The following is a 41,006-nucleotide window of genomic DNA, read 5'->3' as shown; positions in this document are numbered from 1 at the left end:
ATATGCGTGACGCGTTCGACCAGCAGTGTCAGGGCCTGGCCTGCCCCGGCCACGGCATCCACGCCACGCCCGACGAATTGGGCCGAAGAACTGATCAGTGATTTGATTTCCTTGGAGGCGTCCGAGGAGCGTTGCGCCAGTGCCCGCACTTCGGAGGCCACCACGGCAAAGCCACGGCCAGCATCGCCCGCCCGTGCCGCCTCGACCCCGGCGTTCAACGCCAGAAGGTTGGTCTGGAAGGCGATATCGTCGATCAGGCCGATGATATTGGAGATCTTGCCGGACGAGGTGGTGATGCGCTCCATGGCCGTATTGGCCTCGCCCATCACCTTGCCGCCCTCATTGGCGAGGCGCGAGGCCGACTGGGTTTTGATGGCAGCTTCTTCGGCCTTCTTGGCGTTATCGCCGACCGCGGTGGCGATCTGTTCGATGGCGGCGGAGGTTTCCTCGATGGTGGCGGCCTGTTTGGTGGTGCGTTCGCTCAGGTCATTGGCGCCGGAGAGGATTTCCCCGGTAGCGGTCTTGATCTGGCGCGAGGTGGTGCGCAACTGCCCCATCACATCGGAGAACTTGTCGGCCACGGCATTGGTATCGGCCTTGAGGCGAGCAAAGGCGCCTTCATAGTCGCCCTCCATGCGGTGCGACAGGTCGGCATCGGCCAGAGCGGCCAGAACCTGGCCGGTTTCACTAACGCCACGATCAACGGTGGAGACCAGATTGTTGACGCTATTGGCAAAAGCGTCGAGATCGGCACTGCCGTAGCGCTTGTTGAGGCGCACGGTGAAATCACCAGCGACAGCGGCGGCGACGACCGACTCCACGTCAGCTTGCAAGGCGTCGCGAACGGACTGACGTTCGGCATCCATGGCCATGACGGCGGCCTTTTCGGCGTCGTTGGCGCGTACCGTCTGGCTATTGGAGCGGAAAATCTCCAGGGCCTGTGCCATCTGGCCAAGCTCGTGGCGTTTTTCGCCACGCAGTTCCAGATCGAGATTGCCATCGGCCAGTTCGCGCATGTTGGAGGCCATCTGCTTGATGGCGCCGGACAACCAGCGACCGATGCCGACGGCCAGCACGATGCCGAGCAGGATGGAGAAGCCACTGACGGCCATCGAGACCAGGGCGGCCGCCGAAACCTGCTGGGTGCCGGCAGCGCCCAGGGCCTGCTGACGCTCAACAATCTTGGCCTGCATGGCGTCGAAGGCCGATTCAATGCCGCTGAACGCCGGATCGAGTGCGGTGGTGCGCAGATCAAGCAGGCCGGTCGTGGCGGTGTGGAAACCATCGAGCAGTTGGGCATAGCTGGTCATGGCGGCCAGCGCCGCGTCGAGTTCCTGCTTCAGTGCCGTATCAAAGATCAGAATGCCGATTTCGGAGATCTGATCAGTGGTCTGCTTGGCATGGGCGACGGCCGCATCGAAATCGGCCTGGGCGCCGGTGTGCTGGTAGCGCTCGGCAAACAGGAAGGTAGTGAGCGAGGCGGAGGTGATTTCTCCATTGGCCTGCAGCGTACTGATGTCGTTCAGGCTCATGGTCAGGCCGGCCATGGCGGTCAGATGCTTGATCATCGCATCGGACTGCTCGGTCATCTTGGTCCAGGCATCGTCGCGCTGGGTCTGTAAATCGACCGACTGCTGAAACGTTTCAACCCAGGTTGCGGTGCTGGCTTTAAGTTTTGCGAGTTCGGCCTGTGCGTCGGCGTCGGAAACGAAGACGGCAAGGCTGGCATCATCGTTGACGCTGAGGGATTTGGCGGCGTCGAAAAATGCATTGGCAGAATCGGCAGTGGGTGCGGCGCGGAAGCCGATATCGGCTTTGCGGAGGACGCCGACTTCCTGGACCATACTGGCGATAGCGCCCGATTCCTGGGACGAGGTCAGATAAGAACCAAAGGTTCCACCGACTGTACGAACGCCCTGCAGGGCCACAAAGCCAATCAGGCACAGCAATACGATCAAAGCGCCAAACGCGGCATAAAGGCGTTGCGCCAGGCTAAATCTTGAAAACACGTCCGACCCCTCCGGAACCGCAAACTAGACGCGTACTTTGCCGTATTAGGGTTAAGGAATGGATGACGAACATGCATGAACGATGCCACCGCACGGGCCCAAAATGTATCGTTTCATCTAATTTAACCGGATGCCCGTAGTACTACATTTCGGCATTCGACGCATGAAGCGAGCGGATCATCACCCAGAACGGGCGTATCGTGCTGAGAACCATTGGACATTTCGCGCGAAGCAGGTGTGGCAATATCGCCATCATGACGGCGCTGCTGATGCCGATGTTCATGGTGCTGATCGGGGTGATTTTCGAGACCGGCATGGCGCTGGCAAACTACAGCGTATCCTACCAGATCGAACGCGACGCCTGTAACAGGGCAACCAAGCCAACGCGCACAATGACCCCGGACGATGCGGTGCGCCGCAGCACCGTGCTCGATCTGTTCGACGCCATGGTCGCTTCCGCGGGACAAAAAGTGACCAGCCGCGATGCCACGGTGAACTGGCTGAACCTCGATATGACAGCGACGTTCACCTACAATACAGCGTTCGTCACGATGCTGGGCATCCCCAAGATCACTTACACAATCGACTACAAATGCGCGGGTATTCCGCCCTATCCCAGGGACGGCGCGGTGGTGCTGGACACCAATTTTGTCAAACCCGACGGCAGTTCCATCCCAATGAAGTACGGCTGCTGGGGCATCTACAAATACAATGAGATCGGCTGGGACGCTGGCTCCGGCCCGGGCACCGAAATTCAGGATTGGCGGCCGGGGTGCTTTGGCTCACTCCCCGCCACGCAATACCCGTCAACCTATGTTCTCGAGCTCGATAGCGACGAGGCGGTCGACAGCAACAGCTCGATCACCAAAGTGTTCGAACTGCATCCCGGAAGGTACGAGTTTTCGGTTTGGTACAACGGTCGCATTACCGACACTGCCTCCAACATCATCGGCGTTTATCTGCAGCAGCGTCGACCCGTGGTGGCGCCGGAAGTGAACCTGTTCCGGTTGTCGGACGGAACCCAGAAGTGGATCCTGTTCAAGCGCACGGTCACGGTCGGCCAATACTCGGTGTATAATCTGACCATCAAGGCAGAGGGCACCGACGACACCTATGGCGGGCTGATCTACGCGTTCAACGTCGTGTATGTGGACACGCAATGACCGTGCCCGAAGGCTGGCCCACACGAATGCGCGCATGGCTGCGACTCAACGAGAGCGGCGCGGCCGCGGTGGAATTTGCGCTGATCGTTCCGATCTTTCTCTACGTCATCTTCGGCATTCTGGAGCTTGGCCTGGCTCTGCTCTATTCGATGATGCTCTCGCATGCGACCGATAGAGGCGTCGACTACCTGGTGACCCAGCGGATGAACCGCACCACACCGACCGAGGCCGGCTTGCGGGCAGCAGTCTGTTCAGGACTGACTGCCACGCCGATGTCATGCAGCGACACCGTGCTCAAGATTGCCGTGATCTATGCCGGGGCGCCGCCAGCGGGTGGTGGGTTGATCACCTACCCGATCCAGAACACCTGGGACGCCACCGTGACCGGGACGCGAACGCAATTCTACCTGGCTGTTGGCTATAACTGGCAGTTCTCGTTTCCAACGACGGTTTATGTTCTGCCCTTCGCCGGATCCGACGCGCAAATCCAGGCCGCCAGCCTGGCATTCCTGGGCGAGCAGGTGCAGGGGTGAGGCGTTTCTGGGCTAACAAGGAGGCCGTGGCAGCGGTGGAATTCGCACTGCTGCTGCCCCTGCTGATGATCCTTTATTCGGTGGTGTTCGAGACCGGGCGCGGCTGGCTGTCATACCGCAAATTCTACAATACGGTGGAAGCGGCGGCGCGCTATGCCGCCCGCTATCCGGAATTCGAGGGCCGCGTACGAGCCAATGTGCCAGCGGTGGTACTGGATTTGATCAAGCCGCTCAACACGGCCAATCTCAACCTGACCCTGTTCAGCACAATCGTCGACAGCGGCATCGCCAAGCTGACCTTTGCGCCCTACAATTTCTATGGAAACGCGTCCACCGCCGACTACCGAACTGCGGTGGCCAAGGGACACTATCGCGAAGGCGAGACCGTGATCGTGGTGGCGGGCACTTATAGCTACCAGCCGATTTCGTTTTTCAGCGTGCTCGGAAGCATCAATTTCCACTTGGAGTACACGATCAACCCATTCTTTTCGCGTACCTATATCTATCAAGCGGGCACATCTGACTGGAACCAATACAATGTGCCGTGAGGGAACCTCAGCGCTGTGAGGGGCATTGACACTGGGAAGGCCCGAAGTGGTCATAACCAGCAGGAGCTTCCCATGGTATTCGATAGTCTCAAGAATCGGGCGGGCGGGCATGACGAACTGTCGCCGATGCAGATTGCCCATCACACCCTGTTCACCAGCAAGGAAAAGATCGCGCTGTTGCACCAGCTCAAGTCCAATGTGGTCGGCGCCAACAGTGAAGGCGCTGACCTGGGGTTTGATCCGTCCGAAATCGACGAAGCGATCGCCGAAGTCCGTCGCGAAACGCAGGATGGCGTTGGCACGCAGACCGTGTTCCGGGGAGATGCATGATGGCCGGGGTCAGCGAAGTGCCACCCGATGTAGCATTGGCACAGCAGGTGATCAACGAAGGCGAGGAGCATCTGGCCACCGAGACGCCGACCAACTGGTGGAGCTATGGCCTTATCGGCCTTGGCATCGTGATCGCCGTGCTGCTGGCGCTGCAGCTGATGATGGGTGCGCCGGGCAGTGATGTGCAAAACGGCACACCGACAGCGGCACCGGTGACGGAAACGGCGCCAATCGTGCAATAAAAAGCGCGGTCCGAAGACCGCGCTTTGGTTTGGCAGACTGTCGGATTAGCCCTGATTGATCGGGGAAATCTGGATTTCCACGCGGCGGTTGGTGGCGCGGCCGCCTTCGGTGGCGTTCGACGCGATCGGCGAGCTTTCGCCCATGCCCTTGATGAAGAAGCGGCGCTGATCGATACCCTGATTGGCCAGCACGGTGGCGACCGAGACAGCGCGGCGCTGCGACAGGTCGAGATTGTAGTTGTCGTCACCCTGCGAGTCGGTGTGGCCGTAAACATCGACGATGGTCTTGTCGAACTTCTTGAGCACCAGCGCGACCGACACCAGGGTCTGGTTGAACTGCGGCTGCACGTTGGACTGGTCGGTGGCGAAGGTGATGTTGGATGGCATGTTCAGGATGATCTGCTGGCCGTTGCGGGTCACGGACACGCCGGTGCCCTGCAACTGGGCGCGCAGTTCAGCTTCCTGCTGGTCCATGTAATTACCGATCGCAGCGCCGGTCAGGCCACCGACACCGGCGCCGATCAGCGCGCCGACGCGCGGGTCGCCGCCGACCGCCGCGCCGATCAAAGCGCCGCCGATGGCGCCGCCGCCAACGCCGATCAAGGCCCCGCCGGCCGTGTTCGACATCTGGGTCTGGCCCGTATAGGGGTTGGTAGTGGTGCAGGCGCTCAATGCCAAAGCCGCAAGGCCGGCAACAATAATCTTCGACTTCATTCAGAATCCCCCTGAAGGATATGGATGTGGTGGCCTTTAATCCGTGTTGAATACGGCAGGATGGTGGTGGGGGGAAGCCTATTAACTATGGGCCCAGCCGCCATCGACCAGAAAATCCTGCGCCGAGATCATTGCGCTGTCATCTGCCGCAAGAAACAGCACCATGCGGGAGACGTCATCTGGGTAAACTCGACCGGCAAGAGTCTGAGCGGCATCGAGGGCTTTTTCGCCTTCTGCATCGAGCCAGTATTTAAGCTGGCGCTCGGTCATCACCCAGCCTGGCGCCACGGTGTTGACGCGGATGCCGCTCTTGCCCAATTCCCGTGCCATCGAGCGGGTGAGGCCATGGGTGGCGGCCTTGGCGGTCTCGTAGAGCGGAATGCGTGGCGACATCACCATCCAGCTGATCGAGCCCATATTGATGATCGAGCCCTTGCCCGCCTTTATCATGGCCGGCGCGACGGCCTGCGCCGCAAAGAAGGCATGCTTGAGATTGACCGCCATACGGTCATCCCAATAGGCCTCGGTCACATCGGCCCAATCGTGCCGTTCATCATGGGCGGCGTTGTTGACCAGCACCCCGGCATCACCGTGGGCTTGGGCAAAGGTGGCAATAGCGGTCACATAGCCAGGAATATCGGTCACGTCGGCGCGGATGAATTGAGCGGTCTGGCCCTTGCGCTGAAGCTCGGCGACCAGCGCCTTGCCGGCGGCGTCTGCGACGTCGACAAAACCCACCTTGGCGCCCTGCGCCGCAAAATTGCGGACGAGACTCTCGCCAATGCCCGAGGCGCCGCCGGAAATGACCACGGCCTTGCCAGCAAGGCTCGGATAAGAGGCAAATTCACTCATCAATCAATCTTCCCGAACGCAGCCCGTTGGGATGGTGGTAGCGCAGGGGCAGCAACGGAGCAAGGCGGTCGGGGCACGCGCCGATTTGTCCAAGCTCACGCCGAGATGATTGGAATCGTCGGCCTTTCAGTTTAGGATCGCTCTAAACTCTTGGCAGAAAAACGATATTTTGTGGGCGTTTGGTGGGACAGCCGCGCGGCGAATTGACCTATGTCATACGGCGCGGTCCGCACATAGATTATGCTGCGTTAGCCGGGTTGGCTTGAGGACGAACCGAATGGACTATCGCTCGATCTTTGAAGATGCGGTCGATACGCTGCGTCAGGAAAAGCGCTACCGGGTGTTTGCCGATCTGGAACGGATCGCCGGCCGGTTTCCGCGAGCGCTGTATCGCGATGCCTCGGACAATTCGCGCGAAATCACCATCTGGTGCTCAAATGACTATCTGGGCATGGGGCAGAACGACATGGTCGTGGCCGCGATGCAGGAAGCCGCTGGCCGGCTGGGCGTCGGCGCCGGTGGCACCCGCAATATTTCGGGCACCAATCGCCCGCTGGTCGAGTTGGAGCGATCGCTCGCCGATCTGCACCGCAAAGAAGGCGCGCTGGTGTTCACCTCTGGCTATGTCTCCAACGAAGCGGCGATTTCGACCATCGCCCGGCTATTGCCCGACTGCGTGATTTTCTCCGACCAGCTCAACCACGCCTCGATGATCCAGGGTGTGCGCCAGTCCGGCATGCAGCGCCATATTTTCCGGCACAACGATATCGAACACCTGCGCGAACTGCTGGCGGCGACGGACCGCAAGCGGCCCAAGTTGATCTGTTTTGAATCGGTCTATTCGATGGATGGCGACATTGCGCCGATCCGCCAGATCGTCGAGCTGGCCGAAGAATTCGGCGCGCTGACCTATATTGATGAAGTGCACGCCGTTGGCCTTTATGGACCGCGTGGCGGTGGCATGGCCGAGCGTGAAGGCCTGATGGACCGCATCGACATCATCGAAGGCACCCTGGCCAAGGGTTTTGGCGTGATGGGCGGCTATATCGCCGCCAACCGCTCGATCATCGACGCGGTACGCTCCTATGCGCCGGAATTCATCTTCACCACCGCCCTGCCCCCGGCGCTGTGTGCTGCCGCAAGGGCGTCGATCGACCACCTCAAGGCGTCGAGCGTCGAGCGCGACCTGCACCAGCGGCAGGCGTCGCTGACCAAGGACATCCTGCGCGATGCCGGCCTGCCGGTGATGGCTAACGATACCCACATCGTGCCGCTGCTGGTGGGCGATGCGCGCCAGTGCAAGGCCGCCAGCGATATGCTGCTGGAAAAGCACCATATCTATATCCAGCCGATCAACTATCCAACGGTGCCCAAGGGCACGGAGCGGTTGCGGATTACCCCGACGCCGCTGCACACGGACGAGATGGTGTTCGAGTTGCGCCATGCGCTGGTCAGTGTGTGGGCGAGCCTGGAACTGCCACGCGAACGAGCGCCAGACCGGTTGACGGCAAGCAAACTGAATTCGGGCGACCTGACACTGCCGGCCAGTGGGGGCTAGGCGCGCAGCTTCTGCTGCAGTTCCTCTGAGCCAAGAAACCGCGCCAGATCTGGTTCGAACACCGTTCCGGCCGCGTCGCTGAGCGGAAACCACTGGCGCAGTCGTTGACTGGCCTCAGGCCATTCGGGTAGTTCCTTGCCCACTTTCATGCCAAAACAGACGACGGTGCATGGCACCATCGAGCCATCCTTCATCAGCTTGTCATAGGTGTAGCGCCCGGCGGGCTTGCGGCGCACCTTGCCGGTGACACCGGCTTCCTCATAGGCTTCCTGGGCTGCAGCCTGTTGCAGCGTCTTGCCCGACATCGGCCAGCCCTTGGGCAGCAGCCAGTGCTGGCTGATGCGCGAGGTGACCATCAGAACTTCGATCACGCCCGCTTCGCTCACACGCCACGGCAAAGCCGCCAGTTGTCTGGCGTATTCGATTTTGGGACGTTGCGGGCCGAAGACGACCTTGTTCACGAAGCGTGCCTTTCAAAGACGGCGGGATATTGCTCCAGTTGCCGAGGATGAATCCCGACTATTGATTGAGTCGGGCTCTTGCAACAGTAAAAATAAGCCTGCTCCTTCAACAGAGCCTTAACGTCCATATTGCGGCGGAATCGGCAAGCTGGTCTGGTAGCGCTAATATTGGCCGGAGGGGTCTCCGACATGAGCTTTCAAGCGCTGGTCACCATGAGAGACGCAGCCGGCGATGCCCGCTCCAGCGTCGAGACGCTGCATGACGCGCAATTGCCGCCGGGCGCGGTGACTGTCGAGGTCGAATGGGCCGGGTTCAACTACAAGGACGCGCTGTGCCTGACGGGCGGCGGCGGGCTGGTGCGCAATTATCCGCATATCTGTGGTGTCGACTTCTCCGGGCGCGTTCTGGCGAGCAGCGACGGCGGATATGTGGTCGGCCAACAGGTGGTGTTGACCGGCTGGCGGGTCGGTGAAACCCATTGGGGCGGCTTTGCCCAGCGCGCCAGCGTCAATGCCGACTGGCTGGTGCCGCTGCCCAAGGCGTTGAGCCTGCGACAAGCGATGATCATCGGCACGGCGGGCCTGACGGCGATGCTGGCGATCGACCGGCTGGAAGCGGGCGGGCTGGCGCCGGCCAATGGCGAGGTGCTGGTGACGGGCGCCGGTGGCGGCGTCGGCAGCATCGCAGTGGCCCTCTTGGCGCGGCTTGGCTATCAGGTGGTGGCGCTGACCGGACGCCCTGACCTGGGCGATGGATTGCTCGAGCTGGGCGCGGCAACGATCATTGCGCGCGACGAATTTCTGGCCGTGGCCGACAAGCCACTGGAAAGCGCCCGTTGGGCCGGGGTCATCGATGCGGTCGGCGGCCCGGTGCTGGGCAAGCTGCTGCGGCAGGTTCGCTATGGTGGCGCGGTGGCGTCCATCGGCAATGCCGGCGGCGTGGCGCTCGAAACCAACGTGCTGCCCTTCATTCTGCGCGGCGTGTCGCTACTGGGGATCGACAGCGTCATGCAGCCTTTTGGTACCAGAGTAGCCGCCTGGGCGCGTCTGGCCGAGCTGTTCGACTTTTCCCGCTATGAGGGTTTTGTCGAAGAGATCGGGCTGACCCAGGTGCCCGCTGCCGCACAACGGATCTTGGCCGGCAAGGTCAATGGCCGCATTGTGGTGAAACCCTAGCGGTAGCCAGCCGCCTGCAGTTCAAACAATTCGGCGTAGCGCCCACGCAATGCCAGTAGTTCCTCGTGGGTGCCGGCCTCAAGAATCTTGCCGTGCTCCAGCACCAAAATCCGGTCGGCCATGCGGACGGTGGAAAAGCGGTGCGAAATCAGTACGGCGGTCTTGCCGGCGGCGAGGCGCTTGAAGCGGGTGAAGACTTCGGCCTCGGCCTTGGCATCGAGCGCCGCGGTCGGCTCATCAAGGATCACCAGATCGGCGTCGCGCATATAGGCGCGGGCGATAGCGATCTTTTGCCATTCGCCGCCGGACAGATCGCGGCCCTTGTTGAACAGGCGGCCCAGCGGCTGCTCGTATTGCTGGGGGAGTTTGGCGATCACCGCATCGGCGAGGCTATTTTCGGCGGCGCCTTCGATGCGTGGCCGGTCGCCGGTGGCCTCGATGCTGCCGATGCCGATATTTTCGGCGGCGGTGAAGCTGTAGCGCAGGAAATCCTGAAAGATCACGCCGATATGGTCGTGGATGGCGTCGACCGGAATATCGCGCAGGTCGATGCCATCGATGCTGATACTGCCCTCGTCCGGATCATAAAGCCGGGTCAGCAGCTTGACGATGGTGGTCTTGCCCGCGCCGTTTTCACCAACCAGCGCCAGGGTTTCCCCGGCGAGCAGCGTAAAGCTCAGGTTGCGGATCGCCCAGGTATCGGTGTCGGGATAGCGGAAGCCGACATTGTCAAACACCACGCCCTGCCGGATCGGTTCCGGGAACGGCTTGGGATTGGCAGGCGGCAGGATGGTCGGCTCGATTTCAAAAAACGAGAACAGATCATCGAGATAGAGCGACTGTCCGGCAATCTGGGTGAAACCAAGCAGGATTTTCTGGAACAGGTTGTTCAGCGTCAGGAACGAGCCAGACAGGAAGGCCAGATCGCCGATGGAGAAATCGCCGACAATGGTGCGCCAGACGATGAACGCATAGGCACCGTAATAGGTCAGCGTCGAGATCGAGGCGAGTGCGGCGCCCCAGGCAGCGCGGGTGATCGACAGGTCGCGATTTTCGATATGGATGGCATCGGCCAGGGTCTTGAAGCGCTCGACCAGGAAACCGCCGAGCCCGAAGAGTTTGATCTCCTTGGCAGTGTCGGCATTGGCGCCGATATGGCGGATATATTCGAGCTGGCGCCGCTCCGGGGAGCGATTGCGGCTGAGGTAATAGGAGAGCGTATTGAAGCGCGTTTCGCCCCACACCGCCGGAACAAACGACAGCGGCAACAACAGGATCAGCCAGGGCGCATAGATGAACAGGCCCGCTGCCAGCGTGATGGCAGTGATGACGTCCTGCGCCTGCCCGAAAATCTGGCTCAGCAGGCCATTGCGACCTGCGGCCTGACGGCGGGCGCGCTCCAGCCGATCCTGATAATCGGCCGATTCGAAATGGCGCAGATCGAGCCGGGCCGAGTGCAGCATCAGCTCGATGCTGACGGTATTGGAATGCAACTCGCCCAGAATGCTGTCGACCAGCGAGGTGGTGCGATAGAGCAGGTCCGACGTGATGACGAGCACGAATTCCAGCGCCATCAGCAGCAGCATCGGATTGAGGCGACCGCTGCTCCACCATTCGGCAAAATCGTGTTGGCCATTGCCGACGGCAATCAGCTTGACGACTTCATCGATGATCAGTTTGCCGACATAAAGCCGCGCTACGGGCTGCAATGCCAGGATCAGACGAAGGCCGATGCTCGCGGCAGTCAGCAGGCGGCTGGTGCGCCAGATCTGGCCGATCAGTTTGCCAAGGTGGCGCAGATTGGCCAGACGATCCTTGAAAGTGGCATCGGCGGCGTCCGGCCTGGGGCCGCGTGGGGAAGAGTCGGTGGGGGTCATTGTGGGCAATATAGGCAGTTGGTGCGGTGACTGGAAGCCAGCCACCGCACCGGATGATCAATAACGGAGCGGACCGGCTGGCTTGTTGCCCATGATGACGTCGATCTTGTCCATCACATCGGCGGTCAGCTTCGCCTTGGACTTGAGGGCCGCGAGGTTATCGACCAGCTGGGACTTTTTGGATGCACCCAGAATGACGGTGGAGACGTGCGGATTGGCCAGGCACCAGAGCAGCGCCATATGGTGGATCGGCAGGCCGGCTTCGTCGGCCAGCTTGGCCAGTTCGGCAACCTGCGCCAAGCGCTGCTTGCCCTTGTCGCTTTCCCATTCGGCCTTGAGCCACTCGTAGCCTTTCAGATTCATGCGGCTATCGGCGGGGATGCCCTTGTTATATTTGCCAGTCAAAACGCCCGAGGCGAGCGGGGACCAGATGGTGGTGCCCAGACCCATCAGATCATAGAGCGGCGCATAGTCGCCTTCGACCTTCTGGCGCTCGAACAGGTTGTATTGGGGCTGTTCCATCTGTGGCGGGGTGATCTTGAGATCCTTGGCCACGGCCCAGGCTTCGGTCAACTGCTGGGCATTCCATTCGGAGGTGCCCCAGTACAGAACCTTGCCCTGCTGGACCAGTTCGTGCATGGCGCGAACGGTTTCCTCGATCGGGGTATCGACGTCGGGACGATGGCAGAAATACAGATCGAGATAATCGACCTGCAGGCGTTTCATTGCGGCGTGGGCGGCGTCGAAAACGTGCTTGCGGCTCAGGCCGCGCTGGGTGGGCTTGCTGCCGCCCCAGAACACCTTGGACGAGACGATGAAGCTGTCGCGCGAAAAGCCGAGCTTGTTCAGCGCCTGCCCCATCAGGGCCTCGGAGGCGCCGGCTTCATAGCCTTCGGCATTGTCGAAAAAATTGATGCCTTCGTCATAGGCATGAGTCATCAGGCTCATCGCCTCTTTCTCATCGACCTGCTTGCCGAAGGTGACCCAGGAGCCGAGCGACAGTTCGGAAACCTGCAGGCCGGATTTACCGAGGCGGCGATAGTCCATGGTGAAGTCCTCTTTGAAAGGCGCATCGGGCGCGCAAGAATACAAATTGCTGAGCGGACGCCGGGCGTTCGCGTTATGACCGGCGGGGAGCCGGTTTGAATAAAGGCTTGGGCGGCGAGGCAAGCCATTGGAGTGGCCCGGGTCGACCTTATACATGAGCGTTAATACGCTCTGCCTTGAAGGTAAAGGGCCGAAGCTAAACTAACATGTCAGGGACGATTGGCGAGGAATTTCGCCAGGTCTTCGGTCACGTGATGGATATGGGCACCACCGGAGCTGCCGAGTTCCCAGGCGTCGACCTGCTCATGGGCGAAATCCTTGCCGGCCACGACATGGACAGTGGCCATGCCGACATCGTGGGGCACCAGCAGGTTCTTTTCGAGATCATCGAACATGGCGGCGCGGTTCGGGTCGATGTCGTAGCGGCTGAGGAACCCGTCATAGGCCGACAGGTGCGGCTTGGGCACGTAGTCCATGGCGCGGATATCGTGGACCTGTTCGAACAGGTCCTCGCCACCCAGGCGCTTGAGCACCGCACGGGCGTGGCCGACATCGCCATTGGTCAGGATGAACTTGCGGCCCGGCAGGCCGCTAATGGCCGAAACCAGTTCGGGGTGCGGATCGACCGGAGAATAATCGATGGCATGGACCGAGAGCAGGAAATCGTTGGGGTCGATGTCGTGGCGGGTCATCAATCCATTCAGCGTGGTGCCATAGTCGCGGTAGTAGCCCTTTTGCAGGGCGCGCGCCTCGGCGAATTCGAGCTGGGTTACCGCCATCACATAATGGGTGATGCGAACGTCAATCTGGGCGAACAGATTGCAGGTGCGTGGATAGAGCGTGTTGTCGAGATCAAAGACCCAGTCGGTCACGTGGGACAGGCTGCGGGTCGGGGTGGGCGTGATGGCGTTCATTGCGGCAATTATGCCCGCTCGTGCTCAGGATTGCATGTCAATTCGGCGTTTGGAGGCCGGCGCCAGTGGCGCCAGCCTCCACAGTCGGATTATTCGTCGCCTTCGGGGGCAGCGACGTTGGCCGTGACGGTCAGGCCCAGGGTCTGGATCAGTGCAGCCGGGTTGGCGGCAGCGCCCATCAGCACCATCAGATTGGTCGGCGACGCCGGAGCGACAGCGACTTCCAGGCTCTGTGGATCATCAAGGAAGGTGTTGACCGCGGGAACGACCAGCGCGTCGAGCGCAGGGATGCCCACGCCAGCCAACATGGCTGGAACCATGGCCTTGAGGCCGGTAACGAAGCCGGCGTGATCGGTGCCCTGCTGCTTGGCAAAGAAATCGATCAGCGAATTGGCCAGGGAAGCATCGTCATAGCGCAACGAGGCGCTGGTGATGCTGACGGCCGACATGACTTCCATAGCGAGCATGCCATTGGCCTGCTGGACCTGCTCCGGTGTCTTGGCGGCTGTGTCAGCGCTGGCGGCCGAGAGTTTGTCCATCACGGCCGGGGTGAAACCCGTCAGGTCAGCAAGAAAGCTGACCGCGCCCTTTTCATTGAGGCTAATGGTGAAATTGTCGATCACCACATGGCCATCGGCCATATCCCAGGTCATCGACTCATCGATATCGCCGCTGACCTTGGTCAGGCCAAGCTCGGTAATGATGGCACCGGCGCTCGGATCTTCCTCGCCGACGGTGCTCAGATCAGCCTTGAAGCCGTTCAAATCAAAGGTGGAGGCAACGCTTGCAAGATCTGGGCTGCCCTGCGCGGGATCAAAGGCGTTGCTTGCCGAGATCGTGTCGATCGACAGCACTTCAGCGCCGGCGCGGGTGACGACGAGTGGGCCGGCTCCAAGCGAGCCAATCATCTGCAGCGAATTGACAAAGCTCGGCTTGTCGCCGCCGGGAACATAGAGGCTATCGAGTTCGATGTTCTTTAGCGAGAGGTGGCCGGGCGTCTTGGCATCGACAATGTCGTATTCGACATCGGGCATGGTGACGCTTTCGGCGGTGTAGCTGCCGTCGGTGCCTTCGGCGACGTTGGTGAAGGTGATGTCCTGATCGAGCGACAGCGGTTCGGCGGCCGCGTCAGCCTTGAGGCCGATCTTGACGCCCTTGACGATGACGTTCTCGCCGTCGGCTGATACGGCACCGGGCTTGATGTCATAACCAACGGCACCGTAGGCGGCGACGAGGCGATCGACGAATTTCTGGGCATCCAGGGCCATGGCCGGCTGGATCAGCACGGCGCTGGCGACGGTCGCGAGCAAGGCCAGGCGCGTCGTGGTGGTAAACTTCATCTCTCTCTCCGGTAGAGTTGGCGTGAATTGAATTTCCCGAGATGCCCGTCTGATGCGAGGCGGTCCGGGGCAGCAGAAACGCTTTACTCGAAGCACGAAATGGCCTGTCGGCGCTGTAATTGCAACTGAGTGCAGCAGAAACAGCGCGTTGACCGGCGTTTAAGCGGAATAAACAGTTAAAAGGCCCTGTTTGGCTAGTGTTTTCGCATTTGTGCATATTGCTGCAGCAGTTTGACTATCGGCAAGCCCGATGAACCCTGCATGAACCGCAGGATGGCCATGACGAAAATCGGCAATCAATCACTTGATTGAGGGCGGCGTCAGGTATATGAGACTGCCCATCGCAGCCCGCCTGAGCTCAGCCGAACCATGTCAACGCACACCCCGCCGCTAAAACGTGAAAGCAGTGACGAACGCAAACTGGCGATCGCCCAGGCGGCGCGTGAACTGATCATCGAGAAGGGTTTTGAGGGGTTGCGGACCCGCGATATTGCCGAGCGCGTCGGCATCAATATCGCCACCCTGCACTATCATGTGCCAACCAAGAATGCGCTGATTGCGCTGGTTGCCGAAACGATCCGCGACCAGTTCAGCGCGCAATCGGCCCGCCGGCCCCGGACCGGCCTGTCCCCGTTGGTGCAGTTGCGAATGGAATTTGAAGACCAGCGCGAAACCCTGCTCGAAACGCCCGACCTGATCGTGCTGATGACCGAACTGATACAGCGGGCGCGCCGCGACGCCGCCGTCGAATGCGTCATGCGACCCCTGTACGACTACTGGGTCGGCCAGTTCGTCGAAATTTACGCCGCCGGTCGGCTCGATGGCACCTTTCGGCCCGATATCGATCCGGTCGCGGCCGCCAATATCACCACTGGCGCGGTGGGAGACCATTGGCGCCAGAGTGACACCAGCATTGCCCTCTATGACCGCATCGCCGCGGAACTGGAACGGGCCTTTCTCAACCCAGTTTCTTCAAAGGACTGACACCATGACTGCCAATTTTCACGTCCCGACATCCAAGGCGGATGCCGATCCCCGACGCTGGATCGCTCTGTTCGTCCTGCTGCTGGCCAGCTTCATGAACCTGATCGATGTCACCATCGTCAATGTGGCCCTGCCCAGCCTGCAGAAAAATCTTGGCGCCGATCCCAGCCAGATCGAGTGGGTCATTGCCGCCTATGTGCTCGCGTTCGCACTTGGCCTGCTCCCGTTTGGCCGCCTTGGCGATATTGTGGGGCGCACCAAGATGTTCCTGATTGGCGTGGCCGGCTTTACGCTGGCCTCGGCCTTTTGCGGCTTTGCGCCATCCATTGAATGGCTGATCGTCGCCCGTGTTTTGCAAGGCTTTGCCGGAGCAATCATGACCCCGCAGGTGCTCGCCATCGTGCAGGTGACCTTCCCGCCGCAGGAAAAGGGCCAGGCGTTCTCCCTGTTCGGCCTCAGCGCGGGCCTCGCGGCTGTTGCCGGCCCGATCGCTGGCGGCCTGCTGATCGGGGCAAATCTTTGGGACCTCGACTGGCGTCCGATTTTTCTGGTCAACGTGCCGGTCGGCATTGCAACCGTGATTGCCGGCTGGTTCCTGATCACCCGCACGCCTGGTCATCCTGGCCTCAAGAACGACTTTGTCGGCATTGGCCTGTTCGGCGTCAGCGTTACAGCGCTGGTCTATCCGCTGATCGAGGGCCGCACCTATGGCTGGCCCTTGTGGGTCTGGATCATGATGGCAGCAGCCGCCGTCGGTCTGGCGCTGTTCGTTTTGTGGGAACAGCGGCAGGCCAGGCTCGATCGGCCGCAGCTGCTCAATTTCAGCCTGATCAGCAACCCGAACTTCCTGCTCGGCATGCTGGTGGTGACGATTTTCGCGTCGGGCATTCCCGCCCTGTTCATGGTGATTTCGATCCTGCTGCAGGGTGGCTTCGGCTTCTCGCCGCTGGAATCGGGCCTCACCAACACCCCGTTCTCGGTTGGTGTGCTGGCCGTGTCACTGGTGGCGGGGCGGTTTGGTTCGCATTATCTGCGGGCGCGCCTGGCAGTGGCCGGTGCCCTGCTTGTGGTGGGCCTGGGGTGGCTGCATTTCATCATCGCCGGGGTAACCGATACGATCGACCACTGGACCTTCCTTGTCCCACTGTTCATCAGCGGCGCTGGTCTTGGCCTGGGCTTTTCGGCCCTGTTCCAATCGGTGCTGGCCGGTGTGCCGCCCCGTGATGCCGGCGCCGGCTCGGGAGCCTTGCAGGCCTTCCAGCAGATCGGCGGGGCGGTCGGCGTGGCGCTGGTTGGCGAAATCTTCTTTGGTCAGCTTACCACCGCTTTTGCCAGCGGCACGGCGCCCCACGCAGCGTTCACCCACGCCGCCGCTAACGCGACGCTCTACCAGATCGTCTCCTTTGCCATCGTCATCGTGCTGGCGCCGTTCCTGAAGAAGGCCGGAAGCACCGGCGCGCAGCATGCACCGGGCAAGCCGCCGGAAGCGCAGCCGGTCCCGATCGAAGTCTGATTGGCCAATCACGGATATGCGAAGGGGGCCGAAAGGCCCCCTTTTTATTGCCGTAACGGCAGGATCAGAACGTCCAGCCCAGCCCAACACGGATATTGACCACGCTGGGTTCGCTGGTGCCATCGGCCACGCCACCCTTGGTGATGGTGTGCGTGCCATAATGGGTCCAGGTCGCCAGCAGGCGGGCCATGATGTGGTCCGTTACCTTGGCATCCACACCGACACCGAGCTGGATACCGCCAGCGCTATAAACCTGACCGTCATATCCTGGTGCCGAATAGAACGGGCTCATATCGAAGCGGGCGATCGAATAGCCGACCGAGCCATAGGCCAATACATTGGGGGCGACTGGATAGCCGAGCTGGGCACGAATGGCCGCATCCCATTTCAGCGCACCGTAGTTCTTGCCCTGGCGCAGCAATTCGGTGGCGTCGTTATTGGCTTCGACATCCAGGCCCCAAACCAGCCAGTCATTCATCTGATAGCGGTAGCCGGCGAACACGCCGGCATTGCCGCCGATATCGCCAAGCAGGTCTTCCCCGGTAGGCAGCGAAGCGCCCAGTTCGTGGGACTTCATCGGCAACAGGCCGCCCTGCACGCCGACATAGGCGCCGGTCCAGGCGAACGGAGTTGGCTGGTAAAATTGCGCATCGACAATCGGGGCCACAAACTGCTGGGCCGACACCGCCGACACTGAACAGGTCAAGGCTGCAATAAATGCGCCCGCAATCTTGTACTCAAAACGCATACCGAAATTCTCCGCATCAATCGGCGCTACGCTGCCATGACTTATATGCTGGCGCAATTACATTGAAGTCACACTAACGGCCCAATTGCCGCAGGCCCTTATTGCCGCGGCGGTTCGAGCGGGGTGAGATCGACGCGGAAACTGAACATCGTCGCCTGCATCCTCGTGCCGATGGGCATGAACACTGGCAGAATCATATCGCGCAGCTTGCGCTCCCACCAGGTCCCGGCGACCTTTTGCGAACCACCGGCGCGGCCGATCTCGATAGCCTTATGCACACGGTCATGGCGCAGGGCGACAAAACGCCGGAACGCGCCCGATGGATTTGGCTCGACCGCAAGGCAGGCGGCCAGCACAACTGCATCTTCGATGGCCATCGACGCGCCTTGCCCCGAATGCGGCGTCACGGCGTGGGCGGCATCACCCATCAACACCACACGATCGGTATGCCAGCGGGCCAGTTCGGGCATGTCGTAGATGGGATAATGGTGTTCGATGGCACCGGCTGCGGCCAGAATTTTCGCATTGTCCAGCGGGTCGGTGGCATGCATGGCGCGCAGCCGCGCGCCGAACGCATCTGCGTCGCGTACCGGGGCAGTTTCGCTTTCGGGCGCGCCGTAGTCGTTGAACCAATAAACCGGCTGGCCGGGCGCCTTGATGTAGCCGAAGAACGCCTGGCGTCCGAATGTCATGCGCATCAGCCCGCCGGTGTCGGGCACTCCTGGAACATCGATGACGCCGCCGGTGCCGATCTGGCCGGAATAGAGCGGTTCGGGAAGCTCCGGAAACAGGTCACGGCGGACGCGGGAGCGCAACCCATCACAGGCGATGGCGATGTCAAAGGTCTCGGTGCGACCGGCGACGCTGAGTTCGACGCCTGCTGCCGTTTCCTGAACCCGTTCGATGGCGCCACCGTGGCGGACGGATATTCCCAGTGCAGTCACCGCATTGAGCAGAATGCCGGCGAGGGCTCCACGCCGGATGGTGGAAGACGCCGCGCCGAACGAGCCGGTATGGGCGGAATAGTCGATAACCGACAATTGCCTGCCGCGCTCGTTGTACATGGCGAGGCCATCGGTCCTGATCCCGGCTGCCAGTACGGCATCGGCCAGTCCGACGGCACGCAGGGCGTTGACACCATTGGGCGCAAGGGTGAGAAAAATCCCTTCGGTACGCAGTTGTGCGGCGGTGGCGCGTTCGAACACCACAGGATGGAAACCCGCGCGGTGCAAGGTCAGCGCGGTAGCGAGGCCGCCAATACCACCACCGCAGATGGCGATGGAGAGTTGCGAATTGGGTCTTGCGGCGGAGGGGGCGATAGGGGACATTCGTTCAACCAACTTATTATTAGATTATCTAACAATTAGATTGTCGTACTAAAATGTCAAGTGACAAGCAAACGCTGATCGGTGAATTGGGCACCGCCATTATGCGATGGCAGGACCAGACGCAGAAATTCGATGAACTGGTGGGGCACATCTACGGACTTGGCCCGTCTGAGCGATTGTGCCTGAGTTTTCTGGTACAGGGGCCGCAGACCGCAAGCGCCATCGCCCGCGAAATCCGGCTGACGCCGGCAGCCGTCACTACCCTGCTCGACCGGCTTGAACAGCGTGGCTATGTGCGACGGCGTCCCGACCCGACCGATCGACGCAAGGTGATGGTGAAAAGCGCGGCGGCGGCACTCGAACTGGTCGAGGCGGTTTATGCGCCGCTGGCGATTGCCGGTGCGGCTATGCTGGACCGGTACGACGTTGCCGAACTGAACATTGTCAGCCGGGTGATCCGCGACTCCATGGAAATCCAGGAGAAGGCTGCACGGGAGCTGGCGGAGCGCGGCGAACCGCGCTCCAGGTGATTAGCGCACGATCAGCGTGCCGGCGCCGTATTCGGTGAACAGCTCGACCAGCACGACGTGCGGGGTCTTGCCGTTTAGAATCACCACGCCCTCAACGCCGTTTTCCAGCGCTTCGAGGCAGGTTTCGACTTTGGGAATCATGCCGCCGGAAATCGTGCCGTCGGCGATCAATGCCTTGGCTTCGCGCACGGTCAGTTCCGGGATCAGCTTTTTGCTGGCGTCGAGCACGCCATCGACGTCGGTCAGGAACAGCAGGCGCTTGGCGCCGAGCGAGCCGGCAATGGCTCCGGCGAAGGTATCGGCGTTGATATTGTAGGTATTGCCATCGCGGCCCGGAGCGACCGGGGCGATGACCGGGATCATTTCGGAACGCGCCAACTGGTCGAGCAGGGTACGATCGACTTCCACCGGCTCCCCGACGAAGCCCAGATCGAGCACACGCTCGATGTTGGAGTCGGGATCCTTGTAGGTCTTGTGCGCCTTTTTGGCGAAGACCATGTTGCCGTCCTTGCCGCAGAGGCCGATGGCCCATTCGCCCTCGGCATTGATCAGCGCCACGATTTCCTTGTTGATCGAGCCGGCCAAGACCATTTCGACGACTTCCATGGTCCGCGCATCGGTAACACGCAGGCCACCTTCGAATTTGGACTCGATGCCGAGCTTGGCCAGCATGGACGCTATCTGTGGACCGCCGCCATGGACCACGATCGGATTGACGCGCGATTGCTTCAACAGCGCAATGTCGCGGGCAAAGGCCTGCCCGAGCTTGGCATCGCCCATGGCGTGCCCGCCGTACTTGACCACGACGGTCTTGCCCTCGTAGCGCTGCATATAAGGCAGCGCTTGTGCCAGAACGGCGGCATCATGGGAAAAGTCGTGCTCGGACTTGGCCGGCGGTACTGTCACCTGTGTCATGGGGTCAGCAATTTCCCTTCAAAGACGGCGCAAAAAAGACCGGGTTCGCTCTAATCGATTTCCGCACAAAGCGATACCGGCTTTGCCCGAATATTTATGTGACAGTGATCCGTTCTATAAGCATTTGCGTTTCAAAACGATGCTTGAGATAACCAGCGGCGAGGGGCGCGGGGATAGGCACTATGCCATACCCGCGATAGAACATGGTCATGCAGACGCCTACCCAGGATATTGCCGACCTGATCTCAAGGTGCGCCCTGCGCGACCGGGCGGCATTTCGATCCCTTTATGAGCGGACCAGCGCGAAACTTTTTGGCGTAACCCTGCGTATCTTGAAGGATCGCTCGGAAGCCGAAGAGGCCATCCAGGAAGTTTACGTCAAGATCTGGCAGCGCGCCGATCGCTATGTCGCCGGGGGCTACAGCCCCATTTCGTGGCTCGTGGCCGTGGCGCGCAACCATGCTCTGGACATCCTGAGGGCTCGACGTCCGGTTGCCGACGATATCGACGTTGCGCTCGAAATTCCCGATGCCGGACCCGATCCGGAACGGGCGGCCGAAAACAGCGACGAGCGTTCACGGATCGATTTCTGCCTGGGCCAGCTCGATGGCGACAAGGCGGAAGCGGTCAAAGGCGCTTACCTCGATGGCTATAGCTATGAGGAACTGGCCGAGAAATATAGCGTGCCGCTGAATACGATGCGAACCTGGCTGCGCCGCAGCCTGCTAAAACTTAGAGAGTGTTTGACGGCATGACCCCGAGCGATGACAGCGGCGAACCCAATGGCGGACAAGCTCTTGTCGCCGAGTTCGTCCTTGGCCTGCTCGATAGTGCCGAGCACGCCCGGGTCGGCCGGCTGATCGAGAACGATCAGAAGCTGCGGGCGGAACGAGATTTCTGGCAGGCGCGGTTTGGCGCGCTCAACAGCGGCTATGAAGATGTGCCGGTGCCCGCTCACCTGATCAATACCATCGAAGCCCGGGTGTTTGGCACGCCTGCCAAGACGCGCGTCAACATCTGGGACAATCTGCTGGTCTGGCGCGGGCTTGCTGCCGGTGCATTGGCGGTTGCCGTGGTGGCGGTGGGGATCAACGTGCTCACGCCCAAGCCCGATACGGCTGCTCTTGCCACTCAATTGGTTGCAGCGCTCTCCGAAGACGGCAGCAATGTAAAATTCGTAGCGCTCTATGATAGCTCAACCGGCAAGGTGCGGTTGACCTCGCTTTCTGGCGAAGCCGTTCCCGAGCACGATTTTGAACTCTGGGCGATCCAGGGCGGCAATAATCCGGTGTCGATGGGCGTGGTGCCGGTCAATGCCCGCAGCGAAGTGGTCGTCTCCCCCGACATTCTCAAGGGTTGGGGCGAAGGCTCGGTTCTGGCGATCACGCTGGAGGCAAAGGGCGGGTCGGCGGACGGCAACCCGCATGGCCCGATTGTTGCCAAGGGTCCCGTTACGCAAATCTGATTGCGCCGGATCACGTCGAAACGAAAAATATAGATCTTGGGAAATCCCGTCATGTGCAGCAATGCGTGGCGGGATTTCCAATTTATCCGGCTGAAATTGCAGCTCAATTTTGATTGTCGAAAATATTTCGTATCAAGCACAGCATTTTTGAAACTGCTGAAACTTTCCTTCCAAGCTCCCGTTGCTGCACACGTCCCAGCCGAACAATGGGAATGAAACAACAGGTAGGAAAACCAAATGAACCTCTCGATCCGCGCCCTCACCCTCTCCGCCATGATGACCGTTTCCGCTTTCGCTGGTGCAGCCGCTTTTGCTGCTGAAAACCCGATGGTCGGTGGCGCTGCAATGTTTGCCGACAAGAACATTATCGAAAACGCTGTGAACTCGGCCGACCACACCACCCTGGTTGCCGCAGTGAAGGCCGCTGGCCTGGTCGACACCCTGTCGGGTCCCGGCCCGTTCACCGTGCTGGCTCCGACCAACGAAGCCTTCGCCGCTCTGCCAGCTGGCACCGTTGACACCCTGCTGAAGCCAGAAAACAAGGACAAGCTCGCAACGATCCTGGCTTGCCATGTGATCGCGGCCAAGGCGCTGTCGACCGACATCATGGCAATGGCCAAGGCTGATGGCGGCAAGCACGTTGTCGATACCGTCGGCGGCTGCAAGCTGACCCTGGAAGCCACCGACGCTGGCGTCACCGTTACCGACGAAAATGGCACCGTTGCTCACGTCACCATCGCTGACGTGCTGCAGTCCAATGGCGTAATCCACGTGATCGACGCCGTGTTGACCCCGAAGTCGGCAATGTAACCAAAACTCGCTTTCGAGCGAACCTAGCGATAGAGGGCCCGGTACCCGGGCTCTCACCTAAACTTGACGTGCATCGCCTTTGCCCAAGGCTCTAGAGTGCGCGCCAACAAGGGGTCTGCGAAGCGACCGCCTCCCTCCGGCTTCGCGAAGCAGGCCCAACTCTTTAAGGGACCAGGACGATGAGCATGGATCGACGCAATTTCCTTCTTGGCGGCTGTGCCGTCATCGCGCTCGGCGCTGTGGCCTATGCCATGCGCGGCGGGGTGGCCGAAGTGAACGCCGCCGAAGACAATTTCACCGTGACCATGACCGAAGACCAGTGGCGCGCCAAGCTGGGCGACGACGCGTTCGAAGTGATGCGCAAGGAAGGGACCGAACGTCCCTTCACCTCCGAACTGCTCAACGAGCACCGCAAGGGGACCTTTGCCTGCGCCGGGTGCGACCTGCCGCTGTACTCGTCCGATACCAAATTCGACAGCGGTACTGGCTGGCCGAGCTTTTACGATCATCTTCCCAATGCCGTTGGCACCAAGGTCGACAATTCGCTGTTTGGCGAACGCACTGAAGTACACTGCTCACGCTGCGGTGGTCACCTTGGCCACGTTTTCAATGACGGCCCGCAGCCGACCGGTCTGCGCTATTGCATGGACGGCATCGCGCTCAAGTTCGTCGCCGCCTGATTTTTGCCGAATAGGTCTGTTGAATCAGCGTGCCCTCTGCAACCATGCAGGGGGCATTTGCATTCGGGGCCGAAATGAAACTCACCATCATCCAGACCGGCGACGTGCCGCTGCCGTTGCGCGGCGATTTTGGGCCGTATCCGCAGATGTTCGAACGGATGCTGGATGGCACCGGGGAGAGCTTTGCCTATGAAGTGGTGCGTGCCCATGACGGCGAGCCCCTGCCCGATCCAGCAACGCTGGGCGGCATTCTGATCACCGGTTCGGCGGCGGGGGTTTACGATGACCTGCCCTGGCTGGAGCCGCTGCGCGGGTTTATTCGCGATGCTTATGCCAAGAACACCAGCATGCTGGGGATCTGCTTTGGCCACCAGATCATGGCCGACGCGCTGGGTGGGGATGTGCGCAAATCCGAAAAAGGCTGGGGCCTGGGGCGGCATGCTTATGCGGTGAAGGGACGACCGGCGTTCATGAGCGGCGCCAAGGAGACTTTGGCTGTGGCGTGTTCACATCAGGATCAGGTGATCGTGGCGCCGAAGGTGGCCGAGGTGATCCTGGCGTCGGATTTTACGCCGAATGCCGGGTTGATGTACCAGAACGGCAAGGCGCTGAGCTTCCAGCCGCATCCCGAATTTGCCGACGACTATACGGCGGCCCTCGCCGAACTGCGCCGCGGCAAGGCGCCGGATGCCTTGGTCAATGAAGCGGTGGCGTCGGTGAGCAAGGAGTCAGATAGCGATGTGGTCGCGGGATATATCGCCCGGTTTTTGGTGGCGGGGGCATAGCGCCAGCCTACCAGTCGACACCCTCGCCCCTTGCGGGAGAGGGACAGAAATTCTGCGTTCAGCAGAATTTCAGGCGGAGGGGTTGCCGCCGCAAATGCTTAGCGCCGAAAGAGACCCACCTTCTCCCGCAAGGGGAGAAGGAAGAGCGGGCGGATTTTGAAGAGCAATCAGCTCGCCTTCTCAAACCGCTCGTCGAACGCATATCCTGCCCCGCGCACCGTGCGGATGGGATCAGCCGAGCGGCCACGGTTGATGGCTTTGCGCAGGCGGCCGACATGGACGTCGACAGTGCGTTCGTCGACATAGACGTCATTGCCCCAGACACCATCAAGCAGTTGCTCGCGCGAATAGACCCGGCCAGGGTGACGCATCAGATATTCCAGCAACCGGTATTCGGTTGGTCCAAGATGGACCTCGCGGCCCGAGCGGGAAACGCGATGGCTGGTGCGGTCCAGTTCCAGATCGCCGGCCTTGAGCACAGCGGTGACCAGCTTTGGGCTGGAGCGGCGCAGCAGGGCATTGATACGCGCCAGCAGCTCAGGCACAGAGAACGGCTTGACCACATAGTCGTCGGCGCCGGTCGCCAGGCCACGGACACGTTCTTCTTCTTCGCCGCGCGCTGTAATCATGATGATCGGCACGCGGGCGGTTTCTTCGCGGGCACGCCAGCGGCGGCAGAGTTCGATGCCGCTGAGGCCCGGCAGCATCCAGTCGAGCAGGATGAGGTCGGGGATGGTTTCCTGCATGGCCTCGACGGCTTCGTCGCCGCTTTCGGCGGTCAGCACCCGGAAGCCTTCGGCCTCCAGATTGTAGCGCATGAGCACCGACAGATCGGCCTCATCCTCCACGACCAGAATGGTGGCAACCATGGCCGATCAAGCCTTGATCTGCGTGCGCTGCAGGTCCTGCACGTCGGACGTCAACTGCTTGCCGGTCTGCAGGTAATAGGCGCGTTCAGCGATATTGGTGGCGTGGTCGCCGATGCGCTCGAGGTTCTTGGCGCAGAACAGCAGGTGGGTACAGGGCGTGATGTTGCGCGGATCTTCCATCATGTAGGTGAGCAGTTCGCGGAACAGCGAGGTGTACATGGCGTCCACTTCGTCGTCGTGATTGCACACCGCGATGGCAGCGGCGGCATCACGCGAAGCGTAGGCATCGAGCGCATCCTTGACCTGACGCAGCACCAGGCCGGTCATGTTCTTGACGCCGTTATAAAAGGTCGGCTGCAGGCTGAGGCCATCGAGCTTGAGCGAGCGGCGCGACAGCTGCTTGGCCATGTCGCCGACGCGTTCGAGGTCGGAGGCAACATGGATTGCGGTGATGATCGAGCGCAGATCGGACGCCATCGGCTGGCGGCGGGCGATCATCGACACGGCCATATCGTCGATCTTGCGCTGCATGTCGTCGATGCGCTGGTCGGCGATGATGGTGACGTCGGCCAGTTCACGATCGAGCTTGAGCAGGCTCTTGGTGCCGTTTTCGATGGCGACTTCGACTTGGCCGCCCATTTCGGCGATCAGCGCTGCAAGGTTGGTCAGCTCGTCGCTGTAGGAGGTAACGATGTGGTCCGGGGAATTGGAGGCCATTGCCATAGTCCTTTGTCTCTAGGGGGGCACTAGGGGCGTCGAGGTTTGGGGCGGACCGAGTCGAAAATGGTGGTTATCGAGAACCGGAGCGGAGCGTACATTTGGGTACGTGAGCACCGGAAGCGCAGATGACTGCCATTTGCAGGCCGGTCTGGCCCGAAGATCGATGCTCCTAGCCGATACGGCCCATGATATAGTCTTGGGTCTGCTTGTTGACCGGGTTGGTGAAGATGTCTTCGGTGACACCTTCTTCGATCAGATTGCCCAGATGGAAGAACGCGGTCTTCTGGCTGACGCGCGCGGCCTGCTGCATCGAGTGGGTGACGATGACGATCGTGTAGTTTTCACGCAATTCGTCGATCAGTTCTTCGATGATGGCGGTGGCGATCGGATCGAGAGCCGAGCAGGGTTCGTCCATCAGGATCACTTCAGGACCAACGGCGATGGCACGAGCAATGCACAGGCGCTGCTGCTGACCACCGGAAAGACCGGTGCCGGGTTCGTTCAGGCGATCCTTGACCTCTTCGAACAGGCCGGCCTTGCGCAAGGACGAGACGACGATTTCGTCGGTGTCGGTCTTGGACTTCACCAGGCCGTGGATCTTGGGGCCGTAGGCGACGTTTTCGTAAATCGACTTGGGGAACGGATTGGGCTTCTGGAAGACCATGCCGATACGAGCCCGCAACTCAACCACGTCGAGAGCGGGATCATAGATGTTTTCGCCGTCGAGTTCGATCAGGCCGCCGACCTTGGCGCCTTCGATAGTATCGTTCATGCGGTTGATGCAGCGCAGGAAGGTCGACTTGCCACAGCCCGAGGGTCCGATGAAGGAGGTCACGGCGCGATCGGGAATATCGATCGAGATGCCGTGCAGGGCCTGCTTGGCACCGTAACTGACGGTGACGTCCTTGGCGTGCAGGCGGATCGGGCGTTGGAGCATATCAGTCGGGTTCATGGCGGAATTTGCACTCATTTGGGTCATCTTAACCTTGCCAGCCATCACGTCCATTTTCGAGTTCCTTTTATCTGCGCTCGCTCAAGCGCGTTTTTCGAGGCGAGAGCGGAGCAGCACGGCAGTGCCGTTGAGCAGGATCATGAAGGCCAGCAACACCATGATTGCTGCCGACGTATGACCTTCGAAGAAGTTGCGGTTTTCGTTGCCCTGCCAGAGGTAGATCTGCACGGGCAGCGCGGTGGCCTGATCGAGCGGGCTGGCTGGCACGGCAGCGACGAACGCCTTCATGCCAATCAGCAGCAGTGGGGCGGTTTCACCCATGGCGTGAGCTACGCCGATAATGGTCGCGGTCAGGATGGAGGGGAGCGTGACCGGCAGCACATGGTGGAACACCATCTGGGTCTTGGAAGCACCCATGCCCAGGGCCGCCTGGCGCAGGGCCGGCGACACCGCCAAAAGCGCACCGCGGGTGGCGATGATAATGGTGGGCAGCGTCATCAGGGTCAACACCAGACCACCAACCAGCGGGGCCGAGATCGGCAGGCCCAGATAGTTGATGAACACGGCAGCGCCGAGCAGACCGAAGACGATGGACGGCACCGCCGCCAGGTTATTGATGTTGACTTCGATGAAGTCGGTCAGGCGCGACTTGGGCGCAAACTCTTCAAGATAGATGGCGCTAGCCACCCCGATCGGCACTGCCAGCAGGATGACGATGATCATCATGTAGAGCGTGCCGAAGAAGGCGCCGAGCAGACCGGACGCAGCTGGAGCCGCACGGCTGTCGACATTGGTCAGGATGGTCCAGGCAAAGCCCGAACTGATGCCGCCGCTGGCGACCAGCTGGTCGATCAGGCCACGAGCCTGCGGCGAAAGCTGCTGCTGGGCGTCGGGCAGACTGCGGTCGATATTGCCCTTGATCCAGTTGTTCGTATTGGCAGAGGCCAGGACGTCGATCTTGGTGGTCTGGCCGAGCAGCGCCGGATTGGCGGCGAAGGCTTCACGCACCTGATGGCGCGCATCGGTTTCAGCGATGGACAGGATGTCTTTGCCGGAGATGTCGTAGCCGGCCGGCGCTGCGGCGCGCAGCGAGGCTTCGATTACCTTGTTCCAGTTCAGCAGAGCCAGATCGCGCTGCCACTTGACGTTGGCGCCATTGAACTCGGCGTCGGACTGCCCGGCGGCGCGAACGGGCGCCGGGCCGGTGGTGATGATGGCCGGATCGAAATTGATGCTCAGATGCACGTTGCTCTGAATGAACGCCGGGGCACCTTTGCGGATAATGTCGGTGAACAGCAGGACAACGAAACCAAGCGCCAGAATGATGGCGGCAAGGCCCAGGCCACGAAAGATCGCCTCGCCCGTGTGGCGGCGGCGCAAGCTGGCGCGGATGCGCTGAGTACGTTCGTTGGTCGGCTTGATGGCGGTAGCAGCGAGCATGTCAGTCATTTTATTCGTACTGCTCCCGGAAGCGGCGGACGATGTACAAGGCAAAGATGTTGAGGCAGAGGGTGACGACAAAGAGCGTCAAGCCCAGAGCGAAGCCGACCAGCGACTGGGGACCGGCAAAATCGGTATCGCCGGTGAGCTGGTTGACGATCGAAACGGTGATGGTGGCCACCGGCTCGAACGGGTTGCCACGCAGCACCGGCGAATTGCCGGCTGCCAGCACCACGATCATGGTTTCACCCACGGCGCGGCTGACGGCCAGCAGGAAGGCGCCAACGATACCGGGCAATGCTGCTGGCAGCAGCACGCTGCGGATGGTTTCTGACTTGGTAGCGCCAAGGCCGTAGGCGCCGTCACGCAGGGTGCGCGGTACCTGGTTGAGAATGTCGTCAGACAGCGAGGACACGAACGGGATGATCATGATGCCCATGACGATGCCGGCCGTCAGGGCGCTGGTGGCGTTGATCGACAGCCCGACGAAGTGACCGGCATCACGCAGGAATGGACCGACGGTGACCAGGGCGAAGAAGCCATAGACGATAGTGGGGATACCGGCCAGGATTTCGATGATCGGCTTGGCAATGGCGCGCAGCGTGCGGTGGGCATACTGGCTGAGATAGATCGCCGCCATCAGGCCGACCGGCACAGCGACGATCATGGCGATGACGGTGATCATCAGCGTGCCAACCAGCAGCGGCAGCAAACCATACTGGCCATACTGACCTGGCACTGTGGAGCCGTTGAGCGGGCTCCAGACCGTACCGAAGAAGAAGCTGATCGGGTTGATGAAGGTGAAGAAGCGGAGCGCTTCGGTCAGCAGCGAAGCAACGATGCCGACAGTGGTCAGGATGGCAACGCCGGAACAGGCCAGCAGCGCGATGTTGACGACGCGTTCGACAGCGTTACGGGCACGCAGCCGGGCAGTGATCTGGTTGCGGGCAAACAGCAGCGCACCGACACCGGCGACAGCTGCAAGGATGACCACGGCGAAGAACGTGATGAACTGGAACGAGCGCAGAGCATCGCCAGCGGCCTGTTCGTAGGGCTGCAGCGCACCGTTAACGCCGTAGCCAGAGGCAAGGGCCTGCAGGCGGGCAAAGGCGGCAGACTTGCCGGGGCCATCAAGGGTGGCCAGGACGTCGGCGGGAAGCTGAGACAGACCGTAGCTGCGGACGATGCCGCCGCCAAACCAGGCCCAGAGGCCCAGGATCACCAGCGCGGGAAGCAGGGCCCAGATCGCAACCAGCGAAGCATGGTACTGCGGGCGAGAGTGAACCTTCACGCCATTGGCCGAAACCAGCGCACGGCTCCTGGACCAACCCGTCTGGTAGGCGAGACCTAACAAAACCAGCAACAGGCCGGCAACAACCAGGGAATTCATTGGCAGACGCGCCCCCGCGAATAAAGGACGGGCCGCACCCGAAGGGCGCGGCCCTGGATCAGGCGATTACTTTGCGGCGGCGAAAGCTGCGAGAACTTCAGCGGACTTGGCAGCCGGCTGCGGGATCAGGCCAGCGGCTTCGAGAGTGCCGCCTTCGCCGATCATGGCGTCAGACATGAAGAACTGAACGTATTCTTCGATGCCGGGGACCAGGCCGATATGCGAGCCCTTGACGTAGAAGAACAGCGGACGCGACACCGGGTATTCACCCTTGGCAACCGACTCATTGGACGGGACGACGCCATTGACGGTCGCAACCTTCAGGCTGTCCTTGTTTTCGTCGTAGAACGACAGGCCAAACACGCCAACGGTGTTCGGGTCGGACTTCAGACGAGCCAGGGTTTCGGTGTAGTCACCAGAGATTTCGGTAACGCCATCCTGACGGAAGGTGGTGGTGGCAGCGAGCTTCTGCTCGTCGGTCAGACCTTCAGGAAGGCCAGCTTCCTTGGCGCCGGCATCGACGACCTTCTGCTGGAACACTTCCCGGGTGCCGTGGTTCGAAGCCGGGATGGCCAGAGCGATCGGCTGGTCTGGGAGGGAAGCGTCAACGTCCTTCCAGGTCTTGTTGGGATTGTCGACGAGCTTGCCGTCAACCATGATCTGGGCAGCCAGGGCCTTGTACACTTCAACCGGGGTCAGAGCGAAATCCGGGCCGGTCGCGGCAGAGGCGAACACGATGCCGTCGAAGCCGAACTGGATTTCACGGATGTCCTTGACGCCATTGGTGGTGCAGACTTCCTTTTCGCTGTCCTTGATCGGACGCGAAGCGTTAGCGATGTCGATGGTGTTTTCGCCGTCGCCTTCGCAGAACTGCTTCAGACCGGCACCGGTGCCGCCCGAACCAACAACTGGAGCCTTGAAGTCTGGGAAGGCAGCGGCGAATTCTTCAGCAACGATCGAGGCGAACGGCAGAACGGTCGACGAACCGGCGATCTGGATGGTGTCGCGAGCGAAGGCGGCAGTGGTGCCGAAGGCGACAAGCGCGATCACGGCGGCGCTGGCGAAAGACATGGCTTTCATGGAATTTTCCCTTTTTTTGCAAAACGAAGCTTTAAACCCGGCAGATTGGGTGCGGGTTCGACCCCGTCCGGTGTTTGACAGCCGCACCCTATGTTCGACTGGTCATGGTTTTATGACACTTGACTGACAGTTATATGACAGACCAACCTATTGTTTTTGCAGAGATATTTTAGGAACAACCGCAGAGGCGCGGCGAAACCGTCACGGAAGTGACACATCCACGCGCATGCCTTCGCCAGGGCGGCTGCGGATCGCAAGCTGGCCGCGATGGCGATTGACGATGTGTTTGGCTATCGCCAGACCAAGGCCCGTGCCCTTCTTTTTGCGGCTAGTATCGGCGTCGATGCGGTAGAACCGCTCGGTCAGGCGCGGCACATGCTCGGGCTCGACGCCGGGCCCATGGTCGGTGACGCTGATCTGGTGGGCAAGGCCCGGCAGATTGGACGCCGCCAGCACCAGTTCCACCGTTTTGCCGTCACCACCATACTTGATGGCGTTTTCGATCAGGTTTTCGAACACCTCATAAAGCTCATCGCGGTCGCCGGTGGTCCTGGCTGCATCGGCGGGGATATCGAGGGTGATTTCGACATTGGCAGCGCGGGCCTGCATCTGCAGCCCTTCGCGTACTTCGCGCAGCAGCGCCACCAGATCGACCGAGCCGGTGGGGCGAACGTGCTGGTGCATCTCGATACGAGACAGCGACAGCAGATCTTCGATCAGCTTGGCCATGCGCTCCGCCTGGCCCCGCATGATCAGCAGGAATTTTTCGCGCGCTGCGACATCTCTTGCCGCCGGGCCCAGCAGCGTATCGATAAAGCCCAGCAGCGACGTCAGCGGCGTGCGCAATTCGTGGCTGGCATTGGCGATGAAATCGGTCCGCAACGCCTCGACGCGCTTGAGTTCGGTCAGGCTCTGGAAGGTGATCAGCAGCAGCGGGTTTTCATCGTTCAGCCACTCACCGTGCTGACTGGGAAGCGGCGCCACGGCGACCCGTTCCCAGGTTTCAGTGGGCAGGGTCTCATGCAGCTCGATGATTTTGGTTTGGCCGGAACGCCAGACGCTTTCGATTGCCTGCACCAGTTCGGGATTGCGCATTGCAAAGGTCACCGGATTGCCGATGGCGACATTGGGGAATTTGCGCGCTGCGGGGGCGTTGCGATGGCGCACGATGGACCGCTTGTCGAGAACCAGGCACGGATCGGTCAGCGCTTCGGCAAAGCCGGAAACGGTTAGGCCGCTGATGCCGGTGGCCGTCGCAACGGGCGCCGGTGTTTCCACCGTAATGAACGAGTGCGGCAGCAGTGCTGCCGTAACGGCGATGACCAGCCAGCCCAGAATGGCGTCGGCAACCGGCAGCCCGGAGCGCAGCACGAAGAACAGCAGCACGACGGCCAACATGGCGAGCATGGTGGCGCGCGCGATCAGCCGGGCCAGCGTCATCGTGAGCGGACCAGTTGTTGATGCATTAGGGGATGGACGATCAACCATTTGAACTCATTGCACTGGCGACCCGCACAGCTGCCCTTGCGCGGCGGCGGCCTTCATAGCACGTTCATTGCGACAAACGAGATACAGCTTTGGGAGATGCAGCGTGGGCGACACGTTCGAGGACTTCAATATCGACAATCCTGACCTGCCCAAGGCGATCAAGAAGGCGGCGATGGAATCGGGCGGCTATCCCTACGAGGACAAGCTCGATACCGATATCTACGAAACCGAAATGCTGGCGCTGCAAAAGCAGTTGGTGACGCTGCAGGCGCATCTGGCCAAGGGCGGCGAGCGCGTGATGATCGTGTTCGAGGGGCGCGACGCTGCCGGCAAGGGTGGTTCGATCAAGACCTACCTCGAAAATCTCAATGCCCGCTACAATCTGATCGCGGCGCTGCCCAAGCCCAACGATCGGGAAAGTACGCAATGGTATTTCCAGCGCTATGTCGACTGGATGCCGGCGCGCGGGGAAACCGTACTGTTCGACCGCTCCTGGTATAACCGGGCCGGGGTCGAGCCGGTGATGGGGTTCTGCACGCCCGAACAGACCGAGCATTTCCTCGAGGAAGTGCCGCATTTTGAAAAGCGGATCACCAATGACGGTATCCACCTGTTCAAGTTCTGGCTGTCGATCGGCCGCGAGATGCAGTTCAAGCGGTTCCATGACCGGCGCCACGATGTGCTCAAGCAATGGAAACTGTCGCCGGTCGATATGAAGGCGCTGGAGAAGTGGGATGAGTATTCGGTGGCACGCGACGCCATGCTGCGGCGGACCGACAGCGCCCACGCGCCGTGGACCGTGGTGCGGTTCAACGACAAGCGGCGCGGTCGGCTCAATCTGATCCGCATCGTACTGGACAGACTGAGCTTTGAGGGCAAGGACCCCAATGCCATCGGCGACATCGATCGCAAGATCATTCTGAGCGGTTCGGAGTTCCTGGGGCTCAAGGATGTAGATGCAGCTTAAGGCTGGCTCTGTCGGCAGCAGGGTTCTGCTGGCGGCCTACAGCCGCCAGTCGATCGCATCGAGCCGCTTGCTGGCCGTTGGCCAGGCCAGTTCGGTGACCCGGGCGATCAGCGCTTCCACCACGGCAAACAGGGCTGCGTTGGCATCCCAGGTCCGCTCCATGGCAATGCGGCACGGGATAACGATCCTGGCATATTTGGAGGCGGGAGAAATCCATTCGTCAGTAAACAACACCATGACCGCCCGGCGGGCGGAAAGTTGGGCAGCGGTCTCGAGCAATTGCGGATCATAGCGGCGCACGTCGAACAGGATCGCGACATCGCCGGGCCTGACGTCGAGCATCTGGTCGGCGCGCACCGCGGCGCGGGCGTCCATCCGTCGCACATCGGGGCGGACCAGCCGCAGATGGGCCTCCATATAAAGCGCCATGGCCTCGGTAAAGCGGCCGCCAGTTATATGCAAGCTCGTGCGAAGATTGGCCAGCAAGGCCGCCGCCGACTCAAATTCTGACGCAGGAATACGAGCCGCCGAGGCCTCCATATTGGCGCCGAGCTGGCGGAAAAACCCATCAAGATAGTGCTCCGCATCGCTGGTTGAACTGGCCTTGGCGAGGCCACGCTGCAATGGCGATTTGACCCGCTCTTCCAATTCGTCGCGCAGCGCCCGCTGCAGATCGGGATAGGATTTGAAGCCCAGTTGCGCCACGAAACGGGAGATGGTGGCCGGACTGGTACCGGCCTCGCGGGCGAAGACGACAACCGGTGCCAATCCGATCGTGGGGTAATTGGCCAGCAAAGCGCGCGCCGCCCGTTTTTCCGCCGAGGTCAGGCGGCTCATCGACTGGTGGATATGGCTTTCGATGCCGGCGACGTCCATGCTGCCCAGTCTCCGTCACGCACTGAAACATTTCGTTCAATGTTGACAGATACCAGATTTCCGGAACATATCGTACAATATTAACGAAAGGTGCACTGAGCGTGGATGGGCACGGACGCCAGCCGTTTCAGGTCAACAATGCAGAAGGCCGGTCGCCTTTTGTCTTGGTATGCGACCACGCGTCCAATCATATTCCCGAACGCTATGGCGATCTCGGCCTGAGCTCGGTTCAGCGGCTGACCCATATCGCCTGGGACCCCGGCGCTCTGGCGGTGTGCCATGCGATGGTGGACCTGCTCGATGCGCCGCTGGTGCATTCGACGGTGTCGCGCCTCATCATCGACTGCAACCGCATTACCACCTCACCCGGACTGATCTGGACGCTGTCAGAAGACACCGAGATCGCCGCCAATATCGGCATCAGCGCCGATGAGCGCCAACGCCGGATCGATGATTTTCACGCGCCGTTCCACGATGCGATCACGGCCCTGCTCGACAAGCGCGCAGCCGACGGGCTCGCAACCATTCTGGTCTGCATGCACTCGTTCACGCCAGTTTATCTCGGCGTCAGCCGGCCTTGGCCGATCGGGCTGATCCATGGCGGCGATACGGGCTTCACCCAGGCCCTGATGAACGCGATCAAGGCCGAAGACGCTGACCTGAACGTGGGCTGGAACGAACCCTATGCGGCGCTTAACGGGGTGACGTTGACGCTGGAACAGCATGGCGACGGGCGCGGGCTTGACGCGACCATGATCGAAATCCGCAATACCGAAATTCTCGAACCGGACGGGGTAGCCCTGTGGGCCTCCCGCCTGGCCCGGTGGCTTGAACGGGCGCGTCTGACGCTCGAGGGCCAACCGGCAAAGCTGGGTCAACTGCAGTCGCCAATGGGGCAAACGGAAGGACAAGGTTATGGCGTCGGAACATCATGAGGACGTAAAAATCCTCCATTCCATGGGCTATGCCCAGGAACTAGCGCGGCGAATGAGCGGGTTTTCGAACTTCGCGATTTCGTTCTCGATTATTTGCATTCTGTCAGGCGGCATTAACTCGTTCGCGCAGGCAACCGGGTCGGTCGGCGGCGCCGGTGCCGGCATCGGCTGGATCGCCGGCTGCTTTGTGTCGGGCTTTTTTGCCATCTGCATGGCGCAGATCGCATCGGCTTATCCCACTGCGGGGGGGCTTTATCACTGGGGTTCAATCCTGGGCAACCGCTTCACCGGCTGGATTACGGCGTGGCTCAACTTGCTTGGGCTGATCACCGTGATGGGCGCGATCAATATCGGAACGGCGTTCTTTTTCCAAGGCACGTTCGGCTCCATCATCGGCATGACGGTTGACCCGCTGCACATCGTCCTGTTCGTCGTCGTGGTTACGATCGCACAGGCGATCATCAATCACCTCGGCATCAAGTTCACCGCACTGCTCACTGACTGGTCGGGCTACTTGATTCTGGCGACAACCGTGGTTCTAGTCGTCGCCCTGCTCGCCCTGGCGCCGACGCATGACTGGAGCCGGTTGTGGACGTTTGCCAACAATTCCGGTGACGTTGGCGGCAATGTGTTCCCCAAGACCGACAACATGCTCTACCTGTTCTCGCTCTGCCTGCTGCTGCCGATCTACACGATCACCGGCTATGACGCGTCTGCGCACACCTCGGAAGAGACCAAGAACGCGGCCATGTCGGTACCCAAGGGTATCATCAACTCGGTCATCATCTCATCGCTGGCCGGTTGGGTGATGGTTTCGGCGATCATGATCGCCATCCCGGATTTGGCGGTGGGTGTCTCGCAAGGCTGGTCCGTGTTCTTCAACACAATGACGGCGGTTCTGCCCGACTGGCTGGTGAAGGTCCTCTATCTCGCCATCCTGATCGCCCAGTTCATCTGTGGCCTGGCCACGGTGACCTCAACCTCGCGCATGTTGTTCGCGTTCTCACGCGACGGTGGCGTGCCGGTGTTCTCCAAGCAAATCGCCGGCGTTTCGGTGCGGTTCCGTACTCCGGTCGTGGCGATCTGGACCGGCGCCATTCTCGAAATGCTGTTTGTCTGGCTCGCCCAGACGCAGTCGATCGGGGGTACCAACATTTACACCCTGGTCGTCAACGCCACGCTGATTTTCCTCTTCCTCAGCTTCACAGTGCCAATCGTGGCGGGTTTCTTTGCCATCGGCACACCGAAGTGGCCGACGATGGGGCCATGGAACATCGGCGTCGCTGCCTACAAGCTGTTCGCGGTGCTGTCAGTGCTGGGCATGGCATTGATTGTTTTCATCGCTATCCAGCCGCCGAACGGGCAGGTTATGTGGATCACGCTGGCCTTCCTGGTCGTCGCTGCAATCATCTGGTTCGCCTTTGAAAAAAAGCGTTTCGAAGGCCCACCGGTCGGCGACAAGATCCTGAAGCGGCAGGCGGAAATCGCCGAGATCGAAAAGAAGTTCACCTGATCGTCTAACCCCTTTGGAGGCCGCGGCATGCTGCGGCCTCCTTTTCATTCCAACAAATCAAAGCCTCAACGGGAGCCGAAAATGGCCGCTGCCTATAGTCTGGACGCGCTCAAAGCTGACATCGCGAAGGGTTTGATCGACACCGTCCTCGTCGCCTTTCCCGACATGCAGGGGCGGCTGATGGGCAAGCGCTGCCAGGCCGAGTATTTCCTGGAAATCGCTGGTGACGAGACCCATGGCTGCGACTACCTGCTGGCCAACGATATCGATATGGAGCCGGTGCCTGGCTACGAGGCCTCGAACTGGGCCAAGGGCTATGGCGACTTCGTGCTGAAGCCCGACCTGGCCACGCTGATGAAAGCGACGTGGCTGGAAGGCACCGCCATCGTTCTATGCGATCTTTCCGACCACCATCATCATGAACCGATTCCGCACAGCCCGCGCGCGATCCTGAAACAGCAGATCGCGCGGCTCGATGCGATGGGCTTTACCGCCAATGCGGCGACCGAACTGGAATTTTACCTGTTCGATGACGATTATCGCAGCATCAGCCAGAAGGGCTATCGCACGGCCCAGACCGCCGGCGATTACATCCAGGATTACCACATCTTCCAGACCACCAAGGAAGAAGGCGTGATGCGGGCGCTGCGCAAGCATTTGCAGGCCTCGGGCATTCCGGTGGAATCGTCCAAGGGCGAATGGGGTCCGGGCCAGGAAGAAATCAACGTCAAATACTCGGATGCGCTGACCATGGCCGACCGCCATGTGGTGCTGAAAAACGCCACCAAGGAAATCGCCTACGCCCAGGGCAAGGCCGTGACCTTCATGGCCAAGTGGGATTTTGGCCTGGCTGGTTCATCGAGCCATATCCACATGTCGCTGGCCGACAAGAAGGGCAAACCGGTCTTTGTCGATGCCAAGGATGCGCATGGCATGAGCGAGACCATGAAGCACTTCATGGCCGGACAGATCGCTTATGCCAGCGAGTTCACCTATTTCCTGGCGCCCTACATCAATTCCTACAAGCGCTTCCAGGCCGGCACCTTCGCGCCGACCAAGATCATGTGGAGCTCGGACAATCGGACTGCCGGCTTCCGCCTTTGTGGCGAACATTCCAAATCGATCCGCGTCGAGTGCCGCATGGGCGGGGCGGACCTCAACCCCTATCTGGCCATTGCGGCGCTGATTGCGGCGGGGATCAAGGGCATCGAGGACAAGATGGTGCTGGCACCGGCTTTTGTCGGCGACGCCTATGTGACCAAGAAACTGCGCGACATTCCAAAGACCCTGCGCGAAGCCACTGACACGCTGCGCAAATCCAAGATGCTCAGGGATGCCTTCGGTGAGCAGGTGGTGGGTCACTATGTCCACACGGCAGAGTGGGAGCAGTTCGAATATGATCGCCGCGTCACCGACTGGGAGCTGAAGCGCGGGTTCGAGCGGAGCTAGTTTCTGTCGCAATTCGCGGCTAGCACTGCGACAGGTTATTTCACGATGTTCGTTCCCGCTTTGCGGGGATGACGCGGGTGGTTGGCGGCAACCACTGCACTATCAAAGGAAGCATTGCACATGACCGAAACGGTCAAGATCATTTCGCCCGTCGATGGGCGCATCGTGGCCGAGCGGCAGACTGCCGGCGGCGCGGAAATCGAAGCGGCGGTGGTTCGCTCCAAGGCGGCCCGCAAGGCCTGGGGCGAGGTGACGCTCAAGGAGCGCGCCAAGATCATCACCCATTTCCTTGATGCGCTGCTCGGCATGAACGACGAGATCGTGCCCGAACTGGCTTTGCAGATGGGCCGGCCAATCCGGTTTGGCGGCGAAAAGCGCGGGCTGGAAGAACGTGCGCGCTACATGATCGAGCATGCCGAAGAATTCCTGGCGCCGGTGGAGCATACCGACAAGCCCGGCTTCACCCGCTACCTGACCCGTGAGCCGCTGGGCACCGTGCTGGTGATCGCGCCATGGAACTATCCCTATATGACCGCCAACAACTCCATCGTTCCGGGGCTGATGGCGGGCAATTCGATCATCCTCAAGCACGCCAGCCAGACCCTGCTGGTGGGTGAGCGCTTTGCCGAGGCCGCAAAGCAGGCGGGCCTGCCGGAAGGGCTGTTCCAGAACCTGGTGCTGGGCCACGCCGATACCGAAAAGCTGATCGGCTCGGGGGCAATCGATCACATCAACTTCACCGGCTCGGTCGAAGGTGGTCGGCGTATCGAAAAGGCGGCAGCAGGCACCTTTGCCTCGCTCGGGCTGGAACTGGGCGGCAAGGACCCTGCCTATGTGCGGGCCGATGCCAATCTCGATTATGCCGTGGAAAACCTTGTCGATGGCTCGTTCTTCAATTCGGGCCAGAGCTGCTGCGGCATCGAGCGCATCTATGTGCAGGAAGCGGTGTACGACACCTTCGTCGAGCGGTTCGTGGAAAGCGCCAAGGGCTGGACGCTGGGCGATCCACTCAACCCCGACACCATTGTCGGCCCGATGGCCCGCTACAACTTTGCCGATGCCGTGCGCCAGCAGACTGCCGAGGCCATTCGTGGCGGCGCGACGCGGCACCTCAATTCCAAACACCCGCTGGACAAGGAAGGCTCGCCCTACCTGCCGCCGGAAGTTCTGACCAATGTGAACCACCAGATGTCGGTGATGCGCGAGGAGAGCTTCGGTCCGGTGGTCGGCATCATGAAGGTGCGCGATGACGCCGAAGCCGTGGAGCTGATGAACGACAGCCCCTATGGCCTCACCGCGTCGATCTGGACCGAAGACTTGGACACCGTCGCCAAGCTCGGCCCGAAGATCGAAACCGGCACCGTGTTTGCCAACCGCTGCGACTATATCGATCCGGCTTTGGTCTGGACCGGCGTCAAGGACACTGGCAAGGGCGGCACGCTGGGCGAGATCGGCTACCAGAATTTGACCCAGCCCAAGGCCTATCACTTCAAGAAAGTTTAGCGGACGCGGACACGCCGCATTCTCGATGTCACCCCGGCGCAGGCCGGGGCTTATCCCCAGATTTCAAGATGGATCCCGGCCTCGCCGGGATGGGGAGGTTTTAAGGAAAACAACATGACCAAAGCCAACTGGAACTACCCCACTGCCATCAAGTTCGGCCCCGGCCGCATTGCCGAATTGTCGGATGCGCTCAAGACCGCCGGGATCAGCAAGCCGCTGCTGGTAACCGATGCCGGGCTGGTCAACCTGCCGGTGACGCAGAACACCATCAAGCTGCTCAAAGATGCCGGCTATGAGGTTGGCGTGTTCGCCGATGTGAAACCCAATCCGATTTCGGCCAATGTGAATGCCGGCGTCGAGGTTTTGCGCGCGGGCGGGCATGATGGCGTCATCGCCTTTGGCGGCGGTTCGGGGCTGGACGTCGGTAAGGCGATCGCCTTCATGGCTGGACAGACACGGCCGATGTGGGATTTCGAGGACATTGGCGACTGGTGGACCCGCGCCGATCCGAAGGGGATTTTCCCCATCGTTGCCGTGCCGACCACCGCCGGAACCGGTTCGGAAGTAGGCCGCGCCAGCGTCATCACCGACGAAACCACGCACACCAAGAAGGTGATCTTTCACCCGCTGATGCTGCCCAAAGTCGTCATCGCCGACCCCGAACTGACCGTGGGGATGCCGGCGTTCATCACGATCGGCACCGGCATGGATGCGCTGGCCCATTGCCTCGAAGCCTATTGCGCACCGGGTTACCACCCAATGGCCGATGGCATCGCGGTGGAAGGCATTCGGCTGGTATTCGAGAACCTGCCCAAGGTCGCGGCCAACCCCAACGATATCGAAGCGCGCGGCCACATGATGAGCGCAGCGGCGATGGGCGCCACGGCGTTCCAGAAGGGGCTTGGCGGCATTCATGCGCTGAGCCACCCGGTCGGAGCGCTGTTCGATACCCATCACGGCATGACCAATGCGGTATTCATGCCCTATGTGCTGGCGGTGAACCGTTCGGCGATCGAAGCGCGCATCGGTCGGCTGGCGGCTTATCTGGGCCTGTCGCCCACCTTCGAGGCCTTCCTGCATGCCGTGCTGGCGCTGCGGGTGCGGCTCAACGTTCCCCACACCCTCAAGGATTTCAAGGTCGACGACAGCAAGCGCGAGCTGATCGGCGATATGGCGATTGTCGATCCGACCGCAGGCGGCAATCCGATCGAGCTGACCAAGGCGCGGGCGCTGGAGATTTTTGATCGGGCGATGACCGGGCGGGTTTAATTGCCGTTCTCCCCGTCGTCATCCTTCTCCCCT

Annotated in this window: 40 protein-coding genes; 21 read left to right on the top strand and 19 right to left on the bottom strand. The window is 60.9% G+C overall.

Features of this window, described 5'->3' with window-relative positions; all coding sequences use genetic code 11:
* A partial coding sequence (locus ABIT12_RS10670) for a methyl-accepting chemotaxis protein (protein ID WP_348044149.1) occupies positions 1-2,009 on the bottom strand: 2,009 nt, incomplete at its 3' end.
* A gap of 200 nt (positions 2,010-2,209) precedes the next feature.
* On the opposite strand from ABIT12_RS10670, the gene ABIT12_RS10665 reads away from it, so the two are divergent.
* The 5 genes from ABIT12_RS10665 to ABIT12_RS10645 all read left to right on the top strand — a co-directional run bounded on the left by ABIT12_RS10665 (position 2,210) and on the right by ABIT12_RS10645 (position 4,825).
* Positions 2,210-3,172, top strand: a complete 963-nt coding sequence (locus tag ABIT12_RS10665; protein ID WP_348044147.1) for a hypothetical protein — start codon at positions 2,210-2,212, stop codon at positions 3,170-3,172.
* A gap of 26 nt (positions 3,173-3,198) precedes the next feature.
* Positions 3,199-3,705 (top strand): TadE/TadG family type IV pilus assembly protein, encoded by a 507-nt coding sequence (locus tag ABIT12_RS10660; protein ID WP_348044145.1) that lies wholly within the window; start codon positions 3,199-3,201, stop codon positions 3,703-3,705.
* Positions 3,702-4,253 (top strand): TadE/TadG family type IV pilus assembly protein, encoded by a 552-nt coding sequence (locus ABIT12_RS10655; RefSeq protein WP_348044143.1) that lies wholly within the window; start codon positions 3,702-3,704, stop codon positions 4,251-4,253. Before ABIT12_RS10660 ends, ABIT12_RS10655 begins: the two co-directional genes overlap by 4 nt.
* A gap of 72 nt (positions 4,254-4,325) precedes the next feature.
* Positions 4,326-4,583 carry a hypothetical protein gene (locus tag ABIT12_RS10650; RefSeq protein ID WP_348044141.1) on the top strand — a complete coding sequence of 86 codons (258 nt, stop codon included), beginning with the start codon at positions 4,326-4,328 and terminating at the stop codon, positions 4,581-4,583.
* On the top strand, positions 4,583-4,825 hold the full coding sequence (locus ABIT12_RS10645; RefSeq protein ID WP_348044139.1) for a hypothetical protein: 243 nt from the start codon (positions 4,583-4,585) through the stop codon (positions 4,823-4,825). The genes ABIT12_RS10650 and ABIT12_RS10645 overlap by 1 nt, the downstream gene beginning before the upstream one ends.
* A 45-nt stretch (positions 4,826-4,870) precedes the next feature.
* Here the strand turns inward: ABIT12_RS10645 and ABIT12_RS10640 are convergent, their stop codons facing one another.
* Positions 4,871-5,539, bottom strand: coding sequence for an OmpA family protein (locus tag ABIT12_RS10640; RefSeq protein ID WP_348044137.1), 669 nt, complete (start codon positions 5,537-5,539; stop codon positions 4,871-4,873).
* Between the two features lie 81 nt (positions 5,540-5,620).
* A complete protein-coding gene (locus ABIT12_RS10635; RefSeq protein WP_348044135.1) occupies positions 5,621-6,391 on the bottom strand; it encodes an SDR family oxidoreductase in 771 nt (256 codons plus the stop codon).
* A 277-nt stretch (positions 6,392-6,668) separates the two neighbouring features.
* On the opposite strand from ABIT12_RS10635, the gene hemA reads away from it, so the two are divergent.
* Positions 6,669-7,949 (top strand): 5-aminolevulinate synthase, encoded by a 1,281-nt coding sequence (hemA, locus tag ABIT12_RS10630; protein WP_348044133.1) that lies wholly within the window; start codon positions 6,669-6,671, stop codon positions 7,947-7,949.
* Here the strand turns inward: hemA and ABIT12_RS10625 are convergent.
* Positions 7,946-8,410: an NUDIX hydrolase gene (locus tag ABIT12_RS10625; protein WP_348044131.1), complete on the bottom strand. Its 465-nt coding sequence runs from the start codon at positions 8,408-8,410 to the stop codon at positions 7,946-7,948. The genes hemA and ABIT12_RS10625 overlap by 4 nt on opposite strands.
* 189 nt (positions 8,411-8,599) lie before the next feature.
* Between ABIT12_RS10625 and ABIT12_RS10620 the strand changes: the two genes are divergently transcribed.
* A complete protein-coding gene (locus ABIT12_RS10620; protein ID WP_348044129.1) occupies positions 8,600-9,586 on the top strand; it encodes an MDR family oxidoreductase in 987 nt (328 codons plus the stop codon).
* Here ABIT12_RS10620 and ABIT12_RS10615 read toward each other — a convergent pair.
* The 4 genes from ABIT12_RS10615 to ABIT12_RS10600 form a co-directional block, all read right to left on the bottom strand.
* Positions 9,583-11,463 (bottom strand): ABC transporter ATP-binding protein, encoded by a 1,881-nt coding sequence (locus tag ABIT12_RS10615; RefSeq protein WP_348044127.1) that lies wholly within the window; start codon positions 11,461-11,463, stop codon positions 9,583-9,585. The two genes, ABIT12_RS10620 and ABIT12_RS10615, sit on opposite strands and share 4 nt — an antisense overlap.
* A gap of 57 nt (positions 11,464-11,520) precedes the next feature.
* Entirely contained in the window at positions 11,521-12,510 is a 990-nt protein-coding gene (locus ABIT12_RS10610; protein WP_348044125.1) for an aldo/keto reductase, read from the bottom strand.
* Between the two features lie 209 nt (positions 12,511-12,719).
* Positions 12,720-13,424 (bottom strand): pyrimidine 5'-nucleotidase, encoded by a 705-nt coding sequence (locus ABIT12_RS10605; RefSeq protein WP_348044123.1) that lies wholly within the window; start codon positions 13,422-13,424, stop codon positions 12,720-12,722.
* An 89-nt stretch (positions 13,425-13,513) separates the two neighbouring features.
* On the bottom strand, positions 13,514-14,764 hold the full coding sequence (locus tag ABIT12_RS10600) for a hypothetical protein (RefSeq protein WP_348044121.1): 1,251 nt from the start codon (positions 14,762-14,764) through the stop codon (positions 13,514-13,516).
* Positions 14,765-15,133: 369 nt separating this feature from the next.
* Here ABIT12_RS10600 and ABIT12_RS10595 point away from each other — a divergent pair, with 369 nt between their 5' ends.
* Positions 15,134-15,748 carry a TetR/AcrR family transcriptional regulator gene (locus tag ABIT12_RS10595; protein ID WP_348044119.1) on the top strand — a complete coding sequence of 205 codons (615 nt, stop codon included), beginning with the start codon at positions 15,134-15,136 and terminating at the stop codon, positions 15,746-15,748.
* A gap of 4 nt (positions 15,749-15,752) precedes the next feature.
* The gene (locus ABIT12_RS10590) at positions 15,753-17,261 is read left to right on the top strand and encodes a DHA2 family efflux MFS transporter permease subunit (protein ID WP_348044117.1); all 1,509 of its coding nucleotides are present in this window, start codon (positions 15,753-15,755) and stop codon (positions 17,259-17,261) included.
* Between the two features lie 64 nt (positions 17,262-17,325).
* Here ABIT12_RS10590 and ABIT12_RS10585 read toward each other — a convergent pair whose 3' ends face one another.
* Positions 17,326-18,009: an outer membrane beta-barrel protein gene (locus ABIT12_RS10585; protein ID WP_348044115.1), complete on the bottom strand. Its 684-nt coding sequence runs from the start codon at positions 18,007-18,009 to the stop codon at positions 17,326-17,328.
* Between the two features lie 98 nt (positions 18,010-18,107).
* A complete protein-coding gene (locus tag ABIT12_RS10580) occupies positions 18,108-19,337 on the bottom strand; it encodes an FAD-dependent monooxygenase (RefSeq protein ID WP_348044113.1) in 1,230 nt (409 codons plus the stop codon).
* A gap of 53 nt (positions 19,338-19,390) precedes the next feature.
* Here ABIT12_RS10580 and ABIT12_RS10575 point away from each other — a divergent pair, with 53 nt between their 5' ends.
* Complete coding sequence (locus tag ABIT12_RS10575) at positions 19,391-19,867, top strand: MarR family transcriptional regulator (protein WP_348044111.1); 477 nt, start codon at positions 19,391-19,393, stop codon at positions 19,865-19,867.
* On the opposite strand, the gene argB is transcribed toward ABIT12_RS10575, so the two are convergent.
* Positions 19,868-20,782, bottom strand: a complete 915-nt coding sequence (gene argB / locus ABIT12_RS10570; protein WP_348044109.1) for an acetylglutamate kinase — start codon at positions 20,780-20,782, stop codon at positions 19,868-19,870. It lies immediately after the preceding gene.
* A 203-nt stretch (positions 20,783-20,985) separates the two neighbouring features.
* Between argB and ABIT12_RS10565 the strand changes: the two genes are divergently transcribed.
* The 5 genes from ABIT12_RS10565 (at position 20,986) to ABIT12_RS10545 (ending at position 24,522) form a co-directional block, all read left to right on the top strand.
* Complete coding sequence (locus ABIT12_RS10565; protein ID WP_348044107.1) at positions 20,986-21,537, top strand: sigma-70 family RNA polymerase sigma factor; 552 nt, start codon at positions 20,986-20,988, stop codon at positions 21,535-21,537.
* Positions 21,534-22,247 (top strand): anti-sigma factor domain-containing protein, encoded by a 714-nt coding sequence (locus tag ABIT12_RS10560; protein ID WP_348044105.1) that lies wholly within the window; start codon positions 21,534-21,536, stop codon positions 22,245-22,247. The genes ABIT12_RS10565 and ABIT12_RS10560 overlap by 4 nt, the downstream gene beginning before the upstream one ends.
* A gap of 237 nt (positions 22,248-22,484) precedes the next feature.
* Positions 22,485-23,057 (top strand): fasciclin domain-containing protein, encoded by a 573-nt coding sequence (locus tag ABIT12_RS10555; RefSeq protein WP_407065613.1) that lies wholly within the window; start codon positions 22,485-22,487, stop codon positions 23,055-23,057.
* 185 nt (positions 23,058-23,242) lie between these two features.
* A complete protein-coding gene (msrB, locus tag ABIT12_RS10550) occupies positions 23,243-23,737 on the top strand; it encodes a peptide-methionine (R)-S-oxide reductase MsrB (RefSeq protein ID WP_348044103.1) in 495 nt (164 codons plus the stop codon).
* Between the two features lie 74 nt (positions 23,738-23,811).
* Positions 23,812-24,522: a glutamine amidotransferase-related protein gene (locus ABIT12_RS10545; RefSeq protein ID WP_348044101.1), complete on the top strand. Its 711-nt coding sequence runs from the start codon at positions 23,812-23,814 to the stop codon at positions 24,520-24,522.
* 167 nt (positions 24,523-24,689) lie between these two features.
* Here ABIT12_RS10545 and phoB read toward each other — a convergent pair whose 3' ends face one another.
* The 7 genes from phoB to ABIT12_RS10510 all read right to left on the bottom strand — a co-directional run bounded on the left by phoB (position 24,690) and on the right by ABIT12_RS10510 (position 32,413).
* Positions 24,690-25,391, bottom strand: a complete 702-nt coding sequence (gene phoB / locus ABIT12_RS10540; protein ID WP_348044099.1) for a phosphate regulon transcriptional regulator PhoB — start codon at positions 25,389-25,391, stop codon at positions 24,690-24,692.
* 6 nt (positions 25,392-25,397) lie between these two features.
* On the bottom strand, positions 25,398-26,108 hold the full coding sequence (gene phoU / locus ABIT12_RS10535) for a phosphate signaling complex protein PhoU (RefSeq protein ID WP_348044097.1): 711 nt from the start codon (positions 26,106-26,108) through the stop codon (positions 25,398-25,400).
* 172 nt (positions 26,109-26,280) lie between these two features.
* Positions 26,281-27,063 (bottom strand): phosphate ABC transporter ATP-binding protein PstB, encoded by a 783-nt coding sequence (gene pstB / locus ABIT12_RS10530; RefSeq protein WP_348044151.1) that lies wholly within the window; start codon positions 27,061-27,063, stop codon positions 26,281-26,283.
* An 81-nt stretch (positions 27,064-27,144) separates the two neighbouring features.
* Positions 27,145-28,512 carry a phosphate ABC transporter permease PstA gene (gene pstA, locus ABIT12_RS10525; protein WP_348044095.1) on the bottom strand — a complete coding sequence of 456 codons (1,368 nt, stop codon included), beginning with the start codon at positions 28,510-28,512 and terminating at the stop codon, positions 27,145-27,147.
* A 1-nt stretch (position 28,513) separates the two neighbouring features.
* Complete coding sequence (pstC, locus tag ABIT12_RS10520; RefSeq protein ID WP_348044093.1) at positions 28,514-29,893, bottom strand: phosphate ABC transporter permease subunit PstC; 1,380 nt, start codon at positions 29,891-29,893, stop codon at positions 28,514-28,516.
* A 66-nt stretch (positions 29,894-29,959) separates the two neighbouring features.
* Entirely contained in the window at positions 29,960-30,973 is a 1,014-nt protein-coding gene (locus ABIT12_RS10515) for a substrate-binding domain-containing protein (RefSeq protein ID WP_348044091.1), read from the bottom strand.
* Between the two features lie 201 nt (positions 30,974-31,174).
* Positions 31,175-32,413: an ATP-binding protein gene (locus ABIT12_RS10510; protein ID WP_348063338.1), complete on the bottom strand. Its 1,239-nt coding sequence runs from the start codon at positions 32,411-32,413 to the stop codon at positions 31,175-31,177.
* A gap of 151 nt (positions 32,414-32,564) precedes the next feature.
* Here ABIT12_RS10510 and ppk2 point away from each other — a divergent pair, with 151 nt between their 5' ends.
* Positions 32,565-33,428: a polyphosphate kinase 2 gene (ppk2, locus tag ABIT12_RS10505; RefSeq protein WP_348044087.1), complete on the top strand. Its 864-nt coding sequence runs from the start codon at positions 32,565-32,567 to the stop codon at positions 33,426-33,428.
* A gap of 36 nt (positions 33,429-33,464) precedes the next feature.
* On the opposite strand, the gene ABIT12_RS10500 is transcribed toward ppk2, so the two are convergent.
* Positions 33,465-34,304, bottom strand: coding sequence for a MurR/RpiR family transcriptional regulator (locus ABIT12_RS10500; RefSeq protein WP_348044085.1), 840 nt, complete (start codon positions 34,302-34,304; stop codon positions 33,465-33,467).
* A 164-nt stretch (positions 34,305-34,468) separates the two neighbouring features.
* On the opposite strand from ABIT12_RS10500, the gene ABIT12_RS10495 reads away from it, so the two are divergent.
* The 5 genes from ABIT12_RS10495 to ABIT12_RS10475 all read left to right on the top strand — a co-directional run bounded on the left by ABIT12_RS10495 (position 34,469) and on the right by ABIT12_RS10475 (position 40,973).
* Positions 34,469-35,239, top strand: a complete 771-nt coding sequence (locus tag ABIT12_RS10495) for an N-formylglutamate amidohydrolase (RefSeq protein ID WP_348044083.1) — start codon at positions 34,469-34,471, stop codon at positions 35,237-35,239.
* Positions 35,220-36,752: an amino acid permease gene (locus ABIT12_RS10490; protein WP_348044081.1), complete on the top strand. Its 1,533-nt coding sequence runs from the start codon at positions 35,220-35,222 to the stop codon at positions 36,750-36,752. The genes ABIT12_RS10495 and ABIT12_RS10490 overlap by 20 nt, the downstream gene beginning before the upstream one ends.
* 81 nt (positions 36,753-36,833) lie before the next feature.
* The gene (locus tag ABIT12_RS10485; RefSeq protein WP_348044079.1) at positions 36,834-38,201 is read left to right on the top strand and encodes a glutamine synthetase family protein; all 1,368 of its coding nucleotides are present in this window, start codon (positions 36,834-36,836) and stop codon (positions 38,199-38,201) included.
* A gap of 120 nt (positions 38,202-38,321) precedes the next feature.
* The gene (locus ABIT12_RS10480) at positions 38,322-39,704 is read left to right on the top strand and encodes an aldehyde dehydrogenase family protein (RefSeq protein ID WP_348044077.1); all 1,383 of its coding nucleotides are present in this window, start codon (positions 38,322-38,324) and stop codon (positions 39,702-39,704) included.
* A gap of 114 nt (positions 39,705-39,818) precedes the next feature.
* On the top strand, positions 39,819-40,973 hold the full coding sequence (locus ABIT12_RS10475; protein ID WP_348044075.1) for an iron-containing alcohol dehydrogenase: 1,155 nt from the start codon (positions 39,819-39,821) through the stop codon (positions 40,971-40,973).
* Positions 40,974-41,006 lie beyond the last annotated feature (33 nt).

The sequence above is a fragment of the Devosia sp. genome, from assembly GCF_039927955.1.
Taxonomy (GTDB): domain Bacteria; phylum Pseudomonadota; class Alphaproteobacteria; order Rhizobiales; family Devosiaceae; genus Devosia.
This window is presented reverse-complemented; position numbering and strand designations above follow the sequence as displayed.

Bases quoted from the DNA above. Each gene is read 5' to 3' on its own strand.
- ABIT12_RS10650 (WP_348044141.1), top strand. From the start codon at position 4,326: ATGGTATTCGATAGTCTCAAGAATCGGGCGGGCGGGCATGACGAACTG.
- hemA (WP_348044133.1), top strand. From the start codon at position 6,669: ATGGACTATCGCTCGATCTTTGAAGATGCGGTCGATACGCTGCGTCAG.
- ABIT12_RS10490 (WP_348044081.1), top strand. From the start codon at position 35,220: ATGGCGTCGGAACATCATGAGGACGTAAAAATCCTCCATTCCATGGGC.
- argB (WP_348044109.1), bottom strand. From the start codon at position 20,782: ATGACACAGGTGACAGTACCGCCGGCCAAGTCCGAGCACGACTTTTCC.
- ABIT12_RS10640 (WP_348044137.1), bottom strand. From the start codon at position 5,539: ATGAAGTCGAAGATTATTGTTGCCGGCCTTGCGGCTTTGGCATTGAGC.
- ABIT12_RS10480 (WP_348044077.1), top strand. From the start codon at position 38,322: ATGACCGAAACGGTCAAGATCATTTCGCCCGTCGATGGGCGCATCGTG.
- ABIT12_RS10485 (WP_348044079.1), top strand. From the start codon at position 36,834: ATGGCCGCTGCCTATAGTCTGGACGCGCTCAAAGCTGACATCGCGAAG.
- msrB (WP_348044103.1), top strand. From the start codon at position 23,243: ATGGATCGACGCAATTTCCTTCTTGGCGGCTGTGCCGTCATCGCGCTC.
- phoU (WP_348044097.1), bottom strand. From the start codon at position 26,108: ATGGCCTCCAATTCCCCGGACCACATCGTTACCTCCTACAGCGACGAG.
- ABIT12_RS10545 (WP_348044101.1), top strand. From the start codon at position 23,812: ATGAAACTCACCATCATCCAGACCGGCGACGTGCCGCTGCCGTTGCGC.
- ABIT12_RS10595 (WP_348044119.1), top strand. From the start codon at position 15,134: ATGTCAACGCACACCCCGCCGCTAAAACGTGAAAGCAGTGACGAACGC.
- ABIT12_RS10660 (WP_348044145.1), top strand. From the start codon at position 3,199: ATGCGCGCATGGCTGCGACTCAACGAGAGCGGCGCGGCCGCGGTGGAA.
- ABIT12_RS10620 (WP_348044129.1), top strand. From the start codon at position 8,600: ATGAGCTTTCAAGCGCTGGTCACCATGAGAGACGCAGCCGGCGATGCC.
- ABIT12_RS10605 (WP_348044123.1), bottom strand. From the start codon at position 13,424: ATGAACGCCATCACGCCCACCCCGACCCGCAGCCTGTCCCACGTGACC.
- ABIT12_RS10565 (WP_348044107.1), top strand. From the start codon at position 20,986: ATGGTCATGCAGACGCCTACCCAGGATATTGCCGACCTGATCTCAAGG.
- ABIT12_RS10560 (WP_348044105.1), top strand. From the start codon at position 21,534: ATGACCCCGAGCGATGACAGCGGCGAACCCAATGGCGGACAAGCTCTT.
- ABIT12_RS10615 (WP_348044127.1), bottom strand. From the start codon at position 11,463: ATGACCCCCACCGACTCTTCCCCACGCGGCCCCAGGCCGGACGCCGCC.
- pstA (WP_348044095.1), bottom strand. From the start codon at position 28,512: ATGACTGACATGCTCGCTGCTACCGCCATCAAGCCGACCAACGAACGT.
- ABIT12_RS10515 (WP_348044091.1), bottom strand. From the start codon at position 30,973: ATGAAAGCCATGTCTTTCGCCAGCGCCGCCGTGATCGCGCTTGTCGCC.
- ABIT12_RS10610 (WP_348044125.1), bottom strand. From the start codon at position 12,510: ATGGACTATCGCCGCCTCGGTAAATCCGGCCTGCAGGTTTCCGAACTG.
- ABIT12_RS10575 (WP_348044111.1), top strand. From the start codon at position 19,391: ATGTCAAGTGACAAGCAAACGCTGATCGGTGAATTGGGCACCGCCATT.
- phoB (WP_348044099.1), bottom strand. From the start codon at position 25,391: ATGGTTGCCACCATTCTGGTCGTGGAGGATGAGGCCGATCTGTCGGTG.
- ABIT12_RS10585 (WP_348044115.1), bottom strand. From the start codon at position 18,009: ATGCGTTTTGAGTACAAGATTGCGGGCGCATTTATTGCAGCCTTGACC.
- ABIT12_RS10510 (WP_348063338.1), bottom strand. From the start codon at position 32,413: ATGACGCTGGCCCGGCTGATCGCGCGCGCCACCATGCTCGCCATGTTG.
- pstB (WP_348044151.1), bottom strand. From the start codon at position 27,063: ATGAACCCGACTGATATGCTCCAACGCCCGATCCGCCTGCACGCCAAG.
- ABIT12_RS10475 (WP_348044075.1), top strand. From the start codon at position 39,819: ATGACCAAAGCCAACTGGAACTACCCCACTGCCATCAAGTTCGGCCCC.
- ABIT12_RS10600 (WP_348044121.1), bottom strand. From the start codon at position 14,764: ATGAAGTTTACCACCACGACGCGCCTGGCCTTGCTCGCGACCGTCGCC.
- ABIT12_RS10590 (WP_348044117.1), top strand. From the start codon at position 15,753: ATGACTGCCAATTTTCACGTCCCGACATCCAAGGCGGATGCCGATCCC.
- pstC (WP_348044093.1), bottom strand. From the start codon at position 29,893: ATGAATTCCCTGGTTGTTGCCGGCCTGTTGCTGGTTTTGTTAGGTCTC.
- ABIT12_RS10555 (WP_407065613.1), top strand. From the start codon at position 22,485: ATGAACCTCTCGATCCGCGCCCTCACCCTCTCCGCCATGATGACCGTT.
- ABIT12_RS10500 (WP_348044085.1), bottom strand. From the start codon at position 34,304: ATGGACGTCGCCGGCATCGAAAGCCATATCCACCAGTCGATGAGCCGC.
- ABIT12_RS10580 (WP_348044113.1), bottom strand. From the start codon at position 19,337: ATGTCCCCTATCGCCCCCTCCGCCGCAAGACCCAATTCGCAACTCTCC.
- ABIT12_RS10645 (WP_348044139.1), top strand. From the start codon at position 4,583: ATGGCCGGGGTCAGCGAAGTGCCACCCGATGTAGCATTGGCACAGCAG.
- ABIT12_RS10635 (WP_348044135.1), bottom strand. From the start codon at position 6,391: ATGAGTGAATTTGCCTCTTATCCGAGCCTTGCTGGCAAGGCCGTGGTC.